This window comes from Enterobacter sp. 61D5 (assembly GCF_034107965.1).
GTDB lineage: Bacteria > Pseudomonadota > Gammaproteobacteria > Enterobacterales > Enterobacteriaceae > Enterobacter > Enterobacter cloacae_M.
This window is the reverse complement of record NZ_JAWNFK010000006.1, coordinates 568,520-623,769: the sequence shown is the minus strand read 5'-3', so window position 1 is coordinate 623,769 and position 55,250 is coordinate 568,520. Positions and strand designations below refer to the sequence as shown.

The following is a 55,250-nucleotide window of genomic DNA, read 5'->3' as shown; positions in this document are numbered from 1 at the left end:
ATCATGTGTAAGGCGATGAACCGCTCGTTCATCAGCGTTATCGCCGGTGGTTTCGGGACCGATGGGTCTTCTTCCAGTGCGGATGAAGAAGTGGGTGAGCACCGTGAAATTTCTGCGGAAGATACCGCAGACATGCTGAAAAACTCGCACTCCGTGATCATCACCCCGGGCTACGGCATGGCGGTGGCGCAGGCGCAGTATCCGGTTGCGGAAATCACCGAGAAGCTGCGCGCGCGCGGCATCAAGGTTCGCTTTGGTATTCATCCGGTGGCAGGGCGTCTGCCAGGCCATATGAACGTGCTGCTGGCGGAAGCGAAAGTGCCTTACGACATCGTGCTGGAAATGGATGAGATCAACGATGATTTCGCCGACACCGACACCGTGCTGGTCATTGGCGCCAACGATACCGTTAACCCTGCGGCGCAGGACGACCCGGGTAGCCCAATCGCCGGTATGCCTGTTCTGGAAGTGTGGAAGGCGCAGAACGTGATCGTCTTCAAACGCTCCATGAATACCGGCTATGCCGGGGTTCAGAACCCGCTGTTCTTCAAAGAGAACACCCACATGCTGTTTGGCGATGCCAAAGCCAGCGTGGATGCGATTCTGAAATCACTGTAAGTTGCGTTGAAACGAAAAAACCGCCGAATTCGGCGGTTTTTTTTATTGCCGGGTGGCGCTGACGCTTACCCGGCCTACGGTTTTGTAGGCCCGCCAAGCATGTGCCGCCGGGCGTCAGGCGTTAATCGTCTTCAGGATCGTCCAGCTCAACCGGCGTCTGATACTCATCCGGCTTAATGACCAGCAGGTCGCAGCGCAGATGGTCGATCACCTGTTCGGCGGTATTGCCGAGGAACGCGGCAGAAATACCGGTTCGGCCAATGGTGCCCAGCACCACAATCCCCGCCTGCAGGTGTTCCGCCAGGTCCGGGATCACCTCTTCAGGCAGCCCTTTTTCCACGTGGGTCATTTTCTCATCGATGCTGAATTTCTGACGCAGCGTTTTCATGGCCAGCAAATGCTGACCGCGGATCGCGTCGTTGTACACGCTCGGGTCAAATTCAGGCAGCTCAATGGCAATGTTAATCGGGGTGACCGGATAGGCGCCAACCAGATGTACTTCGGTATGATTCACCTGATCGGCAAGCTGGATGGTCTCCTTCACCAGCTTCTCGTTCAGCGAATTGTGATAATCCTCTTCGCTCGCGAGGTTTACCGCCACAACGGCTTTCCCGCCTTCAGGCCACGGCTGGTCTTTCACCATCCAGACCGGGCAAGGACATTTGCGCAGCAGGTGCCAGTCGGTCGGGGTGAAGATCACGGATTCCAGCTTGTCGTGCTGGTGCGCCATCTTCAGCAGCAGGTCGTGCCCGCCGGCGACAATTTCCTGGATGATGGCTTCGAAAGGTCGGTTATGCCAGACCACTTTAATATCAATAGGTACACCCGCTTCCAGATAATACTTCGCCTGTTCACGGATCCACGCGGTACGCTGGCTGATGACGCCCTGACGCATAGCGGTGCGCTCGTCAGGCGACAGAAGGGTGGTCATCTCATACGAGAAGTCATAGATCGGCAAAAACGCTTTGATTTTGCCACCAATCCGTTGATGTAAATACACAGCACGTCGTAATGCCGGCTGATCGTCCTGATTAGGATCGATAGCTACCAGCATGTTTTGATACTTGGCCATACAGGTCTCCTTACTACTGTCACCACAGTCTGTAATTAAAAGAGTAACCTATATATCCTGAATGAAACAGAGGGGAGGTTTTGCCAGATCAATAATTCATGAAAATTTATCAGAGGAAAAGTACCGTCGTCGTCACCGCGATAAACGCAATAAACAGCAGCACCATCACCGCTATCGCAAAGGTCGTGGAGTCCTGGACGTAGGTTTTTTCTTCCCCCTTCATCGGGCCGACAAGCATGATCCAGATGAAGATAAAGGTCACAGAGGCAATCACGACTGAAACGAAAAACAAACTTTCTCTCAATTCATAACCTCAACGAGAACCTTTCGGGCGCTGTGTGGGGACGTGCTAAGGTGAAAATATCTTGAAACGGAAGTGATTATACCAGACCAATAAATCACAAGAATTTATCAGTCTGGTCATCAACATGCGGAGAGTTACGCCACGTTGCGGGCGTGTCCGGCAAGAACGGCAAGCGCTTCACCGTTTTCGATAGTGATGTATTTACCTTTAACGGCCAGCATCCCGCTTTTCTGGAAACGGCCCAGCAGACGGCTGATGGTTTCCACGGTCAGGCCCAGGTAGTTACCGATATCGCCACGCGTCATCGTCAGACGGAATTCACGCGGCGAGAAGCCACGCTCGGCGAAGCGGCGGGAGAGGTTGTAGATAAACGCGGCCAGGCGCTCTTCTGCATTCTTTTTGGAAAGCAGCAGAATCATGTCCTGATCGCCTTTGATCTCACCGCTCATCAGACGCATCATCTGCTGACGCAGGTTAGGCATCTTACCGGACAGATCGTCCAGGGTTTCAAACGGGATTTCGCAAACCATTGAGGTTTCGAGTGCCTGAGCAAAGCTCGGATGATGGCCCGTACCAATGGCATCAAAGCCTACCAGGTCACCCGCCAGATGGAAGCCGGTGATCTGCTCATCACCCTGTTCGGTGATGGTGTAGCTCTTGATGGTGCCAGAACGGATAGCATAGAGCGATTTCAGTTCGTCTCCCGCTTTAAACAGCGTCTGCCCTTTCTGAATAGGCTTTTTGCGCTCGATGATATTATCAAGCTGATCGAGTTCATGCTCATTCAGGGTAAACGGGATACAGAGCTGGCTGATGCTGCAATCCTGGCAATGGATAGCACAACCGCCAGACTGAATGCGTCGTATAATTCGCTTTTCCGGGATCATAGGTTTGCTCAAGCCTTAATTGATATTGGTCAATTTTAACATCTTTTTGGTAAGTACGTAAGCCTGACAAACCCTCAATAAGAGCAAGAGACGGCAACGTGTCGCCATCTTCTTGAAATTCCACAGCTTGATTATGGATTTTTAGCCTAACCGGTAGAAAATTAAGCACAAAAAGCCTGGGAGCTAGAGCAGGAGATACCCTTCGTGACGCAGCAACCACTCTTTTCGCTGCACGCCACCGGCATAGCCTGTCATGGTACCGTTACGGCCAATGACGCGATGGCAGGGCACCACGATGCTGATTGGGTTAGATCCATTCGCGGCACCCACTGCACGTGCGGCTCCTGCGCGGCCTAGCTGCTCCGCGAGCTGGCCGTAATGCATGACCTGCCCGCACGGTATCGACCGCAGGGCCTGCCATACTTCGCGCTGAAAAGGGGTGCCAGCCGTGGCGGTCGGCAGAGTATCAATGATGCTGAGATCGCCTTCGAAGTAGGCCGCAAGCTTGTCGCTCAGCCCACCCGGGTTGGTGGCGCGAATACGTTCATACCCCTGCGAGCGGTAGTGAACATTGAGCAATTCTTCCATGCGGTCGCTATGCTCTTCCCATTCGACGGCGCGCAGGCAGAACTGCTCGTCCGCGATCACCCACAGCGGCCCAAGCGGCGTCGCAATCTTATCTTCGAGTAATCTCAGCATCATCATTCCTTTAGTTCAGCCTCGGGTAAATCCCCGGCCCAATCGGCAGGCCGACAAGATACCATGCCACCAGCATCACCAGCCATACCCCTAAAAAGATAAGCGGGTAGGGTAAAACCAGCGAATAGTAGGTACCCAGTTTGGCCTTGGGTTTATAGCGCTGCAGGAAGCCTAAAAACAGCGGAACAAACGGCGAAACCGGCGCCAGCGGAATCACCGAGGAGTCCGCGATGCGGAACAGGATCTGGGCAAACGCAGGATGAAAACCCAGCATCATAAACATCGGTACGAAGATCGGGGCCAGAATCGACCAGATGGCGGAGCCGCTGGCGATAAACATGCACAGCAGGGATGACAGCAGCGCCAGGCCGACAAACGCCGGCACGCCGCTTAATCCGGCGGCCTCCAGCGCGTCGGTCAGGCCCACGGCCATAAACTTGCCCATGTTGCTCCAGTTAAACATTGCCACAAACTGCGCCAGCGGGAACACCATCACGATAAAGCCCGCCATCTCCTTCATCGGCTCGATCATCAGCTGCGGCAGATCGCCCTGACGGCGGATTTTGCCGGTCGCAATACCGTAGGCGAGCGAAACGACAAAGAAGAAGAGGATAATCAGCGGCACGATGCCCTGAATAAACGGCGACGGCAGGACGGTATGTTTAACCGGATCGCGTAATATGCCGTTTTCCGGTACCACCATCAGCGCCACCAGCGCGATAAAGGCCAGCGAGACCGCGCCAGCCACGCGCAGGCCGAAGCGCTGCTCTTTGCTCAGGGTTTCCAGCTTTTCATCGCTACGGCCTTCCCATTTACCCAGCCGCGGCTCGATGATTTTATCGGTAATCAGCCCGCCGACAATCGTCAGGACAATGACTGAGCTTGCCATAAAGTACCAGTTGTCGATCACGCTGACGTGCATGGCCGCATCAATGGTCTTCGCCGCCTCCGTGCTGATGCCAGAGAGCAGCACGTCGGTAGTGACGATCAGCAGGTTAGCGGTGAATCCACAGCCCACGCCCGCAATCGCCGACAGCAGGCCCGCCACGGGATGACGCCCGACGGCGAGGAAAATCAGCGCCCCCATCGGCGGCATGATCACCAGCGCGGCGTCGGAGGAAATATGGCTGAAGAAGGCGATAAACAGCACCATATAGCTGGCGTAACGCGCGCTGACGTGAGAAGCCATCTTCACCATTAATGCGGGCAGCAATCCAACGCGTTCAGCCAGCCCGGCGCCCAGCACCAGTGCAAGAATGGCGCCCAGTGGGGCGAAGCCGCTGAAGTTCTTAATCACGTTGGGTAAAAACCAGTGCAGCCCGTCAACGCTGAGCAGGTTCTTTACCGCCACCAGGCTGCCGTCAGCCGGGCTGCGCACGCTCACGTCAAATGCGGAGAGCACGGCGGTGGCGACCATTAAAATCACAATCAGATAGATAAACAGCAGGAAAGGGTGAGGCACTTTATTGCCGATCCTTTCAACCCAGCCATAGAGCTTACCGGATGGGGAATGCGAAGGTATGGATGACATACTCATGGGCGTTCCTCGGGAGTGTTGTGTTGTTGTGTTTTTTTATTTTAAAGGTGACGGTGTCACGCCTCGTGGGATCGGACACGCGTACGGTTTTTCTTGTAATTGTTGTTCGAACTCTTCACGGCATTTTTTCAGCAGCGCTGCGTCCTGCAGCAGATTGAGCGCGGTCGCGCCCATCACTTTTCCGGCCAGCAGCATGCCTTTGTGGGCAATGGAGGTACGCCCCTGCGCCACCAGTTGCCAGGTGTGCAGCGGCGTGCCGACGGTAAAGCAGGGGCTGAAGCACTGGGCGACCGGCATTTTCCAGCTGACGTCGCCCACGTCGGTTGAACCCGCCAGCACGTTGTCGGTGACGGCATAAGGTGCGACTTCATCCACCAGCAGCGTCTCCTGATGACGACGGGCAAAGGCTTTACCCGCGTCACCACCCGTTGCGGCAATATTTTTCAGGCTGTTTTGCAGATCGTTGGGCGTCAGGGTGGCGCGGATCTCGCGGGCGAAGGCGCGTTCTTCCTCCGTCCAGAGCGGCGTGCCGTAGTGCTGCAGGGCGCGATACATCGCCGCCTCGAGCGTGCGGTTCGGCAGGTAGCTGGAGCAGGCTTTATCAAAGCGACACTCGACGGTGGTTTCGGTCATCATCGCCGCGCCCTGGGCGATTTTCTCGATGCGTTCGTAAATCTGCTGTGCATCGGCCATTTCCGGGGCGCGGATCAGGTACAGCACCTCAGCCTGGGCCTGCACCACGTTGGGCGAAATCCCGCCGGTATCGGTAATGGCATAATGGACGCGCGCTTTCTCAATGATGTGTTCGTTGAGGAAGTTGGTGCCGGTCGTCATCAGCGTCACGGCGTCCAGCGCGCTGCGTCCCAGATGAGGGGAGTTGGCTGCATGCGCCGCCACGCCGTGAAAACGCCAGGCTGCCTGAATATTCGCCAGCGTGCTGACGTTAAACATCCCGGCGAAGGCTTCCGGGTGCCAGGTGACGGCGGCATCGACGTCATCAAACAGACCTTCGCGCACCATAAAGGTTTTCCCGGAGCCACCTTCTTCACCGGGACAGCCGTAAAAACGCACCGTTCCGCTGCCGCCGTGCTGCGACAGCCAGCTTTTCACCGCCACCGCGCCCGCAAGCGCCGCGGTGCCTAAGAGGTTATGCCCGCAGCCGTGGCCGTTGGCTCCCGGCTTGGCGGATTGCGCCGTCGCGCAGTGCGCCTGCTGGCTTAACCCTGCCAGCGCGTCGTATTCGCCCAGCAGGGCGATGACCGGTTTCCCGCTGCCGAAGCTGGCGATAAAGGCATTTGGAATACCGCCGGCCTCGCGCGTTAGCGTGAAGCCCTCGGCCTCCAGCTCGCTGGCGAGCCGTTCGGCGGACCAGAACTCTTCAAAGCGGGTTTCAGGACGATCCCAGATCGCGTCGGCAATATCGGTTAACGTCCGACATCGCGTGTCGATCGCATCGGCAATAAAAGCGTAGTTCTCCTGCATTACACACCTCGCGTCCACGGGAAATTGAGCGCAGTTCGCGCCAGCGTTTCGATGGCGATAGTCATGACCTGCTCATCGAAGTCGAATTTTTCGTTGTGATGTCCGGCGCTCAAATCCGTGCCGAACACCATATAAGACGCCATGCCGCCGTTCTGCTGCACGCGGGCCATCATCAGCGTGGCGTCTTCGGAACCCGCTGGCGCCTTCACCTTATCGATGGCGTGGACAACCCCGGAAACCTGGCTCGCCTGTTCGCGCAGGTAATCAACCCACGCCGGTGTCGGCGCGCTGGAGGTTGCGGCGCCCATCAGGCGCATCTCGGCGCTCACGCCGTAGAGCGCCGCAGCACCGGTAATGACCGCCTGCGCGTGTTCAAAGACATACCGATTAATCGCTTCGCTTTCGCCGCGCGTTTCAACCTTTATCAGGGCATTCGCGGGCACCACGTTGCGTCCGCTGCCCGCCTGCATCACCCCGACGTTCACCCGGGAGGCGCCTTCGCTGTGCGGGGCGATGCTGTGCAGGGCGAGGGCGGCCTGCGCGGCGGCGAGCAGGGCGTTACGTCCGTCCTCCGGTTTACCGCCCGCGTGTGCGGCAACGCCGGTAAAGTTCACGTCGAACTTGGTGGTAGCCATAAAGTTATCGCTGCCGCAGATCGCCGTTCCGGCAGGGACGCCGGTACCAATATGGATGGCCGTGAAATAGTCCACGTCGTCCAGCGCCCCGGCGGCAACCATGGCGCGCGCGCCGCGTGTGCCTTCTTCGGCAGGCTGGAAGATCAGCTTGATGGTGCCGTTGAGCTGCGCGTCATTCTGCTTAAGCACCTGCGCCAGCCCCAGACCAATAGCGGTGTGGCCGTCGTGCGCACAGGCGTGCATCATGCCCGCGTTGCAGGAGGCAAACCCGTCGCGGAACGGGCGATGGCTTTCATCCAGCGCTTCGCTTAAATCAAGGGCATCCATGTCGACGCGAAACGCCAGGGTCGGTCCAGGGCGGCCGGTATTGAGGGTCGCCACAATGCCGGTAAACCCGCCTTCAAACGGTGCCAGCCATTTCTCAGGCGCGCCCTGAGCCCGTGCGCGGGCAAACTCTTGCGCCAGGGTAGCGGCATCGGGTAGCCCCATCCGGCTTTCGGCATCGACGACGTCGCGGCCCATCGCCAGTTCGTAGCCCAGCGAGTCGAGGATTTCCGCGACTTTCGCGGCCGTTCGAAACTCTACCCAGCCGGATTCCGCGAAATGGTGAAAATCGCGACGCCATGCGCTCAGCTGCGGGGATAATGTCTGGATGTACTGCGCCAGTGTGTCCATATCTGTTCCTGTCATCATTAAAATATGTGAACTGCTTCACGCTGTGATAGTTTTTACTTATCACTAACCGATTTTTCACAGTTTTAACCGTTCAGGAATTACCCTCGCACATCCCTTTCCATTAAAGTAGATGACAGTTTCTTTACTCTGATAAACAACGGTTATCGGTCGGGCTATGACATTCCAGATTAAATTTCATCAAATCCGGGCGTTTGTTGAGGTTGCGCGACAGGGCAGCATTCGCGGTGCCAGCAGGACGCTGAATCTTTCCCAGCCGGCGTTGACCAAATCCATCAAAGAGCTTGAGGAGGGCATGGCGGCGCAGCTTTTCGTGCGCAGGAGTAAAGGCGTCGCGTTGACCGAATGCGGTGAGGGCTTTTACCAGCGCGCCAGGTTGATTCTGGAAGAGCTGCGCGCGGCGCAGGATGACATCCGTCAGCGGCAGGGGGAGCTGGCCGGGCAGATCAACATCGGGATGGGGGCCAGCGTTTCACGCACGCTGATGCCCGCCGTTATTACCCGCTTTCATGCGCAGCATCCGCAGGTCAAGGTGCGGATTATGGAAGGACAGCTGGTGTCGATGATCAATGAATTACGCCAGGGCGAGCTGGACTTCACCATCAACACCTATTATCAGGGACCTTACGACCAGGAATTTACGTTTGAAAAGCTCTTCGAAAAACCGTTTGCGGTATTTTGTCGGGAGGGGCATCCGGCAATGGGGGCAACGTCAATTAATGAACTCCTGCATTATAACTGGACAATGCCGACGCCGCGGGGAAGTTATTATAAGCAATTAGAGGAGGTATTTAGCGATCGTTCGCAAATACCGCGAATTGGTGTGGTTTGCGAAACATTTTCTTCCTGTATTAGCCTGGTTGCGCAAAGTAATTTTTTAAGCATATTGCCGCAGGAGCTAGGCTGTGACCCGCTGCTGGCACACCGTCTGGTCATGCTGCCGGTTGTCGAATCGCTTCCTAAAGCAACATATTATTTAATTCAGCGCCGTGATTCACGTCAGACGCCCCTTGCCGAGTCATTAATTACGCAATTCAGAAGGGAAGCGAGAAAAATAATTTTCGCGTGAAATTAATATTAAAAAAACAGGATCTGCCCGACATCAGACAGACCCTATAGTACACACAGCAGTGCTTCCTTTCGCCAATCCTGGGTATTATTTCCATGGGGCAGGTATATTTAGGTATAACACCATTTCCAAAAAATGAAAGGCAGGCGAGTGATTGATTTAATGAATTTTTAACATAAATCACGTATTTTACCTTTGCTGAAATTTTAGTTAAGTGTGATTTAAGTTTATTTAATAATTACTATATATATTCATCAGGTTAATATTATTGTCACGCATCGACCTGTAACGGTGATTGAGGCCGGTCTCTGGCGCAGGTATAGTACAATCCTCAGATGTAGCCGGAGGATGTCCATGAACCCTGACGACAAATCATTTTTTCTTGACGCCATGGAAGATGTCCAGCCCCTGAAGCGCTGCGCGGATATTCACTGGCAGCCCAGCCGCAATACGCGGGCGCGCGAGGAGGTGGATAGCGAACAGCTGGATAACTTCCTGACGCTGGATTTTCTTGACATGCTTCCCCTGGAAGAACCGCTGGCGTTCAGGCGCGAAGGGATACAGCAGGGCGTTATCGATAAGCTGCGCTCGGGTAAATATGCCCGCCAGGCCAGCTTAAACCTCCTGCGTCAGCCCGCCGAACGCTGCCGTCAGATGCTCTATTCTTTTATTCGCCAGGCCGGACGCGACGGGTTACGTAATCTGATTATCATTCACGGGAAAGGGCGCGAGCAGAACTCGCATCCCAATGTGGTGCGCAGCTATCTGGCGCGCTGGTTAACGGAGTTCGAGGAAGTGCAGGCTTTCTGCGTGGCGCTGCCGCATCACGGCGGCAGCGGGGCATGTTATGTTTCACTGCGAAAATCGGATGAGGCAAAACAGCAAAACTGGGAGCGGCACGCCAAGCGCAGCCGCTAGCGGGCGATCTCCTCGCCCGCCGGTGACTCAGAACGTTTCCCAGTTGCTGTCGGTAGAGGCGGTCGTCGCCGCCGGGCGCAGCAGCTGTGGCGTTTTCAGACTGGCCGGGCGCGGGGCGACCGCTTTTTCTTTGCCGTTCAGGCGAAACGCGGCTACCGCCTGGCGCAGCTGCTCGGACTGATCTTCCAGTGCCGCAGCCGCCGTGGCGGACTCCTGCACCAGCGCGGCGTTTTGCTGCGTCACGCTGTCCATCTGCGAAACGGCCAGGCTCACCTGCTCAATACCGCGGCTCTGCTCGTCAGAGGCAGATGAAATCTCACCCATGATATCGGTCACGCGGGTGACGGCAGCGACAATTTCCTTCATGGTGGTGCCAGCCTCGCTGACCTGCTCAGAACCGGTATTCACCCGGCTGACGGAGTTCTCGATAAGCCCTTTGATCTCTTTCGCCGCCTGCGCGCTGCGGCTCGCCAGCGTACGAACTTCGCCTGCAACAACCGCAAAACCACGACCCTGTTCCCCGGCGCGTGCCGCTTCCACCGCTGCGTTAAGCGCCAGAATGTTGGTCTGGAACGCGATGCTGTCAATCACGCCGGTAATATGCGCGATTTGCTGCGAACTGTCGGCGATTTCGTTCATGGTGCGAACCACATTATCCACGACGTGACCGCCGCGCGCGGCCGTTTCAGAGGCGTTTTTCGCCAGCAGCGTGGCCTGACGGGCGTTATCGGAGTTCTGTTTAACCGTCGCGGTCAGCTCTTCCATGCTGGCGGCGGTCTCTTCGAGCGAGGCGGCCTGCTGCTCGGTGCGGGCGGAAAGATCGTTGCTCCCCGCAGCAATTTCGCCTGCGCCGGTGTAGATGGAATCCGTACTTCCCCGTACAGCGCTGACGGTGGTCACCAGCGACTGCTGCATCTCATGCAGGCCGGCGGCCAGCTGGCCCATCTCATTGCGACCGGAGATAGCGATCTCCTGCGTCAGGTCGCCCCCTGCAATGGCGCGAATATGGTTCATAATGGAGTGGAGGGGTTTTAACAGCAGATGTTGTAAACCCTGCCAGATGACCACCAGAACCGCGATAACGGCCAGCAGAATAGCCGCCAGCGTCCACTGCATCTGCGTGAAGCTGCTCTGGTTCTCTTCGGTTGCGGCCTTCAGCAGGGTGTTGTTTTCGGCGCGCCAGCGGTTATAGACCGCTTCCATCTCGTCCTGCGCCTGCTGCGCGTCCAGATCGCCATAGGCCTGGTAGTTGTCGGCACGCAGATACTCAATCGATAAGCGCATCACTTCGTGCATCTGGTTCCAGGACTTCTGCATCTCGTCGGTTAATGCCGTCTCCTGGCCGTTAACCTGCGGCAGCTTCTGCCACTCTTTGTTATAGGCTTCGGCTTTTGCCAGCGAGTCGGCTGCGGTGCCAAGCAGTTTATTGATCGCCGCAAGGGAAGCCGGGTCGCGCTGGTTTTTCAGGTAGCGGATCGCCACGCGGGTGACGGTGACGCGCGTTTTCACCAGCGTGTTCACGCTGTCGCTCAGGCTTTCCTGCTGGGCATTGAGCACGCCGGAATTCTGGAAGTTATGGCGATCGTTGCTGACGGCAGAGTAGAACAACCCTCCCGTGACAACTTGCAACAGACAGAATATGGTGAGGGCAAAGATAATACCGGTAATCACGTGCAAATTTTTCAGCATAGCGGTCGTCCGTTAGAAAGGATGCAGAGGTACACCAATACTATCGTCGTATAGAATTTAAACTTTAATTTAACTCGCGCTTAACTAAGGGCTCCGGTGAGGAACCTGTTGTAAATCCGGATCATTTTTATGAGGAAGGTTAACATGAGCAGCATTGATAAAAGCGGGACGTACGCGCTCGGGACGCGGACGGTTAAACGACTGGGCTACGGTGCGATGCAGCTCGCCGGACCGGGCGTTTTTGGCCCACCGAAGGATAAACAGGCCGCGCTGGACGTGCTGCGCGAAGCGGTGGCGGCGGGGGTGAACCACATTGATACCAGTGATTTTTATGGTCCCCATGTCACTAACCAGCTGATCCGCGAGGCGCTTCATCCGTACCGGGACGATCTGACGCTCGTCACCAAGATTGGTGCCCGTCGCAACGACAAAGGCGCCTGGCTACCGGCCTTTTCCGCGCAGGAGCTGACGCAGGCGGTGCATGACAACCTGCGTAATCTGCAGCTGGACGTGCTGGACGTGGTGAATCTCAGGATCATGTTTAGCGCACACGGGCCGGCGGAAGGGTCGATTGCTGAACCGCTCTCCATCCTGGCCGAATTACAGCAGCAGGGGCTGGTGCGTCATATTGGCCTGAGCAACGTCACGGCCACCCAGGTTGCGGAAGCCCAGAAGATGGTCCCGGTGGTGTGCGTGCAGAACATGTACAACATTGTGAACCGGGGGGATGACGCGCTGGTGGATCTGCTGGCGCAGCAGGGGATTGCCTACGTGCCGTTCTTCCCATTGGGAGGCTTTACGCCGCTGCAATCTTCCGGGCTGAAGGCCGTAGCGGACTCACTGGGCGTAACGGCAATGCAGGTTGCGCTGGCATGGCTGCTGCAACGTTCCCCGAATATTCTGCTGATCCCGGGCACCTCTTCCGTGGCGCATCTGCGGCAAAATCTCGCGGCGGGGGAGCTGTGTTTGCCGCCTGAAGCACTGGAAACATTGAATTCGCTGAGGGATTAAAGGTAACACGCGCAAAGCCTGAAGGGTGCTTCCGGCTTTGCGCGCTTAGGGTCCTGTCTGACTTTTCTGCCTGTGCAGCGCTAACGCTTCCGCCACAATCTCCTGCTTACTTTTACGCGTCTCAAAGGCGGTGGTTCTGATGTACTCCATCAGATCGGGATCGATGCGGGCGCTCAGCATCCTGAGATCGGCCTCCTTTGCCAGACCGCGTGCAACACGCTTGTCTGGATAGTCACGGGCTGGCATGGAAAATATTCTCCAGTAAGTCTTGTTAATTTGTGCTGTAAAATATGCTTTTATCTGACTTTAAAGTCAATATGTAGTTATTGCATAGTGATGTTATTTTTTATAAGTCATAAACCAGATGACTTTTATATGACTTATGCTATCAGGCCTGTTAACGGCAGGCGATGTTGCTCAATTAAAACCGCTCAAACTTCAACGCGTTTGGGTTCACCTCCGGAAATGACCTTGATCCTTGTCCATAATCCGTAATACTGTATTTATATACAGTATCTGGCAGGAAAGGCATTATGGACACTCTCTTTTCTTATCACCCAAAGCAAATCATTGAATTACCGTTGTTTTTAGAACGCGTGGCCTGTGGGTTTCCCAGCCCGGCGCAGGATTATGTGGAGGATCGTCTCGATCTTAACCGGCTGGCAGTAAGGCACCCCAGCGCGACCTACTTTATCAAGGTGAGTGGAGACTCCATGACTGGAGCGGGGATCGGCGACGGCGATCTGCTGGTGGTCGATCGTTCGTTAAATGCCGAACACGGGGATATCGTCGTGGCGTCGGTCGCCGGCGAGTTTACGGTGAAAGAGCTACAGACCCGTCCGGTTCTGAGACTTCTGCCGCATAATGCCCGCTATCAGCCGATTACCTTTCAGTCCGAAGAGGAGCTGCAGATCTTCGGCGTCGTCACCCACACGCTTAAAACGCATAAATATGTTCGCGCTGGTTGATGTGAACAGCTTCTATGCCTCCTGCGAGCGGGTCTTCCGCCCCGATCTGCAGGGGAAACCCATTGTGGTGGTGTCTAATAACGACGGCTGCATTATTTCGCTGTCGCGGGAGGCAAAGCAGTTCGGCATAAAAATGGGTGAGCCGTATTTTAAATTCAAAGAAAAGCTATATCCTTCAAAAGTTTACGTCTTTAGCTCGAACTATGCGCTGTATGCCGATCTCAGCAGTCGGGTCATGCAGACGCTGACCGATCTCGCCCCGGCAATCGAGATTTACTCCATTGATGAGGCGTTCGTGAACGTTTCAGGGGTCAGCCACTGCCTGTCGCTGGAAGCGTTCGGTCACCAGATGCGCACAGAGGTCTTTAAAAATACGGGCCTAACCGTTGGCGTCGGTATTGCCCCGACCAAAACCCTTGCAAAGCTGGCCAACTATGCGGCGAAACGATGGTCCGGCACTGGCGGCGTGGTCGATCTCTCAGGCCGCGAGCGGCAGCGTAAGCTGCTGGAAAAGGTTCCGGTAGAGGAGGTGTGGGGAGTAGGGCGGCGCATCACGAAAAAGCTCAACGCTATGGGGATCACCACGGCGCTGGAGCTGGCGGAAGCGTCGTCCTGGGTCATCCGCAAACATTTCAACGTGGTACTGGAACGTACGGCCCGCGAGCTGCGCGGTGAGCCCTGTCTTGATCTGGAGGAGTTCACCCCCACGAAGCAGCAAATTATCTGTAGCCGTTCGTTTGGACACCGTATTACCCAATATGAAGAGATGCACCAGGCTATTTGCGCCTACGCGGAACGCGCTGCGGAAAAACTGCGCGGCGAGCATCAATACTGTCGTTTTATCAGCGTGTTTGTGCGCACCAGTCCGCACGCGGACAATGAAATTTATTACGGCAATCAGGCTTCTGTCACCCTGATGACGCCTACCAATGACTCGCGCGATATCATCCGCGCCGCCACGGAGGCGCTGGGGCGCATATGGCTCGACGGCTATCGCTATATGAAAGCCGGGGTCATGCTGGCCGACTTTTTCAGCAGCGGCGTCGCCCAGCTGAATTTGTTTGACGATAATCGTCTGCGCGCCAACAGCGCGGCGCTGATGGAGATGATGGACAGCGTAAATCATTCCGGTAAAGGGAAGATATGGTTCGCCGGGCAGGGTATTGAGAAATCCTGGGCGATGAAGCGTGAGATGCTGTCACCGGCCTATACGACGCGGTACGCCGATTTGCCGGTGGCGAAGTAGAAGATGGTTGCGTTATTTCTTTTGCACCAACCAGGTTGCCGCAGCCGCCAGCGCGCCGATCAGCGGCATTTCGCCCGCTCCGGCCAGGAAGTTATAGCGATCGATTTCGTTATTTTTACGGATATCGGCAAGGCGGGTAAGCGCCTCTTTTTCATCCGCGGCGCCAATCTCCTCAAACTGTTTTTCAAACCCCTGAGCGATGAGCTGAGCGGCCGCATCGGTGTTTGCGCTCTCGATCGCAATGAGGTTCGGGCCTTTTTGGAAAAAACGGTAATCCGGCATAAGTGCTCCAGAAAGAGGAGGATACGGTAAAAACACTCTATTCCTGGCGGTTAAAAAATGCACGTGATTTCCGGGGGAGCAATCAGTTTTTCTTGAGTATTTCAGGCAGCAACTGTTCAATCACGCTGACGACCTTTCTGACGCGCTGCGGAATAAAGCGGGCATCAGGATAGACGGCATAGAGGAAGCGATCGGGTAACCGCCACTCGGGCAGCACCGGTATCAGCGTGCCCGCCTGCAGCGCCCTGGCCACGAGCGGTCGCTGCATGCCGCCGATACCAATCCCTGACTCCAGCGCCTGCAGCAGCGCGTCGCTGGTGTTGGCACGGAAAACGGTATTCACGTTGATCTCAACCGTTTCCTCGTCAGAAATCAGGCGCAGGGGGGCATCCAGCGGAATACCGCTGAACCGTACGTGTGGCAGCGTCGCCAGCTCGCTGACGGCGTGTACCGCCTGAAAACCGGGAGCGGCGAACAGCGCGGCTTCAATACGCGCCAGCACGCGAGCCGCGTGCGCCTGCGGAGGCTCGCTGCTCAGCCGTATCGCGACATCCACGCCTTCCGTCACCAGATCGGCAAGGCGGTCATCCAGGGAAATCATCAGCTGCAGTTCGGGATGCAGGCGCTGTAGCGCCAGCAGATGCGGCAAAATGATCTGCCCCAGGCCGCTCGGCAACTGGACATGGACGCGTCCCTGAACGCGATGATCGGCAGGATGTAAACGCCTTTCCGCTTCCCCCATAGCGTCCAGAACAAGCTGCATATCTCGCCGGTAACGTTCACCCTGTTCGGTCAGCTTCATCGTACGCGTCGTACGGTGCAGCAGCACCACGCCAAGCTCATCCTCAAGCGCCGCGATCTGTTGACTGACGGCGGACTGCTTAATGCCGGTCTGACGGGCGGCCGCTGAAAACGAGCCCGCTTCAGCGACGCGTAGAAAGGTAGAAATGGCGGTGAGCTTATTATTCATTTAATGATTCTGCTTATAAGTGTCATCGGTTTCAGGGGATATCTCCAGAAAAAATAATAGATCACACTGCGTCTGTCACCCTTTCCGGAGAAACACCATGAATAAGATGCAGCAACACAACGTCGCCCTGGTCGCGGGGGCCAGCGGCATTGTCGGCAGACAGCTGGTCAACACGCTCCTGCACCATCAGTGGGAGGTGATTGGCCTCAGTCGCCGCGAGGTAACCCATCCGGACGGCATTCCCGTGGTGAACGTCGATTTACTGGACGCGCAGGATACCGCACGGGCGCTGCACGCCCTGAACGGTGTCACCCACATCTTTTACAGCGCCTGGGCGAACGCGGCGAACTGGACGGACATGGTTGAGCCAAACGTCACCATGCTGCGTAATCTGGTCAGCACCCTCGAAAAAACGGCACCTTTGCAGACGGTAAGCCTGATGCAGGGGTACAAAGTCTATGGTGCGCATCTGGGACCGTTTAAAACCCCGGCGCGGGAAAGCGATCCCGGCGTACCGGGTGCCGAATTTAACGCCGCGCAGCTCGCGTGGCTCAGCCAGTTTCAGCGGGGGAAACGCTGGCACTGGAATGCCATCAGGCCGGGCGTGGTGGGGAGCGCGGTACCGGGTAATGCCATGAACCTTGCGCTCAGCATCGCCCTGTACGCCTCCCTGTGCAAGGCGCTGGGGTTACCGCTGCGTTTTCCCGGTTCGGAACAGGCCTGGCACAGCATCGTTGACCATACCGACGCCGGGCTGCTGGCCGAGGCCACGGTGTGGGCCGCCGCGTCACCTGCGGCACAGAATCAGGCGTTCAACGTAAACAATGGCGATATCTGGCGCTGGAGCGAGCTGTGGCCGCGCATCGCACGCTGGTTTGAACTGGACTCTGCGCCGCCGGTGAGGCTGTCATTTCATCAGCTGTTTAACGACTATCACGGCGTATGGCGCGAGCTTGCCGGGGAAGGGCTGGTAGAAGCGGATATTTTGCAGCTGAGCGACGGCCATTTTGCCGATTTTGTCTTTGGCTGGAATTACGACATGTTTGGTGACGGGAGCAAGCTGCGCAGGACGGGCTTTACGCAAATGCAGGCGACCGATGAGATGTTTTTCAGCCTGTTCGCGCAGCTGAGAGCCGCGCGGATTATTCCCTGATGAGCCTGGGCGTCCTGGTGCAGGCCAGGACGCCGGGTGCTTACTCAACCGTTAACGCATTCACAACCTCGGCCACGCTTTTCACGCTGTGAATATTCCCAATCCCCGTGCCGAGCGCGATATAGCCCTCATCGGTGTTGCCTTCGAGCATGCCCAGACGCGGGCCCCGCAATCCTCCCATCGCCTTGCCCAGCGCGTCGTTGCTTGCGCCTGCTTTATCCATCGCCGCCAGTTTTTCTGCCAGCTTGCCGGGAAGAGAGCGGTAGTAATGGGGCACGGTGCGGAAAAGCAGCAAATCGAGGCCGTTGGCGGCAACGATTTTCTCTTTGACGCCCTGCGGCACGCGGCTTTCTTCCGTGCTGATAAACACTGAACCGGCAAACACGCCTTCCGCGCCCAATGCATGCGCTGCTCTGGCGGTGCGGTTATCGGTAATGCCGCCCGCGGCCATCACCGGAATGTGCTTCACGGCATCGGCAATCAGCGGCACGATGGAAAAGGTGCCAAGCGCCGTTGCGGGTAACGTTCCACCCTCATCAAAACCGGTGGCGACGATAATGTCAGCTCCCATTTCTTCTGCGAGGCGGGTGTTCTCCGGCGTTGGGTTGATGTCGCGATAGATAATGGCGATACCCGCCTCTTTTAACTCACGGAACAGGGCGGGAATAATGCTGCCTTCCCCGTAGCCCGTATACACCACGGCCCTGACGCCTTCGTCTTTCACCACCTGAAGAATAGGCCCAGTCCAGACGTCATTAACGGCCGTGGGGATCAGGTTCACGCCAAAGGGTTTCTCGGTCAGCCGTTTGGTTTTACGAATTTCTTCGCGCATTTTTTCGGCGGTATCTTCCGGCGTGGAGACCGCGGTGTCGGCGGTTAAACCGGCATTGGGCCCCAGCACGCCGAGCCCTCCGGCATTGCTGACCGCAGCAACTAAACGGGCATCCGTGAGCCAGGATAACGGCCCCTGAATAACAGGTTTTTCGATGCCCAGGATCTGACAAATACGGTTATTTTTCATAGCGGACTCTCCCTTACGTTTGAATGGGGAAGAGTGTAGGGCGCAGGATTGTTAGGAAAAATAGCCAAAAACATTCATCACTGTTATAAAATTAATAACAATCATATTATCCTGCTCGCGGCAAAAGCATTCCTTATGCAAATAAACCTCTTTGAATCTATTCGAATTTTTATTGAAATTGTTGAGTCAGGCAGTCTTAGCCAGGCGGCGGAGAATCTGCAGGTCCATCGTCCGGCGGTCACCAAAGCGTTACAGCTTCTGGAGCAGCACAGCGGCACCCGGCTACTGCAGCGCACAACGCGTCGGATTAGCCTGACGCCGGATGGGGAAGCGTTTTATCGCCGGAGTAAACCCCTGCTGGCGCAGGCGGACGAATTACTGGAGTCGTTTGGTACGGACCGGGCAATACACGGCCAGCTGCGTGTGGATATGCCGGTCTCTTTTGCCACGCAGCGGGTGATACCCAATCTGCCTGATTTTTATCGTCAGCATCCTGAGATCGACATCATTCTGAGCAGCTCTGACCGCCGTCGGGATATGCTGCGGGATGGCCTGGACTGCGTGCTGCGGGTGGGGGAGCTGGACGACGGCGAGTATATCGCACGTAAAATCGGAAACATCAAAATCACGACCTGCGCCAGCCCGGCCTGGCTGGCAAAACACGGTACGCCAGAAGCGCCGGATGATTTATACAAACATCAGGCCATCAACTGGATTAATAACAGCAGCAGACAAATTCATCCGTGGACGTTTACCACGCCAGAAGGCATCGCGGAAATTACCCTGCCCGGTAAGCTTGTCGTGGATAACTCAGAGGCCTACATCGCGGCAGGCCTTGCCGGGCTGGGGTTAATGCAGGGGATGAATCTCTTTCTCCAGCCTTACATTGACCGCGGTCTTCTGGTTGAAGTCCTGCCGGACTATCGCTCGCCGGACCGCAAGCTGTCACTGCTCTATCCACACCGCCACCTCTCCCGCAAGGTGCGGGTATTTACCGAATGGCTGGAGAGTCTGGTGTGAAAACAGCCAGCTCGTGACACAGCGTGCCAATCTGCTCCACGGCGTTCAGCAGGCGTGGCGTGGGTTCGTTTGCGCAGTTCAGCCGCAGAAAGTGCGTTAACTCCGCGGCAGGGGAAAACAGGGGGCCAGGGCTGACGCCAATACCCAGCGCCAGCGCGCGACGGTGCACCTCCAGCGCGTTGACCCGCTGAGGCAGTTCAACCCACAGCAGGAAACCGGCAGCGGGTACGCTAACGCGCGTACCGGGCGGAAAGCTCGCCTTGACCTGCGCCACGACGGCGCGAACGCCCTCTGCAATCCGGCGCTTCAGCCGCCGCAGATGGCGATCGTAGTCGCCGCTCGCCAGAACGTCGCTCGTCGCCGCTTCCAGCAGCGGGGCGCCAGCCCATTCTCCGGCCATGCGCGCCTGTAAGACCTGTGGGGAGTAGCGTCCGGCGGCGATCCAGCCGATTCGCCATCCGGGCGCAAGCGTTTTGGACAGGGAACTGCAGTAAATCACATTCCCGCTCTGGTCGAACGCCTTGCAGGCCGGAGGGCGTTGCCCCTCGCCGACCAGGTCACCGTAAACATCGTCCTCAATTAAAGGAATTTCAGCCTCTTCAAGCAGGGCAACCAGTTCCTGCTTGCGCGCGACGGGCATGCTGGCACCCAAAGGATTTTGCACCGTGGGCGAGGCCAGAACGGCCGCTGGGCGGTGGCAGCGAATAGCGTCCGCCAGCGGTTCCAGCAGCAGGCCTTCCACAGGGTCGGTGGGGATCGCTAAAGCCTTCAGGCCTAAATCCTCCAGCAGCAGGAGCGTACCAAAGTAGGCTGGCTGCTCAATCGCCACGACATCACCCGGCTGGCACACGGCCCGAAGGGCCAGGCGCAGCGCCTGCGTCGCGCCTGCGGTAATAATGAGATCGTCCGCGCCGAACCGGGCTCCCCACTGGGCAGAGCGCGCGGCAATCTTGCTTCGCAAATCCCGCCTTCCCGGAGGCAGGCTGTAGCTCTGTCCATGCGCGTCCAGACGACGGCCCGCAGAGTGCAACGCCCGCTGCAGCGCATCTCCCGGCAGCCACGCGGGATCGGGCAGGGCGGCGCCCAGCGGGATCAGCCGGGCTTCTGCACTGCTGAACAGCGACCGGGCCACGGCGGACATGGTAACGGGGACCGGGCCCGGCGTGGAACACGCGGGCTCTACGCGCGGTGGCAGGCTGGTCTGGCGGATGTAATAGCCTGAACGCGGGCGCGCAACGATCAGCCCCTCAGCCTCAAGACAGCGGAGGGCCTCCAGCGCCGTCGGAAGGCTAACGCGCTCGCGTTCGGCCAGTTTGCGCGCGGAGATCATCCTGTCACCGGCGCGCAGCGCGCCGGACGTAATGGTAAGACGCAGCATATCCGCAATACGGCGATAGTGAGGAGAGGACTGGGACGGGGCAGACATGGGTAACTGTTCAGGCTAATTTTCGATAAAACTGACTATACAGCCAATGATGCGCGCCATCTATAGTGTCCGGCATGTTCAGGACAAGGAGGCATTATGCAAAGCGATAACTTCAACATTTCGACCTATTTCAAACGCATAAACTATACCGGACCGGCGGGTGCCGATACGGCCACCCTGCATGCGCTGATGCGCCAGCAGCTCTTTTCCGTTCCCTTTGAAAATCTGGACGTACAGGCGGGCAAAGTTGTCTCGCTGGCGCCAGACGATATCGCCGATAAGGTGTTAACGCAGGGGCGCGGCGGCTACTGCTATGAGGTAAACGGGCTTTTTGCCATGGCGCTGGAGGCGTTAGGGATCCCTTACCGCTTCGTAGCGGCGCGCCCGATGTTCTACCCCGCACGGCGGCCGAAAACCCACATGGCGATCGTTGCTGAGGTAGATAGCCGACAGTGGCTTTGCGACCTCGGGTTCGGCAGCTACGGTATTCGTGCGCCGATGGCGCTGGACACGCTTGATGTTGAGATCGCACAGGATTTCGACACGTTCCGACTGAGCCGCAGCGCGGAGGGTGAGTATTTGCTTGAGGCGAAGGTTGAGGGAGAGTGGGTCCGGCAGTACGGCTTTGATCTCACCCCTCAGGAATGGATTGATTTCGTTCCGGCCAACTACCTTAACTCCACGCACCCGGATGCCATCTTTGTGCAGAAGCGGGTGGTGGTGCAGCACAGCCCGGAGGGACGCCAGATTTTGCTGGGCGATGTGCTGAAAACCATCACGGCGAACGGCACTGAAACGCGGAAACTGGCGGAGGATGAAATCCGCCATGTTCTGAAAGACCGTTTTGCGCTGACCGCCGCGTAATCTGCCGGGAAACGGTGGAGCCTCAGCGCAGTCCGTCTTCTGCGGCGTTGCGCTGAGCGCCCCACTGTAACAGCAGGCTAAACGACGCGGGTAACACGGTCAGCGTCACCAGCGTCGCGACCAGCAGCCCGCCGATAATGGCATAGGCCATTGGCCCCCAGAAGACCTGATGAGAGATCGGGAACATGCCCAGGATGGCGGCGCAGGCGGTCAGACAGATGGGTCTGGCCCGGTGTTCCGCGGCCGCCATAATTGCGGCATCGTTTGCCATCCCCTGAGCAAGATTGCTGTCAACCTCGCTAATCAGTATCACCGCGTTGCGCACGATCATCCCCGCCAGGGCGATGACGCCCAGCAGCGCGACAAACCCCATTGGCGTGCAGCCGGGAAGCATAGCCAGCACGATCCCCGGCAAGCCAAACGGGGCCATCAGGAGGGCCAGCAGCATACGGGAATATCGCCGCAGCTGAAGCATCAGCAGCAACAGCATGAGGACCAGCGTTACCGGAATAACGGTAAAAACGGAGCTGTTCCCCTTGTCCGATTCGGCAACCGCGCCGCCCTCTTCAATGCTGTAACCAGCGGGCAGGCTCGCGTGCAGCTTGTCGACCGCCGGACGAAGCGCCGCGGATACCGCTTCAGCCTTCAGCCCCGGGGCAAGGTCCGTTTGCACCGTGATAAAGGGCACCCGCTGGCGACGCCAGATGACCGGATCGTCCACGCCCCAGACCGGCGTCGCGACGGCGCTGAGCGGAATTTTTTTACCGTCATTCCCCTGAATCGTGAGCGAGGAGAGGGTGGCGGTGCTGTGACGTGCATCGTCCGTGGCCCGCAGCACAACGTCGACAAGGCGGTCATTATCCCTGATGGAGGTAACAACGCTGCCGGACCAGACGGTGTTCAGCGTGCGGGCGAGGCTTTCTGACGATATTCCCGCCGCCCTGGCCGCCGTCTGATTCACCTTAAGGGTGATGACCCTCTCCGGCTCTCCGGCCGTCTGGTTAACGTCGCGTGAGAACGGGGACCGGCCAATCGCGTCCGTGAGACGGTTCGCCAACGCCCGGACCCGCAGATAATCAGGCCCGCTCACCCGGTATTTGATGGGCCAGCCGACGGGCGGCCCCAGCTCAAGGGGCGACACGCGCGTGATGATGTCGCTAAACTGCGTCGCCAGAAGCCTGTTGAGCTGCGCATGCAGACGATCTCGCGCCTCAAGATCCTTAGCCACCACGACCATCTGGGCGATATTTTCATTTTCCAGCAGCACGTCCATCGGCAGGTAAAAACGGATGGCGCCCGACCCGACGTACGTCGAATAGCGATCGATGTTGCCGTTGCCGGCCAGCGCCTTTTCCAGCTTTTCCACCTCTCTTAGCGTTTCCGGCTGCGACGCGTTGGCCGGAAGCGTCAGGCTGACCAGCAGCTCTGGCCGATCCGAGGCGGGGAAAAACTCGCCCTGCATAAACGTCGTGCCGTACGCTGACAGCCCCAGCGCGGAAAGGGCGAACAGCACGGTAGCGACTCGGTGGCGCAGCGCCAGGCGTAAAAGACGTCCGTACCCGCGCGCGATCCTGCCGGGTCCCGCCGCGTGATGTCTGACTTTTTCCGGCAGCAGCCACGTGCCCGTCAGCGGCGAAAACAGGATCGCGACGGCCCAGGAGCAGAGCAGGGCAATGAGCACCACCGCAAAGAGGGAAAAACAGTATTCACCGGCGCTGGAGGCCGCAAAACCAACGGGAATAAAGCCGGCAATCATCACCAGAGTACCGGTGAGCATCGGGAAAGCCGTCGTTTTGAACGCATGGGTGGCCGCGTGCCGACGGGAATCCCCCGCTTCCAGCCGGGATACCATCGTTTCGACGGCGATCATCGCGTCATCCACCAGCAGGCCCAGGGCAATGATCAGCGCCCCGAGCGAGATACGCTGAAGGCCAATACCTGCGAGCATCATGCCGGCAAACGTCATGGCGAGCACCAGCGGAATGGCCGTCGCCACCACCAGTCCGGCCCGTAACCCCAGCGAGACAAATGAAACCGCCAGCACGATAACAACGGCTTCGATAAGCACCCGGATAAATCCGCTTACCGCGTCACTGACCACCGCTGACTGATCGGCAACTTTCACCATCTCGATACCGTGCGGCAGCCCGGCGCTGAGGGCCGCCATTCTGGCATTCAGCGCAGCGCCGAAACGCAGCATGTTGCCCGTTGGCGCCATCGACACCGCCAGCCCGATAGCCGGCTTGCCGTTCACCCGGTAGGCCGGGGCCGGTGGCTCGGCGATTTCCCGGGTGACGGTGGCAATGTCGGTCAGCGGAATATAGCGATTATTCACGTGCAGCGTGACGGCGCGTAAGCTCTCTTCGGTCGTGAGCGCCCCGCTGACCTTTATCGCCATGTTCTCTTTTTCGGTACGCATCGTTCCTGCCGGGACAACGGCGTTTTGCGACCGGAGGGCGTCCGCAACCTCCTGAATATCGAGCCCCATCCCGGCCAGGCGCGCGGGAGAAAAGGCGAGAACCCACTGCTCCTGCTGTTCGCCCAGCAGGGTGGTTTTGCCTATATCCGGCAGGGACATCAGCTCGCGCCGTATTGTCTCTGCGCGATCCCGCACCTCCCGCAGGGTGAAACCTTCGGGAATAAAGGCGTAAATTGTGCCGAACGTATCGTCAAACTCGTCGTCCACGGCAGGGCCCTGCACCCCTTCAGGCAGGGACGGCGCGATGTCCTGCATTTTTTTGCGAACCTGATACCAGATGTCCGGCACGCTCTGCGGGGGCGTATCGTCACGGAGGTTGACGTGGATAACGGTGCGTCCGGCCCGAGTTTCACTTTCGAGATAGTCCAGCCAGGGCGTTTCCTGCAGCTTTTTTTCAAGCGTATCGGTGAGCAGGCGGGTGGTATTCGCCACGGAGGCTCCCGGCCACTGCGCGGAGACGACGGCCGTTTTAATGGTGAAAGCCGGATCTTCGTTACGCGGCAGCTTCTCATAGCAAAACACGCCCATCGCAATCACCAGCAGCATGAAAAAGCTGACCATCTGCTGGTTCTTCAGCGCCCAGGCTGAGAGGTTAAATTTGGCTTCCGGTCCTGTGTTCATGGCTGAACCTCTCCGGCAACCACCGGCTCGCCGGATCGTAATGTGCTCACGCCCGCCGTAATCACCCTGTCGCCCGGCTCAAGGCCGGAGGCAATCATGACGGAGGTGGCCGTATAGCTCGCGGGCACCACCGCGCGCAGCTGCGCCCGCGACTGCGGGGTAATCACAAAAACGGCCGGTTTGTCGCCGACGCGGGTCAGTGCCGACGCGGGGAGGGTGTAGCCGCGCGGGGCTGACGATGGCAACGTGACGGTAACGCTGGCGCCCAGCGCCATGGCCGCCGGCGGGTTTTGCAGAGTGGCCCTGACGCGCCAGGTGCGGGTCTGAGGATCGGCCTGCGGGGTGATGTCCCGCAGCGCGGCAGACGCCTGTACCGACGGGGCGCTGAGGAGTGAAACCTGCAAAACCGCCTTATCCAGAGGCGGGATCGCATCCGGAGTGGCAATATCAAACGCCACGTCGCGGGCTTCACCCGTTGCCAGCGTCAGCACGGACTGACCGTCGCTGACAACCTGCCCCGCAGAAGCGTTCACGGCGGTGATGACGCCCGCCTGCGGCGCGATCAGGCGCGTCCAGCCGAGGCTTTCGCGGGCATTTCGCCACGCGGCCTCGCTGCTTTTTAAGCGAGCGCGGGCGACAAGCCAGTCCGCACGGGCGCTGTCGAGCTGCGTGCGGGCTATCGCGCCCGTTGGCATGAGCTTTTGCATTCGACTGACGTTAAGCGCGGCGACCTGCGCCGAGGCTTTGGCACCTTCATAGTCGGCCGCCGCGCCGTCGAGCTGGTTTTTCCCGGTCATATTGTCAAGCGTGGCCAGCAGCTGTCCGGCAGTGACCCGGTCGCCAATATCAACGCTGCGCGTCAGTATCCGGCCCCCGGTCCGAAAGCTCAGGGTCGTTTCATCGTGGGCATGGATCTCACCGGTTCTTTCCAGCGCGGGAAGGGTCTGGGCGGTGCCAACGACGACGTAGCGTACCGCTCGCGCAGGGGCGGGCTTATTTTCGTGTTTATCACCGCAGCCGGTCAGCGGAAAAATCGCCAGCGCAAGCAGAGCCAGGGGAAGAAAGTGCAGCCAGGAAAGGGTGCGCGCCACGCCGTACAAATGATGCAGGCAGTGGCGGAGGGAGAGAAAAAATTCGTCTGACATAACGCCGCTCCATAAAGGGAATGGCGTTATTAAATGCGCGCTACGTCGAGAAAGATTCGATGTTCTGTCAAGGCTTTATCAAGAGTGAAGATTTTCATTACCGGACGGGTGCCAGGGCAATAAAATGCGCACGGCGAGGCCGCCGGTTTCCGGCAATGATGCGCTAATCTCGCCCCCATGCGCCTCGCAAATCGCCCGGGCGATGGATAAACCGAGGCCGCTGCCGCCGGAATGCCGCGCGCGGGACTGCTCCTCGCGGCTAAAGCGTTTAAACATTTCCGGTAAGAACTGTGGCGAGACGCCCGGCCCGTCATCGGTAAATTCGAGGATGTAATGCCCGCTGGCGTAGTGCAACGCCACCTCAAGGTGGCCGCCCTCGCGCCCGTAACGTAGCGCATTTTCCATAAGGATCGTAACGACCTGTCCAAGACGGAACGCATCGCCTCTGAAGGGGCTGGTACGCGGGTTGCGAAGCGTTATCCGAAAATGATGCGCGTCAGCCTCGGGCATGATCCAGGCAGCCCGCTCCTGAATCAGCTCATCGAGGCAAAACGGCTGGTCCTCCAGCACGAGGTTACCCGCGTCGGCGAGCGACAGAAGGTGAAGCTCATCGGTGAGGCGGTTGAGGTGCTGGAGCTGTTTCATCACCATGCCCAGCTGCGCCGGGCTGGCATCAAACACGCCGTCTAACATGCCCTGCAGACGCCCAATGGCGGCCGTCAGGGGCGAGCGCAGCTCGTGCGCCATCGCGACGTGCGATGCGCGGAGCTCTTTTTCATAGCGGGCGAGTTGCCCCGTCATGGAGTTAAAGTCGGTCGCAAAGCTGACCATTTCAGCCGGCGCATCCTCGATCAGTTCCGCCTGGCGGCCAAACTGCCCGTCGGCGACATCCTTTGCCGCATCGCGAAGGCGGCTGAACTGCAGCGCCAGCGGCCGGGCGTGTTTGAGCCCCATCACCACAATAAACGGGATCATCACCAGCACCAGCAGGGCCACCGTGGCCCAGTCGGCTGAGGCGATAGACGGCGTGGAATAGCTCAGGCCCCACCAGGTGTCCACAATCGAGTGGAAGCGGGCCGGATTGGCCTGCGGGTTCTGGCTGAGCGTCAGAAACTCCTGACGGACCGCCGCTGGCATTTTGCCCATTATCCAGTAGTTCTGAACCGCATAGCGCAGCCACATGCAGGTGGCAATGACGATCACGCTGCCGATAGCCAGCGCTAAGATGCGCGCGCAAATCCAGCGCCACAGAGAGGAGTGCTGATTTTTAATCATGGCTGTCTGAACCTGTAACCCACGCCGCGAACGTTGATCAGCACGCCGGAGATCCCCGCCGCTTCCAGTTTTTTACGCAGGTTATAAATATGGGTGTCCACCACGCGCTCCAGCGCCTCGCTTTCCGGCAAACAGTGCTCCAGTAAATACTGGCGGGAGAACGGGTGCGCCGGAGAACGCAGCAGCGTTGCCAGAAGCGAGAATTCCGTTGGCGTAAGATCGAGCATCACGGGCGCGTCGCCGCCGTTATCCACGCTCGCCACAATGGCGGCCACGTCCACCTCCAGCGTTTGCCAGCGAAGGATCGCCTCGTCAGTCTCTTTTTTACTGCTGCGCCGCAGCACCGCCTGTACCCGAGCAACCACTTCGCCCGGATGATAAGGCTTCACAACGTAATCATCGGCACCGTATCGCAGGGCGCCAATGCGGTCAGGCGTATCCCCCATGGCCGTGACCATGATCACCGGCACATCGCTTTTACGACGCAGGCCAGCCAGCACCTCGGTGCCGTTAAGCCCCGGCAGCATCACGTCCAGCAGTATGAGGTCGGGCTTCCACCGCTGCGCCATATCCAGCCCGGAATGACCGTCTCCGGTAATGGTCACGTCGTAATTTTCCCGCCGTAAATAGGCCTCGAGCACGCCAGCCGCATCGGCGTCATCTTCAATAATCAGCACTCTTCTGGACAACATCCGTTCACCTTGACCATTTCTTAACACTATCCCGACGATTCATTGATTCAGCCAAATCATACTGCGCCAACGTTGTGTGGCCGCCCCCGTATCAGGAGGCGCTAGCGTCCGTATGGAGAGCAGTATGATAGCGATAAAAAAAGTCCTGTATATGTCCGTCCCGCTTCTGATGGCCGTGGCTTCCGGCGCGCAGGCGGAGGATGGCGCCGCGTCCGATTCCCTCACCGTCGGGCTTGGGGGGCAGTATGCCCCGCGTTACTCAGGCTCAGACAAGCAGGTGTGGCAGGTGGTTCCGGTGCTGCAGGGACGCAAAGGCGCTTTCTTTATTGATGCGCAAAAAGGAGTGGGATATGACCTGCAAAACGACAGCGGCTGGTATTTCGAACACACGCTGGGCTACGACTTCGGAAGGGCTGATAAAAATTCTGGCTGGCGTGAGGGCGCAAACAATCTGAAAGGGATGGGAGACATTGATGCCACCCTGAATACCGGCCTTGCCGTCGGCTGGCAGGCCGCGCCATGGCTGAGTATGGAGGGCAAAGCGACGCTGCCGTTAACGGACAGCCAGGGGGCAAGCTATCAGGCTTCCGTTACGCTGATCCCCGTACAAAATAACCAGGACACGGTCGCCTTTCAGTCTGCGGCCCTGTTTGGCGACAGCCGTTATCTGAATACCTGGTATGGGGTAAGCGAGCAGCAGAGCCGCCGCACCGGATATCGCCGCTATGCTGCGCCGGGTGGATTCTATGGCGTCGACACCAGCCTGACCTGGAGCCATCAGTTCGATGCCCACTGGGGGACGGTGCTGAGTGCGGACTATACCTGGCTGGGCGATCGTGCGAATAACAGCCCGATCGTGATGCGGCGCAATGAGGGGGCTGCAACCGCCGCTATCACCTGGACATTTTAACGAGGGAAAGGGTCAGGCAAAGAGTCCCTTAATAAGCATCCAGAAAAGTGAGAGCAGGCAGAGGAGTTGTAACGTTCGCAATGACCACAGCTGAAAACGCCATTGATATCGCTCCCGGGCATCGGCTTCTGCGATCGGGCCAGCGGCATCAGCAGCGTTTTTCCCTGGGCGGCGCAGAAAATCATGGCACAGCCAGACCAGAAGTATGAGGCAAAGTATTCTCGTGAAAAGTAAACCGTAGGCGGTATAAAACATATCCCAGTAGCAGCGGAGGGTGTCCATGGCCTTTATCCTTTCCTGAGCCGCCCATACGGCAGGTATGGGCGGTGAAAGATTATTTCTTCTTATCCATCATCGCTTTTAAATCGGCAAACGGGTTAAACGTGGCGACGCCCACGTCTTTTTGCGCGTCTTCCCCGGCAACCACGGTGGTGCCGTACTGATCCGCCTCGGTGTATTTCGAATGCTCGTGATCGTGGCAAAACAGGCACAACAGCTCCCAGTTGCTGCCATCTTCCGGGTTGTTGGTATGGTCGTGATCGATATGGTGCACCGTGAGTTCGCGCAAATTGGAATAGACAAACTCGCGCGAGCAGCGTCCACACACCCATGGATAGATTTTTAATGCTTTTTCGCGATAGCCACTTTCCAGCCGCGCGTAGTTTTTGGGGATCAAAGCCATTGCCGGTTTTACCTGCCATGAAAAGAGAGGGGAAGATTATATCGCATTATGGGGCGGAATGACGAACCACGCTATTCAGTCAATTTATTTGATGCTTTCCGTTAAATAAACGGCATTTATTCTTACCGGGTAATGCGTAAAGTGGACAGAACGCAATGCATTATCAGGACACATGGTTATGAAAAAGATCGGGTTTTTATCCTTTGGTCACTGGACGCCTTCAGCCCAGTCCGGCACGCGCTCGGCGGCAGATACGCTGCTGCAGTCCATCGATTTAGCCGTGGCGGCTGAAGAGCTGGGAGCAGACGGCGCGTATTTCCGCGTGCACCACTTTGCACGACAGCTTAGCTCGCCGTTCCCTCTGCTGGCGGCAATTGGCGCAAAAACGAAAACCATCGAAATCGGTACCGGCGTGATTGACATGCGCTATGAAAACCCGATGTACATGGCCGAGGATGCGGGCGCGGCGGACCTGATTTCCGGCGGTCGTTTGCAGCTTGGCATCAGCCGTGGTTCGCCGGAGCAGGTCATTGATGGCTGGCGCCATTTCGGCTATGTCCCGCAGGAAGGGGAAAACGAATCGGACATGGCGCGCCGTCATACCGAGGTGCTGCTTGAGGTACTGCGCGGCGAAGGGTTTGCAAAACCCAATCCACAGCCTATGTTTCCGAATCCGCCGGGGCTGCTGCGCCTGGAGCCTTATTCTGAAGGGCTGCGCGAGCGTATCTGGTGGGGCGCCGGTTCCAATGCGACGGCCGTATGGGCCGCAAAGCTGGGAATGAACCTGCAAAGTTCAACCCTGAAGGACGATGAAACCGGCGAGCCGTTCCATATTCAGCAGGCAAAACAGATCCGCGCGTACCGTCAGGCCTGGAAAGAGGCAGGGCATACGCGCCAGCCGCGGGTGTCGGTCAGCCGCAGCATTTTTGCGCTAATGGACGACCGCGACCGGATGTATTTCGGTGCCAGCCGCAACGACAGCGATAGCGTGGGCTACCTTGATGAGAAAACGCGCGCGATCTTCGGGCGCAGCTATGCGGCGGAGCCGGACAAGCTGATTGAACAGCTGAAAAAGGACGACGCGATTGCCGAAGCCGATACGTTATTGCTGACCGTGCCGAACCAGCTCGGTGTGGATTACAATGCGCACGTGATTGAGTCTATTCTCAAACATGTCGCACCGGCAATGGGCTGGCGCGAATAGTCGACACACAGGGATAACGCGTGGCGTGATTCTCTATATGTAACTATTCGGGCGCTTATCGCGAAGACAGGAGGGCCAATACGTCCCTCCTGCCAGCGCTATTTGTGGCTCATATCGCTCAGCAGCACGGCGATGGTTTGCCCGCCCGCCGTCTGTTCCAGGCCAATCTTGACGATAATGGTCAGCGGGACGGAGAGCAGCATCCCAACGGGCCCGAGAAGCCAGCCCCAGAATATCAGGGACAAAAAGACCACCAGCGTGGAGAGTCCCAGCCCTCGTCCCATCATGCGTGGCTCCAGAATGTTACCGAACACCAGGTTGATGACCAGGTAGCCGGCCAGCAGGATCAGTGCGTCATAAAGCCCGCTGAAAACCAGCACCTGAAGAATAGGGGGGATCGCCGCCAGCACGGAGCCGATGTTGGGAATGTAGTTAAGCGCAAACGCCAGCAACCCCCAGACAAACGCAAAGCGTACGTCCAGCGCCAGAAGCATTCCCCAGACGACACCGCCCGTGACCAGGCTAATCGCCGTTTTCAGCACCAGATAGCGGGATACGCTGTCCAGCGCGCGTTGAATCGCACCCATGCCCTCAACAGGACGGACCATCATCTGCTGCAGCTTTGCCGGCAGCTGCGGCACCTCCAGCAGCATGAACACCACCGTTAAAAACAGCAGGAAAATGGAGGTCATGGCATTGGAAAGCTGTGCCAGCAGGCTGGTGACGATCGTCATGGCCGCGTTGGGGTCGATATATTTCAGGAGCTCCTCAACCGAGACTTCGATACCCGCGCGCTGCAGCCAGGGTTCCAGCTGCAGCAGCGGTATCGCCAGCGAAGAGCGGTATTTCGGCAGCGTTCGCGCCAGCTCATTGAGCGAGGTCCCCAGATACGCCACCAGCAAGACCATCGCCACAATGATGATGCTGATAAGCAGCGTGATCGCCAGCACGCGCGGGATGCGCAGGCGCGTCATGCGCTGTACCAGCGGGTTAAGGATCACAGCGATAAACAGGGCCAGAATAAAGGGCACAATAATGTCGGCGGCAAAACGAACGCCTGTCAGTATGATCACCAGCATGCCCAGCATGATGACAATTTTTAACCCGTTCAGGGTAATAATGGGTTTAGCCATGGTGACTCCGAATTTTTCTTTATATTTATAATAAAGGTGAAAGGCGTTGCAATAAACTAACCAAAATCAAACGGGATGGGTAAAGAATTGCAAAGACTTTGAGTAAAATCCTGGCTTATGGTACAAATCTGGTGTGTTTAACTACCGAGGACAATTTTCATCCGCAAAGACGAGAAGCAACAACGCGGATAATTGTAATTTTATGGACAATATGTTCAGGACGTACTCTTCAAACAATACCGCTGTCTACTCCACCTCCTTCTGCCTGCTTTCTGGTGAGCAACACTGGCGCACCGCACTATAGTCATTTCTTCTGCCTGAGCTGGCGCTAAGCGCTTAGCTATCTGATTTCAATTCGTTTTTTTTGGGTTTGCTGCACGCAGCGGGCCACGATGGATTATATTCTCAAGCAGGAGAAAAACATGTTTTACTGGATCCTATTAGCGCTGGCTATCGTCGCTGAAATTACCGGCACGCTGTCTATGAAATGGGCAAGCGTCAGCGATGGCAACACCGGTTTTATTTTGATGCTGGTGATGATTTCGCTTTCTTATATTTTCCTCTCGTTTGCGGTGAAAAAAATTGCGCTGGGCGTCGCGTATGCACTGTGGGAAGGGATCGGTATTTTGTTGATTACGCTGTTCAGCGTGCTGATATTTGACGAAACATTAACAACAATGAAGGTCGCCGGATTAACGACGCTGGTCGCGGGTATTGTGCTGATTAAATCCGGTACCCGTAAACCTGGCAAACAGCAGAAGGAGCAGAACCATGCAACAGTTTGAGTGGGTTCATGCGGCCTGGCTGGGGCTCGCCATCGTGCTGGAGATCCTGGCGAACGTTCTGCTGAAATTCTCGGATGGTTTTCGCCGTAAACTCTACGGCCTGATGTCGATTGCCGCGGTTCTGGGAGCGTTCAGCGCCCTGTCCCAGGCGGTAAAAGGGATCGATCTGTCGGTGGCCTATGCGCTGTGGGGCGGTTTTGGTATCGCCGCCACGCTGGCCGCAGGCTGGGTGCTCTTCGGCCAGCGCTTAAACAACAAGGGCTGGATGGGGCTCATCTTGCTGCTTGCCGGCATGATCATGATAAAACTCGCCTGATGACGTTGCGATCCTTAGTTTCAGTCCTCCGCGCTGGCTTACTGTGTAGCCAGCGCTTCCAGCTGGTCGCGGAAACCGGTAACGGACAAGGCGCGGTTGTCGGCGCGCCACCGGTCTTTTGCCGCCGGGGCAGAGCTCTGGACACCAATCAACTGCCAGCCCTTGTCGGTTTTCAGCATCAGCGGTGAACCACTGTCACCCGGCAACGTATCGCACTGATGCGAGAGTACGCTGGTTTGCGCCCAGCCCGTCACAATACAGTCGGTGTGCGTATAAAGCGTCTCCAGATGATCGACAGGATAGCCTGACTGCGTCACCTTTCGGTCGGTGGCTTTCAGCGCGGCGGTGAGGGCGGCCTTGTCGCCGTCAAATAACGGCAGCGGCGTAATGCCCGAAGGCGGGTAGCGTAAAATGATCAGGCCAAAATCCCACGAGGCGGCCGCCGGTGGCACTATCCAGCCGTCGCCATCCGGCTTCAGGCGTTTGCCAAGAGACGGATCGACCCGTCCCTCAATGCCGTGGATTTCATAGCGCCAGGTCCCTTTTTGCGACACAAACCGCAAGGCAACCGCTTTATCCGGCTTGCCGTTTGGAGGCGTTAACAAGCAGTGGCCTGCCGTCAGGGCAAGCTGCGGGGTGATCAGCGTCGCGGTGCACAAGTTACCGCTGGCGGTTTCCAGCTGGCCTATAGCATCCCAGGGTGCCTGGGTGGGATCGGCGACGCGCGTACGATCGTCATGACCGAAAAAAAGCGTCTTTAGCTCTTTCGCGCTAATGGTGTCATCACCGCCATCATCCGCATGTGAGAATCCAGAAAAAAGACCAAACGTTCCCAGTAACAACACAACAGATTTACGCATATCACACTCTGGTGGGGGTAATTATGATTATTAAAAGTGAACCCTATGAAAATACTATAGACGGGACAGCGCTAAAGTGGGAGTAAAATCAGCGTGCTACAATCAGGAAAGATAAAAATGGCTGGCGATGAGCGCGCATAAAATAAGCAGGATAAGAATCAGCTCAAACCGATAGCGTCGCAGCATACGCCCTCCGGAAATAAAAAAACGGCGCGGAACCTGTTCCGGTTCAGCGCCGGTTTACCAACGTGCCCCGAAGGGCACGGTTAAGCTTGTACTCTTACGCAGCTGGCTGTGCAGCTGGTTTAGCAGCTTCGTGTTTTACTGCTTTTTTGTGATGCTTTTTAGCAGCCTGAGCTTTCTGTTCTACAGCTGGTTTGGTTGCTTTTTTGTGGTGCTTTTTAGCAGCCTGCGCTTTCTGTTCTACAGCCGGTTTGGTTGCTTTTTTGTGGTGCTTTTTAGCAGCCTGCGCTTTCTGCTCTACAGCTGGTTTAGCGGCTTTTTTGTGGTGCTTTTTGGCAGCCTGAGCTTTCTGCTCGGTTGGTGCTGCGGTTGCTGGTGCAGCGGTTTCTTTTTTCGCTGCAGCTTTGTGATGTTTCTTATGGTGAACCGCTTTTGCTGGCGCAGCGGTGGTAGTTGCAGCAGGCGCGGCAGCCGGTGCAGCAGTTGCGGTAGTGTCAGCAGCAAATGCAGCAGAAGACAGACCCATAGCAGCGGCAACAACCAGAGCTAATACTTTATTCATTCTCATACCCTCGAATTTGGTTTTTCATTTAACCCCACTGCGGGGCCGTTGAAATAACTATATCCCTGTAAATTCGAGGTTTCCGTGAGTGATTGGTATCGGCGTGTAACGGAATGTACAGAGGGGAGGAAAGTGTACGAACAGGCCAAACGCCGCTGCTCGTACGGGCCTCTGTTATTTGTTCAGTGTGGCCAGAATAGCCGCCGGAGGCTGACTGCCTATAATCGTCCGTGTTTCAGGCTCGATCACCACCATTACCGGGGTGATGCTAATGCCCAAACGTTCTGCCAGGGCAGATTGCCGCGCGATCAGATCGGAGCAGGCTGTGGTGGTGTCGTTATCCGGTAAAAATCCCGCCATCGCTTGTTGCAGGCTTTTGACCTTATCGGTTGAACACCAGACGCGCCCCATATCTTCAATTACCGAGTCGCGAATGGCGTTGGGCGCAACGGTCAGAAACGACATCGTCAAACCGGCATCCGTATATTGCTTAACGTTTTTCACTACGTTGCTGCAGTAAATGCACTGATTATCAATAAACACCAGCAGCTTATATTTTTCAGCAGGAGCCTGAAACGTGATGGGCTGGAGGTCTGCAAGAGAGCGGGTAATATCGTTGAACGCGTCTTGCGGGGTATTATCCGTGGCTGCGAAAGTACTTAAACTGGTCGCGCACAGAATGGCTAACATCGTTTTCATTATGCCTTTCATCATTCATCCCTTTATTTTTTTAATCCTGACCTGATGGCAGTCTAATTGTGTCGGAAGGACACGCATTCATACACCCGACGCAATCATGACAACATGTGCTAAATCATATTCTTATTGAAAAGGGTGAGAAGAGTGCCGGAGCAGGCTCCGGCAGAGGGATTAAAGATAACGGGAGGTCAGATGCTCGCGGAAGTAACGGATATTCAGATCTTCACCCGTCGCCTGGGTGATTAATTGCGACGTGCTGAAGCGGCTGCCGTGCTGCCAGATGTTCTGACGCAGCCACTCAAAGAGTGCAGAAAAATCACCTTCGGCGATGGAGGCCTGCAGACCCGGCAGTGCGGTTCTGGCGGCATAGAACAGCTGCGCGGCGTACATAGCGCCAAGCGTGTATGACGGGAAGTAACCAAAACCGCCGTCGGTCCAGTGGATGTCCTGCATACAGCCATTGCGGTAGTTGTCTTTGGTGGATAATCCGAGCCAGGCCTGCATTTTCTCGTCCCACAAGGCGGGAATATCGTCCACCTCGATCTCGCCGTTGATCAGCGCGCGCTCAATCTCATAGCGCAACACCACGTGTGCCGGGTAGCTCACTTCGTCCGCATCGACGCGGATATAGCCAGGTTTGACGCGCTGGTTCCAGGCAATAAAATTCTCTTCGCTAAACGCCGCCTGGCTGCCAAAGCGGGCGTGTACCGCAGGGAGGAGATGCCTGAGGAAGGCTTCACTGCGCCCCAGCTGCATTTCAAAGAACAGGCTCTGTGACTCATGGATCGCGGTTGAGCGCGCCAGCGCAATCGGCTGTCCTGCCCACGCGCGCGGCAGGTTTTGTTCGTAGCGGGCGTGTCCGGTTTCGTGGATCACGCCAAACAGCGCGCTGAGCAGCTCATCTTCGTCATAGCGCGTGGTGATGCGCACGTCCTCCGGGACGCCGCCGCAGAACGGGTGCGCGCTCACGTCCAGGCGACCACCGTTAAAATCGAAGCCAAGCATCTTCATGGCTTCCAGGCCCAGCTCACGCTGTGTGGCCGTCGGGAAGGGGCCTTGCGGAGGAATAAACGACCGTTGAGCCTGTTTTTCCACCACGTTTGCCAGCAGGTCCGGTAGCCAGGACTTCATATCGCCGAACAGAACGTCCAGACGCGCGCTGGTCATATCGGGTTCAAAAATGTCCAGCAGCGCGTCGTAAGGCGTACAGCCTTTGGCTTCCGCCCGCAGGCGCGCCTCTTCACGGCTGAGTTTGACCACCTCTTTCAGATTGGCGGAAAAGCCTTTCCAGTCGTTGGCGGGACGCTGGGTACGCCAGGCGTGTTCACATTTACTGCCCGCCAGCGATTTGGCTTCCACCAGCGATTCGGGCAGCAGGGTAGCCTGCTGGTAGTGGCGCGTCATTTCGCGCAGGTTGGCCTGTTCGACATCATTTAGATCTTCACCTGCCGCCGCCGCTAACAGGTCGCCGACTTTTTTATCGGTCAGGATCTGGTGTTGCAGGACGCTCATCTCCGCGAGTGCTTCACCGCGCGCGGCGCTGCCGCCCGGCGGCATCATGGTGAACATGTCCCAGCTGGCGATGGAGGAGAGGTGAGAGAAGCGGGAGAGACGCTGGAAGGTGCGGGTGAGTTGTTGGTAGTTATTGTTTTTCATGAAGTCCTCGTGTCTGAATCAGCCGATGACAAAAATTAGCATCGGCTTGATTTAAACACGAAGGCGCTGGAATGTTAATGCAGACGTTTATGCAAACTGGTGCCCACCAGCAGCGCCGCGCACAGCATCAGCGCGATAAACCCGCCCACGCCGTTCCAGCCGTAGTGATGCCAGAACACGCCGCCGAGGGTCCCGGCAATGCTGGAACCCAGGTAATAGCTAAACAGATACAGCGACGATGCCTGGCCTTTGGCGCGACGCGCGCGCGGGCCAATCCAGCTGCTGGCGACCGAGTGGGCGGCGAAGAACCCGGCGGAGAAGAGCAGCATTCCGGCAAAGATTAACCACAGTGAGGAAAAGAGCGTCAGCAGCAGGCCGAGTAACATCACGCCCGTGAATACCAGCAGTACCGGCCCGCGTCCATAGCGTGCGGTCATCGCCCCGGCTTTCGGCGAGCTCCATGTGCCGGTGAGATAGGCCACAGAAAGCAAGCCGACAACAGCCTGATTCAGATGCCACGGGGAGAGCATCAGGCGGTAGCCAATATAGTTGAACAGCGTGACGAAGGCGCCCATCAGCAGGAAGCCGACCAGAAACAGGCGCGGCAGCCCTTTGTCACGCCAGTGCAGGCGGAAGTTGATAAATAGCGTTTTTGGGCGCAAAGAGGTCGGGCGGAAATGGCGCGATTCCGGCAGGATTTTCCAGAACATCAGGGCTGATGCCAGCGCAAAACACCCGATGACCGCCAGCGCAATACGCCAGCTAAAGAAGTCCGTAAAGACCCCGCTCAGCAGGCGTCCGCTCATCCCGCCAATCGAGTTCCCGCTGATGTAAAGCCCCATAGAGAAGGCAACAAAGCTTGGGTGAATCTCCTCGCTGAGATAGGTCATCCCGACCGCCGCCACGCCGCTGAGCGACAGCCCAATCAGCGCGCGCATCACCAGAATACCGTGCCAGCTGGTCATCATGGTCGAGAGTAATGTACAGACCGAGGCCAGCATCAGCGCGGTCACCATCACCTGTTTACGGCCAATGGCGTCGGACAGCGGCCCGGTAAAGAGCAGGCCAATCGCCAGCATGCCGGTAGAAACAGAGAGTGAAACGCTGCTGCTGGCAGGCGATACGCCAAATTCATGCGAGAGAACGGGCAGGATCGGCTGAACGCAATAGAGCAGGGCGAAGGTCGCCAGACCGGCGGAAAAGAGCGCCAGCGTGACGCGCATAAATTGGGGGGTACCACGTTTAATGAACTGGACCGGCTGCGGTGCTGCGGGTAAATCATTGATATCTCTTGCCGGATCGATATCAATAGTCGTTGTACGGCTCACACTGTTTCCTTGCTTAAACATCCCCGTGATTTCTGGTGACGGGTATGACCACCTGTTCAGGGTAGGAAAATGTAAATATTCTGTCTAATATATTAATAATCTCAAATGATACTTTAAAAATATGAATATCGAGCTGCGTCATCTTCGCTACTTTGTCGCCGTCGCCGAGGAGCTGCATTTTGGCCGCGCGGCGGCACGGCTGAATATCTCTCAGCCACCGTTAAGCCAGCAGATTCAGATCCTGGAGCAGCAGGTCGGGGCGCGCCTTCTGGCCCGCACCAACCGCAGCGTGAGCCTGACGGCGGCGGGTAAGCAGTTCCTGATCGACAGCCGACAAATCCTGAGCATGGTCGATGACGCCGCCGCCCGTGCAGAACGGCTCTATCTCGGGGAAGCCGGAGAGCTGCGAATCGGCTTTACCTCTTCCGCGCCGTTCATCAGCGCCGTCTCGGAGACCCTTTCGTCATTCCGTCGCCACTTTCCGGATGTTCACATTCAGACGCGCGAAATCAACACCCGCGAGCAGATTGCGCCGCTGAATGAGGGTTCGCTGGATCTGGGGCTGATGCGTAACACCCAGCTGCCGGACACGCTGGCGTGGGAGGTGATCCTGCGCGAGCCGCTGATGGCCATGATCCCGCACGATCACCCGCTGGCGTCGCGTCCGGCGGTCTCGCTGGCAGAGCTGGCAAAAGAGCCCTTTGTCTTTTTTGACCCGCAGGTCGGAACGGGTCTGTATGACGATATCCTGGGACTGATGCGCCGCTACGATCTTGCCCCGGTCATCACGCAGGAAGTAGGGGAAGCGATGACCATTATCGGCCTGGTCGCGGCCGGTCTGGGCGTTTCTATTCTTCCGGCCTCCTTTAAGCGGGTGCAGCTGCGCGAAATGCGCTGGGTAACCATTGCCGAAGAGGATGCCGTTTCCGAAATGTGGCTGGTGTGGTCAAAACACCGTGAACAGAGCCATGCCGCACAGCGCTTCAAACAGCAGCTAATTAACGCCTCTGCCGGGCGGCATTTCCAAGGAAAAGGGGGCAAAAATGTGCGGTAAATCACATGGCTAAGTAAATATTTGACGACGGATATGGAAGTGCTTCACCATAGCAAACAGTTTATTTCGAAGCTCGAAAATAAGGGAGTACGAGGTGGTTGCTGATAGTCAGCCAGGGCATATCGATCAGATTAAGCAGACCAACGCTGGCGCGGTGTATCGCCTGATTGATCAGCTTGGTCCGGTTTCGCGTATCGATCTTTCGCGCCTGGCACAGCTGGCACCTGCCAGTATCACCAAGATTGTTCGCGAGATGCTGGAAGCGCACCTGGTTCAGGAGACGGAAATTCAGGAGCCGGGCAGCCGTGGCCGTCCGGCAGTCGGGCTGGTGGTTGAAACGGAAGCATGGCACTACCTGTCAATGCGCATCAGCCGGGGGGAGATTTTCCTTGCGCTGCGCGACCTGAGCAGCAAGCTGGTGGTGGAAGACCGCCTTGAACTGCCGCTCAACGCGGAGGAACCGCTCCTCGACGCGATTGTCTCACACATCGATCGCTTCTTTATTCGCCATCAGCAGCGGCTTGAACGCTTAACGGCGATTGCCATCACCATGCCGGGGATTATTGATACCGAAAACGGTATTGTTCACCGCATGCCGTTTTACGACGATGTCAAAGAGATGCCGCTGGGCGAGGTGCTGAAAAATCATACCGGCGTGCCGGTTTATATTCAGCATGACATCAGCGCCTGGACGATGGCGGAAGCGCTGTTTGGCGCTTCCCGCGGTGCGCGGGATGTGATTCAGGTCGTCATCGACCATAACGTCGGAGCGGGCGTGATTACCGACGGACGTCTTCTTCACGCCGGTAGCAGTAGCCTGGTGGAAATTGGCCACACCCAGGTCGACCCGTACGGTAAGCGCTGTTACTGCGGAAACCACGGCTGTCTGGAGACCATTGCCAGCGTGGAAAGCGTGCTGGAGCTGGCGCAGGTCCGGCTCAGCCAGTCCATGAGCTCCTCGCTGCACGGACAACCCCTGACGGTGGATTCCCTCTGCGCCGCCGCGCGCCAGGGCGATCTGTTGGCGAAGGACATTATTACCGGCGTGGGGAATAACGTTGGCCGCATTCTGGCCATTATGGTGAACCTCTTCAACCCACAAAAAATCCTCATTGGCTCACCGCTGAGCCAGGCGGCAGAGATCCTCTTCCCGGCGATCTCGGCCTGTATCCACCAGCAGTCGCTTCCCGCCTACAGCAAAAATATTGCGGTAGAAAGCACCCAGTTTTCCAACCAGGGTACGATGGCAGGCGCGGCGCTGGTCAAAGATGCCATGTATAACGGCTCGCTGTTGATCCGGTTGTTGCAGGGTTAACTCTTTTCCGCAGATGTAAGAAAAATTGCGCTATCTCAAGCCGGGTAGCGCACGCATCCCGTAGACTTCCTCCTCTGAATTATTTACCTGGTTTATATTTTCGAAGCATACCCAAGAGGTGAAGTGAGTCATGCTTAAGCGTTTCTTTGTTACTGGTACAGATACCTCTGTCGGCAAGACCGTCGTATCCCGCGCATTGCTACAGGCGCTGGCAGCAAGCGGTAAACGCGTGGCAGGGTACAAACCGGTCGCAAAAGGCAGTAAAGAGACGCCAGAGGGATTGCGTAATAAAGACGCCCTGGTGCTGCAAAGCGTCTCGTCACTGGAACTGCCTTATCACGCGGTCAATCCCATTGCGTTAAGCGAAGAGGAGAGCAGCGTAGCGCACAGTGGCCTGATTAATTATCCCCTGCTGTCCGACGGTCTGGCGAACCTGAGCGAGAAGGTGGACCACGTGGTGGTGGAAGGGACGGGCGGCTGGCGCAGCCTGATGAATGATTTGCGTCCGCTGTCCGAATGGGTCGTGCAGGAACAGCTTCCGGTGGTAATGGTGGTGGGTATCCAGGAAGGGTGCATCAACCACGCGCTGCTGACGGCGCAGGCGATAGCCAATGACGGCCTGCCGCTGATTGGCTGGGTGGCAAACCGCATCAACCCTGGCCTGGCGCACTACGCGGAGATCATCGACGTGCTGAGCAAAAAACTGCCCGGGCCGCTGGTGGGTGAACTGCCTTATCTGCCGCGCGCCGAGCAGCGTGAGCTAGCGCAGTACATCGATCTCTCTGCCCTCGGTGGCGTGTTGACCGTAGATCGAGTCGTGGCGTAACGTCCGCGACAGCACGGACGCCAGCACGCAGGCGACCAGCAGGCCGGGCAGTAAAAAATACTGCCCGGTCATTTCACAGACCATCAGCGCCGACATAATGGGCGCATGCGTGGTCGCGGCAAGTAGCGTTGCCATCCCCGCCAGCCCCAGCAAAATCAGCGTCTCAGAACCCGGCAGCCACAGCGCGAAAAGCTGCGCGAACAGCATTCCTGTTGCCATACCGACAAACAGCGTGGGCGTAAACACTCCGCCCGGCGCGCCCGATCCGCTGCTCGCCAGTACCGCCAGCAGCTTACAGATGAACACCCCGGCAATCACCGACAGCAGCGGCGGCGCGAGCAGAAAAGCCTGAACCACGCTGTAGCCATTCCCCCACACCTTCGGCGTGAGGAGAGACAGCACTCCGACGATCGCACCGCCCAGCGCTAATTGCCACGGCGGCGAAAGCTTGAGGCGCAGGAAAAGTCCGTGGCTGAAGTCCATCAGCCACATCAGCAGCGGTCCGCAGAGACCCGCCACCAGCCCCATCGCGACCAGCAGGCCATAATCGGCCGCGGTGAGGATGCCGCTCAGATGGACCTCATAGAGCGTGCCGGCACCGGGTGCCAGGATCTGCGTGGTGAGAAGCGCCACCACCGCCGCGATAACCACGGGGCCGAGCGAGGCCAGCATCAGCGTGCCAAACAGAATCTCAGCGATGAACAGGCTTCCGGCTAAGGGGGCATGGTAGGCGCTGGCCATCCCGGCGGCGGCACCGCAGGCTATCCATAATTTCCATTCGGATTTTGGCGTAAAGCGCCGGGCGAAAAAGGAGGCGGCGAGGGCGGCAAGCAGGATCATCGCACCTTCACGCCCGATGGCGCTTCCGCTGGCAACGACCAGCAGCGACGCAAGGGATTTCACAAGGCTGGCGCCGTAGTCAAACTGGCCGTCATCGGTCTCCAGTGCTTCCATATAATCGGTTGGCGCGTGAGACCGCTGCGCGGTCAGGCGCTGCCATCCCCAGAGCAGCAGCCCGGCAGCCAGCCCGCCCAGCGCTGGCGTCAGCGCACGCCGCCAGGGCGAGAGCGACGCGGCGGCATTCACCAGGCTGCCGCTGTCGTTGCTGAGAAGCAGCCACTCCAGCAGGTACATGCTGTGGCGGAACACCGCAACGGCCAGCGCGGCCAGCACGCCGGTGACGGTGGCAATCAGCAGTCGACGAAACATCGCGCGGATGTCGGGGTAAGAATGAAGACGTTCCATGAGTCGCGTTTTAACGGGGACGATACGATATTGTGGCGGGAAGTCGCGGGGTTAGCAAAAGGTCTGCGTGCGAAAAAGCCGGGCGATGCCCGGCCTGAAAGGTTAGCCGTCGCTATGAATATTCAGCGCCCGACGCGTACGCCCGGAGCTCAGGTACTCGGCAATATAGTCCTGCGAAATCTCGCCGTTGTAGCGACCGTCCTCATCCACGATCGGCATCCAGCTGGTATTACTCTCATACAGACGTGAAAGCACCACGCGCAGGTTGTCTTCCGCCTTGCCGGTCATGCGGAACGGATGGAGAATGTCGGCGCAGGTACCGCTGGCGTTACGCGCTTCGCGACGCTTCACAAAGCCCAGCGGCTTGCCGTGCTCGTCGACCACCGTAACGGCACGAATGTCGTTATCATCCATGGTCGCAAAGGCGTCGGGAAGCGGAGTAGAGCCTCGTACCGTAATGGTCGGCTGCTGGTCAGTCACGTCGCCCGCCGATACCAGCAGCAGACGCTTCAGCGTCCGGTCCTGACCGACAAACGAGCCGACAAACTCATTCGCCGGTTTCGCCAGCAGTTCATCCGGGCTGGCGCACTGCACGATTTTCCCCTGACGGAACACCGCAATACGGTCGCCGAGCTTCAGGGCTTCGTCGATATCGTGGCTGACCAGCATGACGGTCTTTTTCAGCTTGCGCTGCATCTCGAGGAACTGGTTCTGGATCACCTCGCGGTTGATCGGGTCCACCGCGCCGAAGGGTTCATCCATCAGCAGTACCGGAGGATCCGCCGCAAGGGCGCGGATTACGCCGATACGCTGCTGCTGGCCGCCGGACATTTCGCGCGGGTAGCGGTTGAGGAACTTATGGGGATCCATCGCCACCATATCCATCAGCTCTTCGGCGCGGGTTTTGCAGCGCGCTTTATCCCAGCCCAGCATGCGCGGCACGACGGTGATGTTCTCTTCGATGGTCATGTTCGGGAACAGGCCAATCTGCTGGATCACGTAGCCAATGTTGCGGCGCAGGGTGACGGTGTCCATCCCGCTGGTGTCTTCGCCGTTGATCAGGATTGTCCCGCTGCTTGGAGTAATGAGGCGGTTAATCATCTTCAGGGTGGTGGTCTTCCCGCAGCCGGACGGGCCGAGCAGGACGCACATTTCCCCTTCGGGTACGATCAGGTTAACGTTGTCGACGGCCTTAAAGGTCTGGCCGTGCTTCTGTGAAAATTGTTTGGTGAGGTTTTCCAGTTTTATCATTATCGAATCCCCTTTGGAGTCAGAACCACCTGCAGACGATGCAGCAGCCAGTCGAGCACAATCGCTAAAAGACAAATCATCAGCGCGCCCGCAATCAACATGCGAATATCGCTTCCGCCGATGCCGTTGAGCAACAGCAGGCCCAGACCACCCGCGCCGATCACCGCGGCAATCGCCATCACGCCGATATTCATCACCACGGCGGTGCGGATCCCGCCGAAAATCACCGGCAGCGCCATCGGGATCTCGACCCAGCGCAGCCGCTGCCAGAAGGTCATGCCGATGCCGCGTCCGGCTTCTCGCAGGCCCGTCGGCAGGCTGTCGAGCGCCGTATGGGTGTTACGCACAATCGGCAGCAGCGAGTAGAGAAACACCGCTGTAATCGCGGGCAGGGCGCCAATTCCCTGACCGATCAGCGAAAACAGCGGGATCATCAGCCCAAACAGGGCGATGGACGGAATGGTCAGCACGATGGTGGCTATCCCCAGCACCGGCGTTGCCAGCCACCTGTGGCGGACAATCAGAATGCCCAGCGGTACGCCGATGATGATGGCTAAACCTACGGCCAGCGCCACCAGCCACAGGTGCTGAAGGGTGAGGGTTAAGAGGTAATCCCAGTTGTCCAGAATGTAGTGAATCGTCTCCATAGCGCCTCCTACAGCAGCTGTTTGCTACGCAGGAAATCGCGGGCGACCTGCTGCGGTGACTGATGGTCGATATCCACCTTCTTGTTCAGCTCGGTGATAACGTCGTTGTTGAGCTGCGCCGAGAGGGTGTTGAGCGCCTCTTCCAGGCCGGGGTTGGCCTCCAGCGTGTCCTTACGCACCACCGGCGTCACCGCGTAGCTCGGGAAGAAGCCTTTATCATCTTCCAGCACCTTGAGGTCGAAGCCTTTCACGCGCCCGTCGGTGGTGTAAATCAGACCGGCGTCAACGAAGCCGTCGCGCACCGCGTTATAGACCAGACCGGGGTCCATCTGGCGGATTTGCGGGCGGTCCAAATCCATCTTGTAGGCCGCCTGAAGCGGCTTCATGCCGTCGCTGCGTCCGGCAAATTCCAGGTCCAGGCCAAGCAGCCAGTTTTTGTCCGGGTTGGTTTTACGGATCTGCTCAATCTTCGCCACCATCTCCGACATGGTGTTGATGTGTTCCGCCTCGGCGCGCTTGCGCTGCATGGCGAAAGCGTAGGTGTTGTTCATGTCGGCGGGCTTGAGCCAGACCAGACCGTGCTTTGCGTCCAGGCGTTTCACCGTCTCGTAAGACTCCTGCGGCGACATGCGCTTGTTGATGTGGTTAAAGATGATCAAGGACGTGCCGGTGTACTCCCAGGTCATGTCAATCTGCTTGTTGATCATCGCGTTGCGGGAGATCACCGTGGCAATGTTGGTTTGCGGCTGGACCTGGAAACCTTTTTTCTGCAGGTACTGCACGGTCATCGCCGAGAGTATGTGCTGCTCGGTAAAGCTCTTGGTCGCCAGAATCAGCGGGGCCGCCATCGCCTGGCTGGTGAACAGCGCCGCGGCACACAGCGCCGTCAGGCCGGAAAACAGTCTCATAAAAGCTCCTTGTTATTGTTATCGAGCGAGATGGGGACTCATCGCGCGACCCAGCGCCGCCAGCAGGGTATCGAGGATCAGGGCAAACAGGGCGGTGGCCGCCGCGCCGAGGATCAGGGTCGGGAAATCGTTCAGGTAAATACCGGGGAATATCAGCTCGCCGTAGCTGCTGGCGCCAATCAGGAACGCCAGCGGCGCGGTACCAACGTTAATGGCGGTGGCGATGCGGATCCCCGAGAGCATGACCGGCCAGGCGGCTGGCAGCTCAACCTGACGCAGACGCTGCCATTTGGTCATCCCGATGCCGTTTGCCGCTTCCAGCAGCGACGGCGGGACCGAGCACAGCCCGGCGTAGGTGTTACGCACGATCGGCAGCAGCGAGGCGAGGAACAGAGCGATGATGGCGGGCGTATCGCCAATGCCAATCACCACCATCGCCAGCGCCAGAACGGCCAGCGGCGGCAGCGTGTTGCCGACGTTAAAGATTTGCATCACATATTCGGCGACACCCCGCGCGGCCGGGCGGCTCAGCAGAATACCGGCTGGAATACCCACCAGCAGGGCAAAAAACATCGATGAGAAAACCAGAATCATGTGCTGTTGCCCGAGATAAACCAGGTCAACCTGGCGCGACTTAATCGTCTCCATCCCGATACCCCAGACGAGGAGGGCGAGGACCACGATAATGGCGCCGACAAACAGCAGCGAACGTTTGAGTAATAGGTGCATTGCGGTGTGTCTCCCTGTGCGCATGCGTTATTGCAACCACCGGTTGCCTGTTGTTATGCCATGTTTCGGCAGGGGTATTTCACCTATAGCAAGCGTTTGGGAAGGGTTCCAGCGAAGGGGTAAAATCAGTAACCCTATGAAAACAGTGACAACCTCAGGTTAAGCCTTATGGCGTAAGGGCTGATTGAGGGTCAGGCAGAATAGTCCTAAAGAGACTTTTTAAATGTGACAGTGTCACATTTAAAAAGTCCTGGCGCCGAACTGGCGTCATTATCTTCACAGAGAGGATCGAACCCGTCGAACCCGCGCCGAGACGGTGATAATTGAAACGATAGCGACCACGGCGAGCATCAACCCGAGCGCCAGCATGGCGTTAAAACCGATCCATCTGAACAGCAGCAGCCCCGCGATACCGCCCGTAATAAACGAGAAAAGGGTGGTTAAGTGGGTTTTCAGCTGGCTTTTTTGCGCCGCCGTATCTTTGGAGTAATCCCTGCGCAGCATCGCCACCAGTACGGAGGCGAGGGATATCCCCGCGTCCGTCAGCGTGCCGGTAATGTGCGTCGATCTCACCCGTCCGCCGGAAAGCTGCGTGGAGGTGGAGTTATGAATGCCCATTAGTCCGCACAGAAAAAGAATAATCACGCGGTTGCTGGTGAGGGCGTGAAAATACATCTCATAGAAGGAGACGCCGGTCAGCAATATCCCCTCGACAAACAGGATCTGGCAAAAAATCAGCCTGACGTTATGGATAATGCCCCATATCACGATCGTGCGCGCAATAATGGCGCCTGCGACAAAGGAGAGAATAATCGAGCCGAAGAAAATGATATCGCTGAGATCGGTGGAGGAGACTTCGCTGGATAACTGTGAGGTGTTGCCGGTCATGTGTGAGGGGAAAAAACCAAATGCCCCGAGGGCAATGGCATTCAGCAAACCTGCCGAGGTCGCCAGCCAGAGAGCAAGCCGGCGATCCTCCTTATGCGTTCGTTCTTTCTTGAGTCTAATCAGCAAGAATACCTCCAGGTTGAGCTTTGCCTGAATAGTCAGGCTAGCAAAGCGGTGCAACGGGCTGTCCAGGATATGGCTTAATTATTATTCCCTCTGGCGAATTTCAGGGTTAAGTAATTAAATAAAATATCCTTGCTCAACATGGGGGCGCGAAAACTTTACATCATGCCGTTATTGCCGTGACGCAAAAACGCCGGGCGCTGGTTAAGACGTTCAAACCAGGCCTCAATCGCCGGCACGTCGGGCTTATTAAACGGCGTCATCTTCCAGCGATTCACCGACAGCCCAAGCACCACGTCCGCAAGGGTAAACGTCTCGCCCGCCGCAAAGGCGCCGGTCTGCTGCAGCTGGTTTTCCAGAATGGCGATGCAGTGGTTCCACTCTTTTATTCCCGCCGCAATCCGTTCAGGGTCGTTAAAGTCCGGGTTTTTACGCCCCAGCGCCGGGAAGACATAGCGCCAGGCGTTGTTAAATTCGGTTGCCTGCCAGTCCATCCAGCGCTCAACGTTGGCGCAAGCCTGGGGTTCTGCGGGCAGCAGATCGTGACGCCCGGCCTTGCGCGCCAGGTAACGGCAGATGGCGTTGGACTCCCACAGCACGAAATCGTCATCCATCAGCACCGGCACCATGGCGTTGGGGTTCAGCGCGCGGAAGGCATCCGTTTCCGTTGACGCAAAACCGCTGCCGTAATCTTCCTGTTGATACGCAAGGCCCGCTTCTTCGCAGGTCCAGAGCACTTTCCGCACGTTGATGGAGGTGGTTTTGCCGAGGATGTTAATCATGTCGCCGCTTCTCTTCAGAGTGGTGAATCGTTTAAAAACAATACACCAGCGGTGAAGAAAAGCGTCAACAAATCATCCGGCGAGTGATTTGTGAAGACGCGAAAGCAGAAGCGTCAATACAACCGCGCCCAGGAGCAACATGCCGCTCAATGCAAACATGCTCTGCCAGCCGCTATGGTCGAATACCAGGCCACCGGCCATTGAACCCAGCGCAATAGAAAGCTGGATTACGGCGACCATTAATCCGCCGCCGGCTTCAGCATCTTCCGGCAGCGTTCGCGCAATCCATGTCCACCATCCCGTTGGTGCCGCCGTCGCCAGCATCCCCCAGAAGCCTAACAGCAGGGAAACGAGCCACACGCTGTGGTCGGTCAGTATCAACACGCCTGCTATGACGGCCATCAGCAGGGGAATGGCGATTAACGTCAGGTAAAACGCGGCGTTCAGGACCAGAGCAACAAGCAGCGTGCCAACAAATCCCGCGACGCCGATGGTGAGTAAAATCAGCGATAAGCCGGAGGGGGTGACCTGCGTGACGGTTTCGAGAAACGGACGCACATAGGTAAACAGCGCAAACTGTCCCATAAAGAACAGGCCGCAGGCCAGCAGACCAATGGAAACCACCGGCTGGCGGAATAGCCGAAAGACGGATGCGCGTGACGCCGTATTTTTATTGCCGTTCATATCGGGCAGGCTAAAGCGTTGCCAGAGGAACGCCACTATCGCCACGGGAACCAGGCACAGGAAGGCGCCGCGCCAGCCAATGGTGGCGCCGAGATAGCTCCCGAGCGGGGCGGCGACTACCGTCGCCAGCGCGTTCCCCCCGTTGAATATCGCCAGCGCGCGAGAGACCTGATGCTGCGGAACGAGGCGAATGGCCGTTGCGGCAGACATGGACCAGAACCCGCCTATCGCGATACCGATCAGCGCGCGGCCGGTCATGTAAACCAGATAGTTTTGGGCGAAAGCGATAATCATCCCCGAGAGCGCCATCAGGAGCGTCATGCCCAGCAGAAGGTGTTTGCGGTTCATATTCCCGGCAAGCCGGGAAAGGAAAAGGCTTGTCAGAACCGCCAGCGCGCCGGAAATCGCGATCCCCTGGCCAGCGAGCCCCTCCGTAACGCCCAAATCTCTGGCAAGGGGCGTGAGCAGGCTGACGGGCATAAATTCCGAGGCAATCAGGACAAATACGCACAGGGTCATGGCAAAAATACCGCCCCAGTGCGCGCGTTCCTCATTCTGTGAGGAGGCAGGATTCAGAGTGGACATAGTCATCTTTCACAAAGCGCCGCCCGCTCAAGACGGGCGGCGAAGAGGTTTATTTCAGGCTGGTTTTGAAGAACTGTTCAAACTGGCCGAACGGGATTTTCCCGGCAACGTTGTCGTAGAGATCGACATGGTTTGCGCCAGGGACAATCACCAGTTGCTTCTGTTTGCTGCCGACCGCTTTAAACGCATCTTCTGCAAAGTAGCGGGAGTGTGCTTTTTCGCCGGTTACGATAAGCGTCGGGATAGTAATTTCCCCGGCGTAGCTCAGCAGCGGCATATTCATAAAGGATAATGGCGTGGTCGCGGTCCACGCGCCGGTGGAGTTGACGGAACGCGCGTGGAAGCCGCGCGGCATGCGGTAGTAGTCATAAAACTCCTTCAATACCGGATGCGGGTCTGCTGGCAGCGTCTCTGGCAGAATACGTTCAGCCGCCGTCACCTTGCCGTTCTCATCGACATAAATGTCATGGCCGCCGTGCGCGAAGGTCCCGTTCTCGGCATCTTTCCAGCGCTGTTCGTTCAGATACTGCAGAACGGCGCGGCGGTCAGACGTTGAATAGCGATCTTTCCCGTCGCCCACGCCGTGGCCCATCGCCCGGCTCATGTCGTACATCACGCTGGTGGCGACCGCTTTCACGCGGGTGTCCATGGAGGCCGCATTCAGCGCCATACCGCCCCAGCCGCAGATGCCGAGAATACCGATGCGGTTACGATCAACCTCTTTCTGCAACCCCAGGAAATCCACCGCCGCGCTAAAGTCTTCGGTGTTGATATCCGGAGACGCAACGTTGCGCGGCTGGCCGCCGCTTTCGCCCGTATAGGACGGATCGAACGCCAGGGTCACAAACCCATTCTCCGCCAGGGTCTGCGCATACAGACCGCTGGACTGCTCTTTGACCGCGCCAAACGGCCCGCTGACCGCAATCGCCGCCAGCTTGCGGTCACCGCGGTTTTTGGGAAGATACAGATCGCCCACCAGGGTGATCCCGTAACGGTTCTGGAAGGACACCTTACGGTGATCGACTTTGTCACTTTCGGCGAAGGTTTTATCCCATGTGGTCACCATCGAAACAGGGGCGTTTGGGTTGGTGGTTTCTGCATAACTCATTGTTGTCACTCCACTTAATGATGCGCATAGCAGCATCGCAACAGACAGTTTTTGGGCGAATGTTTTCATCAATATGGACCCTGGGTTGTTGTGTTGCGGTCATTATAGTTAGCAGAAATAGTGCTGATTAGAGGCCAAAAGCTGCTAGGATTCATATCATATTGTTATAAATTGGTGAGCATGATGGCGAAACGGGAAAACTATAATGAGCTTTACCTGTTCATGCAGGTGGTACGGGAGGGGAGCTTCACGGCGGCTGCGCAGCGGCTTGGGCTGGCGCAATCCGGGATCAGCCGCTCGGTTCGCGAGCTGGAAGAGCGGTTGGGCGTTCAGCTTTTGGTCCGCACCACGCGTAAGCTGTCGCTCACCCACGCGGGGGAACAGCTTTATCAGACAGCCGAGTCCGCGTTCGATACGCTCGATACGGGCCTGGCGACCCTGGCACACTATCGTCAGACGCCGTCCGGCACGGTACGTATTAATGCCAGCCAGCACGCTATCGACAAATGTCTGCTGCCAAAGCTCGCCATTTTTAAACAACGTTACCCGGACATCAGGCTGGAACTGATGAATGAAAGCCGCTTCGTCGACATTATCGCCGAGCGGTTCGATGCGGGTGTCAGACTCGGGCCGGAAGTGGGGCAAGGAATGATTGCAGTGCGTATCACGCCTGATATGGAAATGGCCGCAGTGGCTGCTCCGGAACACTTCAGACGCTTCGGTTTTCCGCAGACACCTGCGGATTTAGTGACGCACCCCTGCATTGCCTACCAGTTTGCCGACGGTAGTGACTATCAGTGGGAGCTGGTGCAGGACGGGAAAAAAATCACCCATAGGCCAGAGGGGCAATGGGCGCTGTCTGACAGCTATATGGAAGCCGAAGCCGCCAGGCTGGGGCTTGGGCTGGCCTATGTTCCAGTGGAGCTGGTGGCTGACGATCTGGAACGCGGAACGCTTATCCGGGTTTTGCAGCGCTTTAGCCTGCGCATGGACGGACTGTATGTCTATTATCCGCACCGTAACGTGTCGCCTGCGCTTAGAGCGGTGATTGATACGCTGAAAATTTAGGGCGGCGTTGTCTTTTTGGAATACGCCTCGTAAACCGTAAATTAAGCGCAGGAAATCCCTGGAAAATAACTTTCTGCAATTGACATCCTTTATTGGACACAAAACAACTCCTACATTTCAGCCTGTTTCTCTAATCTGAAAAGCGGTAAAACCGGAATTGAATTATCACGCGAAATGTTTCGAAGTCAGAAAACGATCAGTACCCACAAACGAAAGATTATGTTAAAGCTGGGAGTAAAAAATGATCTGGAACTGCGCAAAGCGACACACAAGCTCCAACCGCCGCATTGATGCGGCAGCTGTTCTTCCGTCAGGTCATTTATCGCCTGGTATTCGCTGTCTGATATAGCGACCCTACGTTAATGACCAGTTAATGCGTTTAATATTTTTCAGGCAATTTATTAATTTTTTTAAGGATACCTCGATTGATCTCTATATAACCACCGATACGTAAATCGCTCAGTATTTTCATAACACGACTGCGTGAAAGTCGGGTTTTTTCCAGAATATAATCACTGACGTTGACATAATCGCTGAGCGCTTCATCTTCATTCATCAGGGAAATCAAATTCAGTCGTATCAGCTCATAGGTTGAGAGCCCGACGGATGAATAGTGGGCGAGGAGCATTTGACGGATGCCATACATATAACAGTATGAGGCATCTTTCCATAAACCCTGGGTACTGATGATGTCAAGCATCTCTTTTGTAGGTAGGATCTCATAGCTAACGCTTTTGTAGGCTTTTATAAAAAAACCGTCGTTGATGTCAATTAATTCGTTCATACCAGTAATCATCGGGGCTCTGCTATATTTGATTAAAAGCCGATCGCTGCTTCTGTATATCGCAACGACTCCCTCATGCAGGATAAACGTTACTGGTTCAGTGTGCTTCTCCAGCATAATGGGCTGACGTGGCTTAGCACTCTGGATCCGCTTGCTGTCAGAGACTGCCTTGATCAGTGCATTAAAATGTGTTTCAGGTTTCATGCTTTTGGTTACCAAAAAATAATAATTCTTAATGTATGATAGAAGACTTTTTGAAAAAGATGATAAAAATTCCGAATCAGAACGTATCGGAACAATCGTTCTGGAGGTTTATAAGGCTCTGATCAGAATATTGGGTTGGGAGGGCTCGCTTCATCTGGACATCCTGGGGAGGAAGAAACAAATATGAAACCGCCTTCCGATAGCGGTTTTACGTACGGAGCCTGACCTTAGTGGTATGCCAATGACATGGTAATAACAGGGCCGATTTTACGGGGGTGTGGCGCCATCGGCCATACTCAAAGCGCGTGTATGCATCTGAAACGTCGGCCTTCCAACGGCTGAGGCGGTATCGATAGCCCCCGTTTCTCCGTCGCTGTAGGCCTCATCAGAAGATCCTTCAAGCCGCTCGCCAGTAACATGCCAGTTGAGCTTATCACTCTGTTTTTCTGAGTCGGCTTCCTTAAGCGCGACAGAACGATTGATAAGTTTGATACTGGTGGAGACGGCAATCTGTTGAGTATTATTTTCCCGAGGCGCAGATGGGATCGCCTTGACGCGAAGCCTGTGCATCGACTCTTTATACTGGGAAAGTGTGCCTGGAATAATAAGGTGCATTAGGTTCTCTTTAGCCTCCGGGTTGCGCACGCTTAATGATAATTCTTTTTTAGCCGCTTCATATAAAAAACGGACGCCGTTAATATTAACAATTTCACAGCTATTATAGCTAAGGGCAATTTCATCGCAGCCAGTTAATCTGCGAAATATGACTTTCAATCCCGAGCTCACAATAAATAATTGAAATAAACTACGTGAAATTAATATCCGGAGTGTCTTGCGGATATTAAAATATGATACTGGTGAAGTTAAGAAAAGTCTTTTTTTGTATGTCCTTAAAAGGATTTTGTGCTGGTTGTTACATCAGAGTTAACGTTTTTAATTATCCGCTATTATCGTAAAACCGCGTTCATGAATGAACCAGCCTGATGTATCAGCAAAAAGAATGGAGAGCATTATGGCATCTATTATTATGTACCCGGAAAAGTGAGATGTTTAAAGCTGGCACCCTGACCGCGGCACCAATCCTACATGCTGTACTTACAGATTGTCACAGGCTGGAAGAACACATACAGGAACTGCTAATTAAATGGCGTGGTTTATAACCTACAGCGCAGCATTCGAGTCCGGCATGCGGGACGAACGAATACTCAAACAACCGTTACGGGTCAATAAAATCGTTAATATCAATCAGCTGTGGATCCCTGCTGACAGCTACAAAAGCCGTAAGCGGTTATCTGCTTACGGCTTTCGGATTGTGATGCTTTTCTGACAATCAGGCCGCTTTCACAGCCCTGATTTTTTTCGTGTCAGCCACGTCGGATTCTGTTTTATTCGTTGCAGCTGGAGCGTTGAGATCGGGAAGCTTGCTGGTACGCAGAATATGCTGCACGGTCTCTTTCTGCTCGGCGAGATACAGGCCAAGATTTTCAGCGTGCGTTTCATCCATCTGCATTCCGCTTTGCAACAGCCAGTCGGTGAACGCGTCTGCCATATCGAGCAGCTTGTCGTGAGCGTCAGCCTCTTTCTTACTGGCAAATGTCATTTTCTCTTCACCTTTTCTTACGACAACAAATTTTGTTTCAACAGCCATTATGCGCACCCCGTACTGTAATTATATACAGTATAACAGTTCCTGGTTTATCTTGCAGCTAAAAATTGCTCACATTTCTAGCGGGCAGGGGGCACATTCGAAAAGCGTGCGCTGATCGCATCACGTTCATAGCCCTGCGGCTTCGTCAGTATCTGGTATAAATCAGGACGGCGACCGTGGATCCAGCGGCGTCCGGTGCTCATAGCAAGCAGGCTTAAATCGAGTTCAGCGCTCACCATCGCATCTTCAGCCGCCCAGGTTTCGTTCACGATCCTGCCATAGGGGTCGAGGATCGTGGCATTACCCGTACGTACTTCGTCATCATCGGCACCGACACCGTTGCTGAAGAGAAGAAATAAGCCGTTGTCATGCGCGCGGGCAGGCAGCCAGCGCATGAGCCATTCCCGACCGCTTGGCCCTTTAAATGCCGCGGTGATTTCTTCCTTGCGCGTTTCCCGCTCCTCCCAGAGCGCCAGCGGAATAGGCTTCATCCCGTGAGGGCTGCGGGAATCGGTACCGCCTGTTTGATGCGGTGCGAGAAGAATATCGGCACCCAGCAGCGCCGTCGCGCGCACGTTTTCGACCAGATTATTGTCCCAGCAAATCAGGATACCGACCTTCACGCCCCACGGCGTATCAAAAACGGTAAAGCTGTCCCCGCTGCTGATGGCCGGATGTTCAAAAGCATGAAGTTTACGATGCGTATGCATCGAGCCGTCCGGCATGCAGGCAACATACGCATTGTAGAGGCGGCCATCGTCGGCGCGTTCAATAAGCCCGGCGCCAATAAGCATTTGATGTTTTATCGCCAGGGAGCGAATGAGCGTCAGGGAAGGGCTGTCTGCAATCGGCTCGGCCAGCGCAGACACCTCCGCTGCGGTGAGCTTGGGGACATGCCAGTAGCCGGTGATGCACATTTCAGGGAAAGTGAGAATGTTCACCTGCTCAAGCGCCGCCTGTTCAATAAATTTCTCCATTATCAGGAGATTGTATTTTTTGTTACTGGCCTGATGCTGAAACTGTACGGTTGCCGCCTTTAAGGATGTCAGTTCGTTCATGTTGCGTCTCCGGTTGTCATCGAGACTGAATTACATAACGATTGCCGATAACTGTATAATCAAAACATTTCCGAATTCGATAACCATCTGGAATGTAAAAATGAACACCCGGTTGCTAAAGGCCTTTTTGATACTGGCTGAAAAAGGAAACTATGCCGATGCGGCGCGGGCGCTGTTTATCTCGCAGCCGGCATTGACCAAACAGATCAATCTCCTCGAATCCCAGGTGAATATGTCTCTGTTTTCACG

Annotated in this window: 57 protein-coding genes (2 of these 57 running past the window's edge); 19 read left to right on the top strand and 38 right to left on the bottom strand. The window is 56.8% G+C overall.

Going from position 1 to position 55,250, the window contains the following annotated elements; translation table 11 throughout:
- Positions 1-618: the 3' portion of a Re/Si-specific NAD(P)(+) transhydrogenase subunit beta gene (gene pntB / locus UTM25_RS08100; RefSeq protein WP_024909329.1), read on the top strand. The gene continues 771 nt to the left of window position 1, outside the view; the window shows 618 of its 1,389 coding nt (coding positions 772-1,389); its start codon lies off the left edge, out of view; its stop codon occupies positions 616-618.
- Between the two features lie 121 nt (positions 619-739).
- Here the strand turns inward: pntB and uspE are convergent, their stop codons facing one another.
- The 7 genes from uspE to UTM25_RS08065 all read right to left on the bottom strand — a co-directional run bounded on the left by uspE (position 740) and on the right by UTM25_RS08065 (position 7,909).
- Positions 740-1,690 carry a universal stress protein UspE gene (gene uspE / locus UTM25_RS08095; RefSeq protein ID WP_063440042.1) on the bottom strand — a complete coding sequence of 317 codons (951 nt, stop codon included), beginning with the start codon at positions 1,688-1,690 and terminating at the stop codon, positions 740-742.
- Positions 1,691-1,799: 109 nt separating this feature from the next.
- Positions 1,800-1,982 (bottom strand): hypothetical protein, encoded by a 183-nt coding sequence (locus UTM25_RS08090; RefSeq protein WP_014883604.1) that lies wholly within the window; start codon positions 1,980-1,982, stop codon positions 1,800-1,802.
- 146 nt (positions 1,983-2,128) lie between these two features.
- Entirely contained in the window at positions 2,129-2,881 is a 753-nt protein-coding gene (fnr, locus tag UTM25_RS08085; protein ID WP_006174991.1) for a fumarate/nitrate reduction transcriptional regulator Fnr, read from the bottom strand.
- Positions 2,882-3,064: 183 nt separating this feature from the next.
- Positions 3,065-3,580, bottom strand: a complete 516-nt coding sequence (gene ogt, locus UTM25_RS08080) for a methylated-DNA--[protein]-cysteine S-methyltransferase (RefSeq protein WP_194399060.1) — start codon at positions 3,578-3,580, stop codon at positions 3,065-3,067.
- Positions 3,581-3,590: 10 nt separating this feature from the next.
- A complete protein-coding gene (gene abgT / locus UTM25_RS08075) occupies positions 3,591-5,117 on the bottom strand; it encodes a p-aminobenzoyl-glutamate transporter (protein ID WP_194399061.1) in 1,527 nt (508 codons plus the stop codon).
- Positions 5,118-5,153: 36 nt separating this feature from the next.
- A complete protein-coding gene (locus tag UTM25_RS08070; protein WP_194399062.1) occupies positions 5,154-6,599 on the bottom strand; it encodes a M20 family metallopeptidase in 1,446 nt (481 codons plus the stop codon).
- Positions 6,599-7,909, bottom strand: coding sequence for a M20 family metallo-hydrolase (locus UTM25_RS08065; RefSeq protein ID WP_194399063.1), 1,311 nt, complete (start codon positions 7,907-7,909; stop codon positions 6,599-6,601). The genes UTM25_RS08070 and UTM25_RS08065 overlap by 1 nt, the downstream gene beginning before the upstream one ends.
- A gap of 175 nt (positions 7,910-8,084) precedes the next feature.
- Here UTM25_RS08065 and UTM25_RS08060 point away from each other — a divergent pair, with 175 nt between their 5' ends.
- On the top strand, positions 8,085-8,996 hold the full coding sequence (locus tag UTM25_RS08060) for a LysR family transcriptional regulator (RefSeq protein WP_194399064.1): 912 nt from the start codon (positions 8,085-8,087) through the stop codon (positions 8,994-8,996).
- A 354-nt stretch (positions 8,997-9,350) separates the two neighbouring features.
- Positions 9,351-9,914, top strand: coding sequence for a DNA endonuclease SmrA (gene smrA, locus UTM25_RS08055; protein WP_194399065.1), 564 nt, complete (start codon positions 9,351-9,353; stop codon positions 9,912-9,914).
- A 27-nt stretch (positions 9,915-9,941) separates the two neighbouring features.
- Here the strand turns inward: smrA and tcp are convergent, their stop codons facing one another.
- Positions 9,942-11,603 (bottom strand): methyl-accepting chemotaxis citrate transducer, encoded by a 1,662-nt coding sequence (gene tcp, locus UTM25_RS08050; RefSeq protein ID WP_194399066.1) that lies wholly within the window; start codon positions 11,601-11,603, stop codon positions 9,942-9,944.
- Between the two features lie 144 nt (positions 11,604-11,747).
- On the opposite strand from tcp, the gene UTM25_RS08045 reads away from it, so the two are divergent.
- The gene (locus UTM25_RS08045; protein ID WP_194399067.1) at positions 11,748-12,614 is read left to right on the top strand and encodes an aldo/keto reductase family oxidoreductase; all 867 of its coding nucleotides are present in this window, start codon (positions 11,748-11,750) and stop codon (positions 12,612-12,614) included.
- Between the two features lie 45 nt (positions 12,615-12,659).
- Here UTM25_RS08045 and UTM25_RS08040 read toward each other — a convergent pair whose 3' ends face one another.
- Entirely contained in the window at positions 12,660-12,860 is a 201-nt protein-coding gene (locus UTM25_RS08040; RefSeq protein ID WP_032657653.1) for a hypothetical protein, read from the bottom strand.
- A gap of 287 nt (positions 12,861-13,147) precedes the next feature.
- Here UTM25_RS08040 and umuD point away from each other — a divergent pair, with 287 nt between their 5' ends.
- Positions 13,148-13,582, top strand: a complete 435-nt coding sequence (umuD, locus tag UTM25_RS08035) for a translesion error-prone DNA polymerase V autoproteolytic subunit (RefSeq protein ID WP_194399068.1) — start codon at positions 13,148-13,150, stop codon at positions 13,580-13,582.
- Entirely contained in the window at positions 13,566-14,828 is a 1,263-nt protein-coding gene (umuC, locus tag UTM25_RS08030) for a translesion error-prone DNA polymerase V subunit UmuC (protein ID WP_085841737.1), read from the top strand. Before umuD ends, umuC begins: the two co-directional genes overlap by 17 nt.
- A gap of 12 nt (positions 14,829-14,840) precedes the next feature.
- Here the strand turns inward: umuC and UTM25_RS08025 are convergent, their stop codons facing one another.
- A complete protein-coding gene (locus tag UTM25_RS08025; protein ID WP_045356947.1) occupies positions 14,841-15,110 on the bottom strand; it encodes a hypothetical protein in 270 nt (89 codons plus the stop codon).
- A gap of 82 nt (positions 15,111-15,192) precedes the next feature.
- On the bottom strand, positions 15,193-16,080 hold the full coding sequence (locus UTM25_RS08020; RefSeq protein ID WP_194399069.1) for a LysR family transcriptional regulator: 888 nt from the start codon (positions 16,078-16,080) through the stop codon (positions 15,193-15,195).
- 97 nt (positions 16,081-16,177) lie between these two features.
- Here UTM25_RS08020 and UTM25_RS08015 point away from each other — a divergent pair, with 97 nt between their 5' ends.
- The gene (locus UTM25_RS08015; protein WP_194399070.1) at positions 16,178-17,233 is read left to right on the top strand and encodes an SDR family oxidoreductase; all 1,056 of its coding nucleotides are present in this window, start codon (positions 16,178-16,180) and stop codon (positions 17,231-17,233) included.
- Positions 17,234-17,273: 40 nt separating this feature from the next.
- On the opposite strand, the gene UTM25_RS08010 is transcribed toward UTM25_RS08015, so the two are convergent.
- Complete coding sequence (locus tag UTM25_RS08010; RefSeq protein WP_194399071.1) at positions 17,274-18,254, bottom strand: NAD(P)H-dependent flavin oxidoreductase; 981 nt, start codon at positions 18,252-18,254, stop codon at positions 17,274-17,276.
- A gap of 135 nt (positions 18,255-18,389) precedes the next feature.
- On the opposite strand from UTM25_RS08010, the gene UTM25_RS08005 reads away from it, so the two are divergent.
- Positions 18,390-19,274 (top strand): LysR family transcriptional regulator, encoded by an 885-nt coding sequence (locus UTM25_RS08005; protein ID WP_194399072.1) that lies wholly within the window; start codon positions 18,390-18,392, stop codon positions 19,272-19,274.
- On the opposite strand, the gene UTM25_RS08000 is transcribed toward UTM25_RS08005, so the two are convergent.
- Entirely contained in the window at positions 19,246-20,700 is a 1,455-nt protein-coding gene (locus UTM25_RS08000) for a PLP-dependent aminotransferase family protein (RefSeq protein ID WP_194399073.1), read from the bottom strand. The genes UTM25_RS08005 and UTM25_RS08000 overlap by 29 nt on opposite strands.
- Before the next feature lie 96 nt (positions 20,701-20,796).
- On the opposite strand from UTM25_RS08000, the gene UTM25_RS07995 reads away from it, so the two are divergent.
- Positions 20,797-21,564 carry an arylamine N-acetyltransferase family protein gene (locus UTM25_RS07995; protein WP_194399074.1) on the top strand — a complete coding sequence of 256 codons (768 nt, stop codon included), beginning with the start codon at positions 20,797-20,799 and terminating at the stop codon, positions 21,562-21,564.
- 22 nt (positions 21,565-21,586) lie between these two features.
- Here UTM25_RS07995 and UTM25_RS07990 read toward each other — a convergent pair whose 3' ends face one another.
- From UTM25_RS07990 to UTM25_RS07975, 4 genes are all read right to left on the bottom strand, one after another.
- Positions 21,587-24,664, bottom strand: coding sequence for an efflux RND transporter permease subunit (locus UTM25_RS07990; RefSeq protein ID WP_194399075.1), 3,078 nt, complete (start codon positions 24,662-24,664; stop codon positions 21,587-21,589).
- Positions 24,661-25,809 carry an efflux RND transporter periplasmic adaptor subunit gene (locus UTM25_RS07985; RefSeq protein ID WP_194399076.1) on the bottom strand — a complete coding sequence of 383 codons (1,149 nt, stop codon included), beginning with the start codon at positions 25,807-25,809 and terminating at the stop codon, positions 24,661-24,663. The genes UTM25_RS07990 and UTM25_RS07985 overlap by 4 nt, the downstream gene beginning before the upstream one ends.
- 78 nt (positions 25,810-25,887) lie before the next feature.
- Positions 25,888-27,084, bottom strand: a complete 1,197-nt coding sequence (locus UTM25_RS07980) for a sensor histidine kinase (RefSeq protein WP_167818819.1) — start codon at positions 27,082-27,084, stop codon at positions 25,888-25,890.
- Positions 27,081-27,776, bottom strand: a complete 696-nt coding sequence (locus UTM25_RS07975) for a response regulator (RefSeq protein ID WP_029739347.1) — start codon at positions 27,774-27,776, stop codon at positions 27,081-27,083. The genes UTM25_RS07980 and UTM25_RS07975 overlap by 4 nt, the downstream gene beginning before the upstream one ends.
- 124 nt (positions 27,777-27,900) lie before the next feature.
- On the opposite strand from UTM25_RS07975, the gene UTM25_RS07970 reads away from it, so the two are divergent.
- Entirely contained in the window at positions 27,901-28,686 is a 786-nt protein-coding gene (locus UTM25_RS07970) for a MipA/OmpV family protein (protein WP_194399077.1), read from the top strand.
- Between the two features lie 12 nt (positions 28,687-28,698).
- Here the strand turns inward: UTM25_RS07970 and UTM25_RS07965 are convergent, their stop codons facing one another.
- The gene (locus UTM25_RS07965) at positions 28,699-28,968 is read right to left on the bottom strand and encodes a hypothetical protein (RefSeq protein ID WP_194399078.1); all 270 of its coding nucleotides are present in this window, start codon (positions 28,966-28,968) and stop codon (positions 28,699-28,701) included.
- 52 nt (positions 28,969-29,020) lie between these two features.
- Positions 29,021-29,368 carry an HNH nuclease YajD gene (yajD, locus tag UTM25_RS07960; RefSeq protein ID WP_003857471.1) on the bottom strand — a complete coding sequence of 116 codons (348 nt, stop codon included), beginning with the start codon at positions 29,366-29,368 and terminating at the stop codon, positions 29,021-29,023.
- A 178-nt stretch (positions 29,369-29,546) separates the two neighbouring features.
- Between yajD and UTM25_RS07955 the strand changes: the two genes are divergently transcribed.
- The gene (locus UTM25_RS07955; RefSeq protein WP_194399079.1) at positions 29,547-30,572 is read left to right on the top strand and encodes an LLM class flavin-dependent oxidoreductase; all 1,026 of its coding nucleotides are present in this window, start codon (positions 29,547-29,549) and stop codon (positions 30,570-30,572) included.
- A 98-nt stretch (positions 30,573-30,670) separates the two neighbouring features.
- Here UTM25_RS07955 and UTM25_RS07950 read toward each other — a convergent pair whose 3' ends face one another.
- Positions 30,671-31,705, bottom strand: coding sequence for an AI-2E family transporter (locus UTM25_RS07950; protein WP_194399080.1), 1,035 nt, complete (start codon positions 31,703-31,705; stop codon positions 30,671-30,673).
- 422 nt (positions 31,706-32,127) lie between these two features.
- Between UTM25_RS07950 and mdtJ the strand changes: the two genes are divergently transcribed.
- On the top strand, positions 32,128-32,490 hold the full coding sequence (mdtJ, locus tag UTM25_RS07945; protein WP_023311502.1) for a multidrug/spermidine efflux SMR transporter subunit MdtJ: 363 nt from the start codon (positions 32,128-32,130) through the stop codon (positions 32,488-32,490).
- Entirely contained in the window at positions 32,477-32,806 is a 330-nt protein-coding gene (gene mdtI, locus UTM25_RS07940) for a multidrug/spermidine efflux SMR transporter subunit MdtI (protein WP_024909144.1), read from the top strand. Before mdtJ ends, mdtI begins: the two co-directional genes overlap by 14 nt.
- Positions 32,807-32,844: 38 nt before the next feature.
- Here the strand turns inward: mdtI and UTM25_RS07935 are convergent, their stop codons facing one another.
- From UTM25_RS07935 to UTM25_RS07915, 5 genes are all read right to left on the bottom strand, one after another.
- Positions 32,845-33,666: a trypsin-like serine peptidase gene (locus tag UTM25_RS07935; RefSeq protein WP_194399081.1), complete on the bottom strand. Its 822-nt coding sequence runs from the start codon at positions 33,664-33,666 to the stop codon at positions 32,845-32,847.
- A 280-nt stretch (positions 33,667-33,946) separates the two neighbouring features.
- Positions 33,947-34,411, bottom strand: a complete 465-nt coding sequence (asr, locus tag UTM25_RS07930) for an acid resistance repetitive basic protein Asr (protein WP_194399082.1) — start codon at positions 34,409-34,411, stop codon at positions 33,947-33,949.
- Positions 34,412-34,585: 174 nt separating this feature from the next.
- The gene (locus UTM25_RS07925) at positions 34,586-35,110 is read right to left on the bottom strand and encodes a thioredoxin fold domain-containing protein (RefSeq protein ID WP_233469357.1); all 525 of its coding nucleotides are present in this window, start codon (positions 35,108-35,110) and stop codon (positions 34,586-34,588) included.
- Between the two features lie 171 nt (positions 35,111-35,281).
- Positions 35,282-36,766, bottom strand: coding sequence for a carboxypeptidase M32 (locus UTM25_RS07920; RefSeq protein WP_194399084.1), 1,485 nt, complete (start codon positions 36,764-36,766; stop codon positions 35,282-35,284).
- A 74-nt stretch (positions 36,767-36,840) separates the two neighbouring features.
- Entirely contained in the window at positions 36,841-38,094 is a 1,254-nt protein-coding gene (locus UTM25_RS07915) for an MFS transporter (protein ID WP_194399085.1), read from the bottom strand.
- 121 nt (positions 38,095-38,215) lie between these two features.
- On the opposite strand from UTM25_RS07915, the gene UTM25_RS07910 reads away from it, so the two are divergent.
- From UTM25_RS07910 to bioD, 3 genes are all read left to right on the top strand, one after another.
- A complete protein-coding gene (locus tag UTM25_RS07910; RefSeq protein WP_194399086.1) occupies positions 38,216-39,148 on the top strand; it encodes a LysR family transcriptional regulator in 933 nt (310 codons plus the stop codon).
- 94 nt (positions 39,149-39,242) lie between these two features.
- Positions 39,243-40,463 (top strand): sugar metabolism global transcriptional regulator Mlc, encoded by a 1,221-nt coding sequence (gene mlc, locus UTM25_RS07905; RefSeq protein WP_194399087.1) that lies wholly within the window; start codon positions 39,243-39,245, stop codon positions 40,461-40,463.
- A 130-nt stretch (positions 40,464-40,593) separates the two neighbouring features.
- Positions 40,594-41,289, top strand: a complete 696-nt coding sequence (gene bioD, locus UTM25_RS07900) for a dethiobiotin synthase (protein ID WP_023311511.1) — start codon at positions 40,594-40,596, stop codon at positions 41,287-41,289.
- On the opposite strand, the gene clcB is transcribed toward bioD, so the two are convergent.
- The 9 genes from clcB to UTM25_RS07855 all read right to left on the bottom strand — a co-directional run bounded on the left by clcB (position 41,224) and on the right by UTM25_RS07855 (position 50,308).
- Positions 41,224-42,534: a voltage-gated ClC-type chloride channel ClcB gene (gene clcB, locus UTM25_RS07895; RefSeq protein WP_194399088.1), complete on the bottom strand. Its 1,311-nt coding sequence runs from the start codon at positions 42,532-42,534 to the stop codon at positions 41,224-41,226. The two genes, bioD and clcB, sit on opposite strands and share 66 nt — an antisense overlap.
- A gap of 102 nt (positions 42,535-42,636) precedes the next feature.
- Positions 42,637-43,785: an osmoprotectant ABC transporter ATP-binding protein OsmV gene (osmV, locus tag UTM25_RS07890; RefSeq protein ID WP_194399089.1), complete on the bottom strand. Its 1,149-nt coding sequence runs from the start codon at positions 43,783-43,785 to the stop codon at positions 42,637-42,639.
- Entirely contained in the window at positions 43,785-44,432 is a 648-nt protein-coding gene (gene osmW, locus UTM25_RS07885) for an osmoprotectant ABC transporter permease OsmW (protein ID WP_194399090.1), read from the bottom strand. Before osmW ends, osmV begins: the two co-directional genes overlap by 1 nt.
- 8 nt (positions 44,433-44,440) lie before the next feature.
- Complete coding sequence (gene osmX / locus UTM25_RS07880; RefSeq protein WP_023327329.1) at positions 44,441-45,340, bottom strand: osmoprotectant ABC transporter substrate-binding protein OsmX; 900 nt, start codon at positions 45,338-45,340, stop codon at positions 44,441-44,443.
- An 18-nt stretch (positions 45,341-45,358) separates the two neighbouring features.
- A complete protein-coding gene (osmY, locus tag UTM25_RS07875; protein ID WP_194399091.1) occupies positions 45,359-46,069 on the bottom strand; it encodes an osmoprotectant ABC transporter permease OsmY in 711 nt (236 codons plus the stop codon).
- Between the two features lie 276 nt (positions 46,070-46,345).
- Entirely contained in the window at positions 46,346-47,083 is a 738-nt protein-coding gene (locus UTM25_RS07870; RefSeq protein ID WP_194399092.1) for a YoaK family protein, read from the bottom strand.
- 155 nt (positions 47,084-47,238) lie between these two features.
- Entirely contained in the window at positions 47,239-47,862 is a 624-nt protein-coding gene (locus UTM25_RS07865; protein ID WP_194399093.1) for a glutathione S-transferase family protein, read from the bottom strand.
- Between the two features lie 72 nt (positions 47,863-47,934).
- The gene (locus tag UTM25_RS07860; RefSeq protein ID WP_194399094.1) at positions 47,935-49,131 is read right to left on the bottom strand and encodes an MFS transporter; all 1,197 of its coding nucleotides are present in this window, start codon (positions 49,129-49,131) and stop codon (positions 47,935-47,937) included.
- Positions 49,132-49,180: 49 nt separating this feature from the next.
- Positions 49,181-50,308: an alpha/beta hydrolase gene (locus UTM25_RS07855; RefSeq protein WP_194399095.1), complete on the bottom strand. Its 1,128-nt coding sequence runs from the start codon at positions 50,306-50,308 to the stop codon at positions 49,181-49,183.
- A gap of 114 nt (positions 50,309-50,422) precedes the next feature.
- On the opposite strand from UTM25_RS07855, the gene UTM25_RS07850 reads away from it, so the two are divergent.
- On the top strand, positions 50,423-51,307 hold the full coding sequence (locus UTM25_RS07850) for a LysR family transcriptional regulator (RefSeq protein WP_194399606.1): 885 nt from the start codon (positions 50,423-50,425) through the stop codon (positions 51,305-51,307).
- A 78-nt stretch (positions 51,308-51,385) separates the two neighbouring features.
- On the top strand, positions 51,386-51,598 hold the full coding sequence (locus UTM25_RS22620; RefSeq protein ID WP_194399607.1) for a LuxR C-terminal-related transcriptional regulator: 213 nt from the start codon (positions 51,386-51,388) through the stop codon (positions 51,596-51,598).
- A gap of 88 nt (positions 51,599-51,686) precedes the next feature.
- Here the strand turns inward: UTM25_RS22620 and UTM25_RS07845 are convergent, their stop codons facing one another.
- The 4 genes from UTM25_RS07845 to UTM25_RS07830 all read right to left on the bottom strand — a co-directional run bounded on the left by UTM25_RS07845 (position 51,687) and on the right by UTM25_RS07830 (position 55,001).
- Positions 51,687-52,295, bottom strand: coding sequence for a helix-turn-helix domain-containing protein (locus UTM25_RS07845; protein WP_194399096.1), 609 nt, complete (start codon positions 52,293-52,295; stop codon positions 51,687-51,689).
- 267 nt (positions 52,296-52,562) lie between these two features.
- A complete protein-coding gene (locus tag UTM25_RS07840; RefSeq protein ID WP_194399097.1) occupies positions 52,563-53,069 on the bottom strand; it encodes a fimbria/pilus periplasmic chaperone in 507 nt (168 codons plus the stop codon).
- A gap of 556 nt (positions 53,070-53,625) precedes the next feature.
- The gene (locus tag UTM25_RS07835; protein ID WP_194399098.1) at positions 53,626-53,943 is read right to left on the bottom strand and encodes a YebG family protein; all 318 of its coding nucleotides are present in this window, start codon (positions 53,941-53,943) and stop codon (positions 53,626-53,628) included.
- Between the two features lie 77 nt (positions 53,944-54,020).
- Positions 54,021-55,001 (bottom strand): nitrilase family protein, encoded by a 981-nt coding sequence (locus UTM25_RS07830; protein ID WP_194399099.1) that lies wholly within the window; start codon positions 54,999-55,001, stop codon positions 54,021-54,023.
- 100 nt (positions 55,002-55,101) lie between these two features.
- On the opposite strand from UTM25_RS07830, the gene UTM25_RS07825 reads away from it, so the two are divergent.
- Positions 55,102-55,250, top strand: partial view of a LysR family transcriptional regulator gene (locus UTM25_RS07825; RefSeq protein WP_194399100.1) — the 5' end (the start) only. Its footprint extends 766 nt past the window's final position; the window shows 149 of its 915 coding nt (coding positions 1-149); its start codon is at positions 55,102-55,104; its stop codon lies off the right edge, out of view.

What these genes read in the sequence shown, in the direction of transcription:
- UTM25_RS07860 (WP_194399094.1), bottom strand. Translation starts at nt 49,131, where the DNA reads ATGTCCACTCTGAATCCTGCCTCCTCACAGAATGAGGAACGCGCGCAC.
- UTM25_RS07955 (WP_194399079.1), top strand. Translation starts at nt 29,547, where the DNA reads ATGAAAAAGATCGGGTTTTTATCCTTTGGTCACTGGACGCCTTCAGCC.
- asr (WP_194399082.1), bottom strand. Translation starts at nt 34,411, where the DNA reads ATGAATAAAGTATTAGCTCTGGTTGTTGCCGCTGCTATGGGTCTGTCT.
- UTM25_RS07980 (WP_167818819.1), bottom strand. Translation starts at nt 27,084, where the DNA reads ATGATTAAAAATCAGCACTCCTCTCTGTGGCGCTGGATTTGCGCGCGC.
- tcp (WP_194399066.1), bottom strand. Translation starts at nt 11,603, where the DNA reads ATGCTGAAAAATTTGCACGTGATTACCGGTATTATCTTTGCCCTCACC.
- uspE (WP_063440042.1), bottom strand. Translation starts at nt 1,690, where the DNA reads ATGGCCAAGTATCAAAACATGCTGGTAGCTATCGATCCTAATCAGGAC.
- UTM25_RS07910 (WP_194399086.1), top strand. Translation starts at nt 38,216, where the DNA reads ATGAATATCGAGCTGCGTCATCTTCGCTACTTTGTCGCCGTCGCCGAG.
- UTM25_RS08015 (WP_194399070.1), top strand. Translation starts at nt 16,178, where the DNA reads ATGAATAAGATGCAGCAACACAACGTCGCCCTGGTCGCGGGGGCCAGC.
- UTM25_RS07990 (WP_194399075.1), bottom strand. Translation starts at nt 24,664, where the DNA reads ATGAACACAGGACCGGAAGCCAAATTTAACCTCTCAGCCTGGGCGCTG.
- UTM25_RS07985 (WP_194399076.1), bottom strand. Translation starts at nt 25,809, where the DNA reads ATGTCAGACGAATTTTTTCTCTCCCTCCGCCACTGCCTGCATCATTTG.
- UTM25_RS07850 (WP_194399606.1), top strand. Translation starts at nt 50,423, where the DNA reads ATGGCGAAACGGGAAAACTATAATGAGCTTTACCTGTTCATGCAGGTG.
- mdtI (WP_024909144.1), top strand. Translation starts at nt 32,477, where the DNA reads ATGCAACAGTTTGAGTGGGTTCATGCGGCCTGGCTGGGGCTCGCCATC.
- UTM25_RS07830 (WP_194399099.1), bottom strand. Translation starts at nt 55,001, where the DNA reads ATGAACGAACTGACATCCTTAAAGGCGGCAACCGTACAGTTTCAGCAT.
- UTM25_RS08065 (WP_194399063.1), bottom strand. Translation starts at nt 7,909, where the DNA reads ATGGACACACTGGCGCAGTACATCCAGACATTATCCCCGCAGCTGAGC.
- UTM25_RS07920 (WP_194399084.1), bottom strand. Translation starts at nt 36,766, where the DNA reads ATGAAAAACAATAACTACCAACAACTCACCCGCACCTTCCAGCGTCTC.
- UTM25_RS07845 (WP_194399096.1), bottom strand. Translation starts at nt 52,295, where the DNA reads ATGAAACCTGAAACACATTTTAATGCACTGATCAAGGCAGTCTCTGAC.
- osmV (WP_194399089.1), bottom strand. Translation starts at nt 43,785, where the DNA reads ATGATAAAACTGGAAAACCTCACCAAACAATTTTCACAGAAGCACGGC.
- clcB (WP_194399088.1), bottom strand. Translation starts at nt 42,534, where the DNA reads ATGGAACGTCTTCATTCTTACCCCGACATCCGCGCGATGTTTCGTCGA.
- UTM25_RS07925 (WP_233469357.1), bottom strand. Translation starts at nt 35,110, where the DNA reads ATGAAAACGATGTTAGCCATTCTGTGCGCGACCAGTTTAAGTACTTTC.
- UTM25_RS07935 (WP_194399081.1), bottom strand. Translation starts at nt 33,666, where the DNA reads ATGCGTAAATCTGTTGTGTTGTTACTGGGAACGTTTGGTCTTTTTTCT.
- UTM25_RS07965 (WP_194399078.1), bottom strand. Translation starts at nt 28,968, where the DNA reads ATGGACACCCTCCGCTGCTACTGGGATATGTTTTATACCGCCTACGGT.
- UTM25_RS08005 (WP_194399072.1), top strand. Translation starts at nt 18,390, where the DNA reads ATGCAAATAAACCTCTTTGAATCTATTCGAATTTTTATTGAAATTGTT.
- bioD (WP_023311511.1), top strand. Translation starts at nt 40,594, where the DNA reads ATGCTTAAGCGTTTCTTTGTTACTGGTACAGATACCTCTGTCGGCAAG.
- UTM25_RS07975 (WP_029739347.1), bottom strand. Translation starts at nt 27,776, where the DNA reads ATGTTGTCCAGAAGAGTGCTGATTATTGAAGATGACGCCGATGCGGCT.
- UTM25_RS07950 (WP_194399080.1), bottom strand. Translation starts at nt 31,705, where the DNA reads ATGGCTAAACCCATTATTACCCTGAACGGGTTAAAAATTGTCATCATG.
- abgT (WP_194399061.1), bottom strand. Translation starts at nt 5,117, where the DNA reads ATGAGTATGTCATCCATACCTTCGCATTCCCCATCCGGTAAGCTCTAT.
- UTM25_RS08060 (WP_194399064.1), top strand. Translation starts at nt 8,085, where the DNA reads ATGACATTCCAGATTAAATTTCATCAAATCCGGGCGTTTGTTGAGGTT.
- mdtJ (WP_023311502.1), top strand. Translation starts at nt 32,128, where the DNA reads ATGTTTTACTGGATCCTATTAGCGCTGGCTATCGTCGCTGAAATTACC.
- osmX (WP_023327329.1), bottom strand. Translation starts at nt 45,340, where the DNA reads ATGAGACTGTTTTCCGGCCTGACGGCGCTGTGTGCCGCGGCGCTGTTC.
- UTM25_RS07865 (WP_194399093.1), bottom strand. Translation starts at nt 47,862, where the DNA reads ATGATTAACATCCTCGGCAAAACCACCTCCATCAACGTGCGGAAAGTG.
- umuC (WP_085841737.1), top strand. Translation starts at nt 13,566, where the DNA reads ATGTTCGCGCTGGTTGATGTGAACAGCTTCTATGCCTCCTGCGAGCGG.
- UTM25_RS08025 (WP_045356947.1), bottom strand. Translation starts at nt 15,110, where the DNA reads ATGCCGGATTACCGTTTTTTCCAAAAAGGCCCGAACCTCATTGCGATC.
- UTM25_RS07835 (WP_194399098.1), bottom strand. Translation starts at nt 53,943, where the DNA reads ATGGCTGTTGAAACAAAATTTGTTGTCGTAAGAAAAGGTGAAGAGAAA.
- smrA (WP_194399065.1), top strand. Translation starts at nt 9,351, where the DNA reads ATGAACCCTGACGACAAATCATTTTTTCTTGACGCCATGGAAGATGTC.
- osmY (WP_194399091.1), bottom strand. Translation starts at nt 46,069, where the DNA reads ATGCACCTATTACTCAAACGTTCGCTGCTGTTTGTCGGCGCCATTATC.
- UTM25_RS08040 (WP_032657653.1), bottom strand. Translation starts at nt 12,860, where the DNA reads ATGCCAGCCCGTGACTATCCAGACAAGCGTGTTGCACGCGGTCTGGCA.
- UTM25_RS08010 (WP_194399071.1), bottom strand. Translation starts at nt 18,254, where the DNA reads ATGAAAAATAACCGTATTTGTCAGATCCTGGGCATCGAAAAACCTGTT.
- UTM25_RS07995 (WP_194399074.1), top strand. Translation starts at nt 20,797, where the DNA reads ATGCAAAGCGATAACTTCAACATTTCGACCTATTTCAAACGCATAAAC.
- UTM25_RS07855 (WP_194399095.1), bottom strand. Translation starts at nt 50,308, where the DNA reads ATGAAAACATTCGCCCAAAAACTGTCTGTTGCGATGCTGCTATGCGCA.
- UTM25_RS08045 (WP_194399067.1), top strand. Translation starts at nt 11,748, where the DNA reads ATGAGCAGCATTGATAAAAGCGGGACGTACGCGCTCGGGACGCGGACG.
- umuD (WP_194399068.1), top strand. Translation starts at nt 13,148, where the DNA reads ATGGACACTCTCTTTTCTTATCACCCAAAGCAAATCATTGAATTACCG.
- fnr (WP_006174991.1), bottom strand. Translation starts at nt 2,881, where the DNA reads ATGATCCCGGAAAAGCGAATTATACGACGCATTCAGTCTGGCGGTTGT.
- UTM25_RS08000 (WP_194399073.1), bottom strand. Translation starts at nt 20,700, where the DNA reads ATGTCTGCCCCGTCCCAGTCCTCTCCTCACTATCGCCGTATTGCGGAT.
- UTM25_RS08020 (WP_194399069.1), bottom strand. Translation starts at nt 16,080, where the DNA reads ATGAATAATAAGCTCACCGCCATTTCTACCTTTCTACGCGTCGCTGAA.
- yajD (WP_003857471.1), bottom strand. Translation starts at nt 29,368, where the DNA reads ATGGCTTTGATCCCCAAAAACTACGCGCGGCTGGAAAGTGGCTATCGC.
- osmW (WP_194399090.1), bottom strand. Translation starts at nt 44,432, where the DNA reads ATGGAGACGATTCACTACATTCTGGACAACTGGGATTACCTCTTAACC.
- UTM25_RS07970 (WP_194399077.1), top strand. Translation starts at nt 27,901, where the DNA reads ATGATAGCGATAAAAAAAGTCCTGTATATGTCCGTCCCGCTTCTGATG.
- UTM25_RS08070 (WP_194399062.1), bottom strand. Translation starts at nt 6,599, where the DNA reads ATGCAGGAGAACTACGCTTTTATTGCCGATGCGATCGACACGCGATGT.
- ogt (WP_194399060.1), bottom strand. Translation starts at nt 3,580, where the DNA reads ATGCTGAGATTACTCGAAGATAAGATTGCGACGCCGCTTGGGCCGCTG.